The organism is Dehalogenimonas sp. NIT-SK1, from assembly GCF_055384165.1.
Genome location: NZ_AP042352.1, coordinates 1 through 55,941 on the forward strand (window position 1 = coordinate 1; position 55,941 = coordinate 55,941).

At 51.6% G+C, this 55,941-nt stretch carries 61 protein-coding genes (1 of these 61 only partly in view); 32 read left to right on the forward strand and 29 right to left on the reverse strand.

What is annotated here, in order from left to right; genetic code table 11:
• Window positions 1-70: 70 nt before the first annotated feature.
• Complete coding sequence (gene dnaA, locus ACZ48S_RS00005) at window positions 71-1,435, reverse strand: chromosomal replication initiator protein DnaA (RefSeq protein WP_464212818.1); 1,365 nt, start codon at window positions 1,433-1,435, stop codon at window positions 71-73.
• Between the two features lie 308 nt (window positions 1,436-1,743).
• Here dnaA and fmt point away from each other — a divergent pair, with 308 nt between their 5' ends.
• Both fmt and ACZ48S_RS00015 read left to right on the forward strand, forming a co-directional pair.
• Window positions 1,744-2,688 carry a methionyl-tRNA formyltransferase gene (gene fmt / locus ACZ48S_RS00010; RefSeq protein WP_464212820.1) on the forward strand — a complete coding sequence of 315 codons (945 nt, stop codon included), beginning with the start codon at window positions 1,744-1,746 and terminating at the stop codon, window positions 2,686-2,688.
• A 9-nt stretch (window positions 2,689-2,697) separates the two neighbouring features.
• Window positions 2,698-3,045 (forward strand): PAS domain-containing protein, encoded by a 348-nt coding sequence (locus ACZ48S_RS00015; RefSeq protein WP_464212822.1) that lies wholly within the window; start codon window positions 2,698-2,700, stop codon window positions 3,043-3,045.
• Here the strand turns inward: ACZ48S_RS00015 and ACZ48S_RS00020 are convergent, their stop codons facing one another.
• Together ACZ48S_RS00020 and tsaA are read right to left on the reverse strand one after the other, a co-directional pair.
• Complete coding sequence (locus ACZ48S_RS00020) at window positions 3,046-3,714, reverse strand: endonuclease (RefSeq protein WP_464212824.1); 669 nt, start codon at window positions 3,712-3,714, stop codon at window positions 3,046-3,048. It lies immediately after the preceding gene.
• Window positions 3,684-4,154 carry a tRNA (N6-threonylcarbamoyladenosine(37)-N6)-methyltransferase TrmO gene (gene tsaA / locus ACZ48S_RS00025; protein ID WP_464212826.1) on the reverse strand — a complete coding sequence of 157 codons (471 nt, stop codon included), beginning with the start codon at window positions 4,152-4,154 and terminating at the stop codon, window positions 3,684-3,686. Before tsaA ends, ACZ48S_RS00020 begins: the two co-directional genes overlap by 31 nt.
• A 115-nt stretch (window positions 4,155-4,269) precedes the next feature.
• Here tsaA and ACZ48S_RS00030 point away from each other — a divergent pair, with 115 nt between their 5' ends.
• Window positions 4,270-4,680 carry a Fur family transcriptional regulator gene (locus tag ACZ48S_RS00030; protein WP_464212828.1) on the forward strand — a complete coding sequence of 137 codons (411 nt, stop codon included), beginning with the start codon at window positions 4,270-4,272 and terminating at the stop codon, window positions 4,678-4,680.
• A gap of 69 nt (window positions 4,681-4,749) precedes the next feature.
• On the forward strand, window positions 4,750-5,343 hold the full coding sequence (locus ACZ48S_RS00035) for a nitroreductase family protein (protein WP_464212830.1): 594 nt from the start codon (window positions 4,750-4,752) through the stop codon (window positions 5,341-5,343).
• On the opposite strand, the gene nadD is transcribed toward ACZ48S_RS00035, so the two are convergent.
• From nadD to ACZ48S_RS00060, 5 genes are all read right to left on the reverse strand, one after another.
• Window positions 5,328-5,933 (reverse strand): nicotinate-nucleotide adenylyltransferase, encoded by a 606-nt coding sequence (gene nadD / locus ACZ48S_RS00040; RefSeq protein ID WP_464212832.1) that lies wholly within the window; start codon window positions 5,931-5,933, stop codon window positions 5,328-5,330. The genes ACZ48S_RS00035 and nadD overlap by 16 nt on opposite strands.
• The gene (obgE, locus tag ACZ48S_RS00045) at window positions 5,927-7,180 is read right to left on the reverse strand and encodes a GTPase ObgE (protein ID WP_464212834.1); all 1,254 of its coding nucleotides are present in this window, start codon (window positions 7,178-7,180) and stop codon (window positions 5,927-5,929) included. The genes nadD and obgE overlap by 7 nt, the downstream gene beginning before the upstream one ends.
• A 532-nt stretch (window positions 7,181-7,712) precedes the next feature.
• Entirely contained in the window at window positions 7,713-8,405 is a 693-nt protein-coding gene (locus tag ACZ48S_RS00050) for a zinc metallopeptidase (protein ID WP_464212836.1), read from the reverse strand.
• Between the two features lie 179 nt (window positions 8,406-8,584).
• A complete protein-coding gene (locus ACZ48S_RS00055) occupies window positions 8,585-10,435 on the reverse strand; it encodes a TIGR03960 family B12-binding radical SAM protein (RefSeq protein WP_464212838.1) in 1,851 nt (616 codons plus the stop codon).
• Between the two features lie 14 nt (window positions 10,436-10,449).
• Window positions 10,450-11,280, reverse strand: a complete 831-nt coding sequence (locus ACZ48S_RS00060) for an MBL fold metallo-hydrolase (RefSeq protein WP_464212840.1) — start codon at window positions 11,278-11,280, stop codon at window positions 10,450-10,452.
• Window positions 11,281-11,375: 95 nt separating this feature from the next.
• Between ACZ48S_RS00060 and ACZ48S_RS00065 the strand changes: the two genes are divergently transcribed.
• Complete coding sequence (locus ACZ48S_RS00065) at window positions 11,376-12,122, forward strand: hypothetical protein (RefSeq protein WP_464212842.1); 747 nt, start codon at window positions 11,376-11,378, stop codon at window positions 12,120-12,122.
• Window position 12,123: 1 nt separating this feature from the next.
• Here the strand turns inward: ACZ48S_RS00065 and ACZ48S_RS00070 are convergent, their stop codons facing one another.
• From ACZ48S_RS00070 to recA, 4 genes are all read right to left on the reverse strand, one after another.
• Entirely contained in the window at window positions 12,124-13,368 is a 1,245-nt protein-coding gene (locus ACZ48S_RS00070; RefSeq protein ID WP_464212844.1) for a homocitrate synthase/isopropylmalate synthase family protein, read from the reverse strand.
• Between the two features lie 175 nt (window positions 13,369-13,543).
• The gene (gene rny, locus ACZ48S_RS00075) at window positions 13,544-15,082 is read right to left on the reverse strand and encodes a ribonuclease Y (protein ID WP_464212846.1); all 1,539 of its coding nucleotides are present in this window, start codon (window positions 15,080-15,082) and stop codon (window positions 13,544-13,546) included.
• Between the two features lie 75 nt (window positions 15,083-15,157).
• Window positions 15,158-15,736 (reverse strand): regulatory protein RecX, encoded by a 579-nt coding sequence (locus ACZ48S_RS00080; RefSeq protein WP_464212848.1) that lies wholly within the window; start codon window positions 15,734-15,736, stop codon window positions 15,158-15,160.
• A 43-nt stretch (window positions 15,737-15,779) separates the two neighbouring features.
• A complete protein-coding gene (gene recA / locus ACZ48S_RS00085) occupies window positions 15,780-16,799 on the reverse strand; it encodes a recombinase RecA (RefSeq protein ID WP_464212850.1) in 1,020 nt (339 codons plus the stop codon).
• Window positions 16,800-17,059: 260 nt separating this feature from the next.
• Here recA and tatA point away from each other — a divergent pair, with 260 nt between their 5' ends.
• The 13 genes from tatA (at window position 17,060) to ACZ48S_RS00150 (ending at window position 30,090) form a co-directional block, all read left to right on the forward strand.
• The gene (gene tatA / locus ACZ48S_RS00090) at window positions 17,060-17,323 is read left to right on the forward strand and encodes a twin-arginine translocase TatA/TatE family subunit (protein WP_464212852.1); all 264 of its coding nucleotides are present in this window, start codon (window positions 17,060-17,062) and stop codon (window positions 17,321-17,323) included.
• Between the two features lie 56 nt (window positions 17,324-17,379).
• Complete coding sequence (locus ACZ48S_RS00095) at window positions 17,380-17,622, forward strand: twin-arginine translocase TatA/TatE family subunit (RefSeq protein WP_464212855.1); 243 nt, start codon at window positions 17,380-17,382, stop codon at window positions 17,620-17,622.
• 43 nt (window positions 17,623-17,665) lie between these two features.
• Window positions 17,666-17,941: a twin-arginine translocase TatA/TatE family subunit gene (locus ACZ48S_RS00100; RefSeq protein WP_464212857.1), complete on the forward strand. Its 276-nt coding sequence runs from the start codon at window positions 17,666-17,668 to the stop codon at window positions 17,939-17,941.
• A 29-nt stretch (window positions 17,942-17,970) separates the two neighbouring features.
• Window positions 17,971-18,711, forward strand: coding sequence for a twin-arginine translocase subunit TatC (gene tatC, locus ACZ48S_RS00105; protein WP_464212859.1), 741 nt, complete (start codon window positions 17,971-17,973; stop codon window positions 18,709-18,711).
• 121 nt (window positions 18,712-18,832) lie between these two features.
• Window positions 18,833-20,089 (forward strand): 4Fe-4S binding protein, encoded by a 1,257-nt coding sequence (locus tag ACZ48S_RS00110; RefSeq protein WP_464212861.1) that lies wholly within the window; start codon window positions 18,833-18,835, stop codon window positions 20,087-20,089.
• Window positions 20,090-20,577: 488 nt separating this feature from the next.
• On the forward strand, window positions 20,578-21,999 hold the full coding sequence (locus ACZ48S_RS00115; protein ID WP_464212863.1) for a reductive dehalogenase: 1,422 nt from the start codon (window positions 20,578-20,580) through the stop codon (window positions 21,997-21,999).
• Window positions 22,000-22,195: 196 nt separating this feature from the next.
• Window positions 22,196-23,425: an FMN-binding protein gene (locus tag ACZ48S_RS00120; RefSeq protein WP_464212865.1), complete on the forward strand. Its 1,230-nt coding sequence runs from the start codon at window positions 22,196-22,198 to the stop codon at window positions 23,423-23,425.
• Between the two features lie 26 nt (window positions 23,426-23,451).
• A complete protein-coding gene (locus ACZ48S_RS00125) occupies window positions 23,452-25,239 on the forward strand; it encodes an FAD-dependent oxidoreductase (protein WP_464212867.1) in 1,788 nt (595 codons plus the stop codon).
• Window positions 25,240-25,257: 18 nt separating this feature from the next.
• Window positions 25,258-26,277, forward strand: a complete 1,020-nt coding sequence (locus tag ACZ48S_RS00130) for an FAD:protein FMN transferase (RefSeq protein ID WP_464212869.1) — start codon at window positions 25,258-25,260, stop codon at window positions 26,275-26,277.
• A gap of 192 nt (window positions 26,278-26,469) precedes the next feature.
• Window positions 26,470-27,018, forward strand: a complete 549-nt coding sequence (locus tag ACZ48S_RS00135) for a Pycsar system effector family protein (protein WP_464212871.1) — start codon at window positions 26,470-26,472, stop codon at window positions 27,016-27,018.
• A 1-nt stretch (window position 27,019) separates the two neighbouring features.
• Window positions 27,020-27,298, forward strand: a complete 279-nt coding sequence (locus ACZ48S_RS00140; protein WP_464212873.1) for a hypothetical protein — start codon at window positions 27,020-27,022, stop codon at window positions 27,296-27,298.
• A 162-nt stretch (window positions 27,299-27,460) separates the two neighbouring features.
• A complete protein-coding gene (locus ACZ48S_RS00145) occupies window positions 27,461-29,659 on the forward strand; it encodes a RelA/SpoT family protein (protein ID WP_464214600.1) in 2,199 nt (732 codons plus the stop codon).
• Window positions 29,660-29,754: 95 nt separating this feature from the next.
• A complete protein-coding gene (locus ACZ48S_RS00150; RefSeq protein WP_464212875.1) occupies window positions 29,755-30,090 on the forward strand; it encodes a DUF4870 domain-containing protein in 336 nt (111 codons plus the stop codon).
• 111 nt (window positions 30,091-30,201) lie between these two features.
• On the opposite strand, the gene ACZ48S_RS00155 is transcribed toward ACZ48S_RS00150, so the two are convergent.
• Window positions 30,202-30,609, reverse strand: coding sequence for a hypothetical protein (locus tag ACZ48S_RS00155; RefSeq protein ID WP_464212877.1), 408 nt, complete (start codon window positions 30,607-30,609; stop codon window positions 30,202-30,204).
• 148 nt (window positions 30,610-30,757) lie between these two features.
• Here ACZ48S_RS00155 and ACZ48S_RS00160 point away from each other — a divergent pair, with 148 nt between their 5' ends.
• Both ACZ48S_RS00160 and ACZ48S_RS00165 read left to right on the forward strand, forming a co-directional pair.
• Window positions 30,758-31,672 carry a branched-chain amino acid transaminase gene (locus tag ACZ48S_RS00160; RefSeq protein ID WP_464212879.1) on the forward strand — a complete coding sequence of 305 codons (915 nt, stop codon included), beginning with the start codon at window positions 30,758-30,760 and terminating at the stop codon, window positions 31,670-31,672.
• Window positions 31,673-31,866: 194 nt separating this feature from the next.
• Complete coding sequence (locus ACZ48S_RS00165; RefSeq protein WP_464212881.1) at window positions 31,867-32,487, forward strand: glycerol-3-phosphate acyltransferase; 621 nt, start codon at window positions 31,867-31,869, stop codon at window positions 32,485-32,487.
• A 63-nt stretch (window positions 32,488-32,550) separates the two neighbouring features.
• On the opposite strand, the gene ACZ48S_RS00170 is transcribed toward ACZ48S_RS00165, so the two are convergent.
• The 5 genes from ACZ48S_RS00170 to hisS all read right to left on the reverse strand — a co-directional run bounded on the left by ACZ48S_RS00170 (window position 32,551) and on the right by hisS (window position 38,632).
• Window positions 32,551-33,111, reverse strand: coding sequence for an aldolase (locus ACZ48S_RS00170; RefSeq protein WP_464212883.1), 561 nt, complete (start codon window positions 33,109-33,111; stop codon window positions 32,551-32,553).
• A 68-nt stretch (window positions 33,112-33,179) separates the two neighbouring features.
• On the reverse strand, window positions 33,180-33,833 hold the full coding sequence (gene lexA / locus ACZ48S_RS00175; protein WP_464212885.1) for a transcriptional repressor LexA: 654 nt from the start codon (window positions 33,831-33,833) through the stop codon (window positions 33,180-33,182).
• 137 nt (window positions 33,834-33,970) lie between these two features.
• Window positions 33,971-36,415, reverse strand: a complete 2,445-nt coding sequence (gene gyrA, locus ACZ48S_RS00180; protein WP_464212887.1) for a DNA gyrase subunit A — start codon at window positions 36,413-36,415, stop codon at window positions 33,971-33,973.
• Window positions 36,416-36,417: 2 nt separating this feature from the next.
• The gene (locus ACZ48S_RS00185) at window positions 36,418-37,233 is read right to left on the reverse strand and encodes a tetratricopeptide repeat protein (RefSeq protein ID WP_464212889.1); all 816 of its coding nucleotides are present in this window, start codon (window positions 37,231-37,233) and stop codon (window positions 36,418-36,420) included.
• A gap of 139 nt (window positions 37,234-37,372) precedes the next feature.
• The gene (gene hisS / locus ACZ48S_RS00190) at window positions 37,373-38,632 is read right to left on the reverse strand and encodes a histidine--tRNA ligase (RefSeq protein WP_464212891.1); all 1,260 of its coding nucleotides are present in this window, start codon (window positions 38,630-38,632) and stop codon (window positions 37,373-37,375) included.
• Between the two features lie 156 nt (window positions 38,633-38,788).
• On the opposite strand from hisS, the gene gatB reads away from it, so the two are divergent.
• From gatB to radC, 8 genes are all read left to right on the forward strand, one after another.
• Complete coding sequence (gene gatB, locus ACZ48S_RS00195; RefSeq protein ID WP_464212893.1) at window positions 38,789-40,261, forward strand: Asp-tRNA(Asn)/Glu-tRNA(Gln) amidotransferase subunit GatB; 1,473 nt, start codon at window positions 38,789-38,791, stop codon at window positions 40,259-40,261.
• Between the two features lie 4 nt (window positions 40,262-40,265).
• A complete protein-coding gene (gene secG, locus ACZ48S_RS00200; protein WP_464212895.1) occupies window positions 40,266-40,484 on the forward strand; it encodes a preprotein translocase subunit SecG in 219 nt (72 codons plus the stop codon).
• A 30-nt stretch (window positions 40,485-40,514) separates the two neighbouring features.
• Window positions 40,515-41,348: an SAM hydrolase/SAM-dependent halogenase family protein gene (locus ACZ48S_RS00205; protein ID WP_464212897.1), complete on the forward strand. Its 834-nt coding sequence runs from the start codon at window positions 40,515-40,517 to the stop codon at window positions 41,346-41,348.
• Window positions 41,349-41,872: 524 nt separating this feature from the next.
• Complete coding sequence (trmD, locus tag ACZ48S_RS00210) at window positions 41,873-42,610, forward strand: tRNA (guanosine(37)-N1)-methyltransferase TrmD (protein WP_464214602.1); 738 nt, start codon at window positions 41,873-41,875, stop codon at window positions 42,608-42,610.
• 274 nt (window positions 42,611-42,884) lie between these two features.
• The gene (ectA, locus tag ACZ48S_RS00215; protein WP_464212899.1) at window positions 42,885-43,403 is read left to right on the forward strand and encodes a diaminobutyrate acetyltransferase; all 519 of its coding nucleotides are present in this window, start codon (window positions 42,885-42,887) and stop codon (window positions 43,401-43,403) included.
• Window positions 43,404-43,405: 2 nt separating this feature from the next.
• Entirely contained in the window at window positions 43,406-44,692 is a 1,287-nt protein-coding gene (ectB, locus tag ACZ48S_RS00220) for a diaminobutyrate--2-oxoglutarate transaminase (protein WP_464212901.1), read from the forward strand.
• On the forward strand, window positions 44,679-45,071 hold the full coding sequence (locus ACZ48S_RS00225; RefSeq protein ID WP_464212903.1) for an ectoine synthase: 393 nt from the start codon (window positions 44,679-44,681) through the stop codon (window positions 45,069-45,071). Before ectB ends, ACZ48S_RS00225 begins: the two co-directional genes overlap by 14 nt.
• Before the next feature lie 63 nt (window positions 45,072-45,134).
• Window positions 45,135-45,878 carry a RadC family protein gene (gene radC / locus ACZ48S_RS00230; RefSeq protein ID WP_464212905.1) on the forward strand — a complete coding sequence of 248 codons (744 nt, stop codon included), beginning with the start codon at window positions 45,135-45,137 and terminating at the stop codon, window positions 45,876-45,878.
• 37 nt (window positions 45,879-45,915) lie between these two features.
• Here radC and ACZ48S_RS00235 read toward each other — a convergent pair whose 3' ends face one another.
• From ACZ48S_RS00235 to ACZ48S_RS00285, 11 genes are all read right to left on the reverse strand, one after another.
• On the reverse strand, window positions 45,916-46,434 hold the full coding sequence (locus ACZ48S_RS00235) for a methylated-DNA--[protein]-cysteine S-methyltransferase (RefSeq protein ID WP_464212907.1): 519 nt from the start codon (window positions 46,432-46,434) through the stop codon (window positions 45,916-45,918).
• A gap of 2 nt (window positions 46,435-46,436) precedes the next feature.
• Window positions 46,437-46,697: a hypothetical protein gene (locus tag ACZ48S_RS00240; RefSeq protein WP_464212909.1), complete on the reverse strand. Its 261-nt coding sequence runs from the start codon at window positions 46,695-46,697 to the stop codon at window positions 46,437-46,439.
• Between the two features lies 1 nt (window position 46,698).
• Entirely contained in the window at window positions 46,699-46,875 is a 177-nt protein-coding gene (locus ACZ48S_RS00245) for a hypothetical protein (protein WP_464212911.1), read from the reverse strand.
• Between the two features lie 7 nt (window positions 46,876-46,882).
• Window positions 46,883-47,374, reverse strand: a complete 492-nt coding sequence (locus tag ACZ48S_RS00250; protein ID WP_464212913.1) for a hypothetical protein — start codon at window positions 47,372-47,374, stop codon at window positions 46,883-46,885.
• Window positions 47,375-47,391: 17 nt separating this feature from the next.
• Window positions 47,392-47,928 carry a ribosome hibernation promotion factor gene (locus ACZ48S_RS00255; protein ID WP_464212915.1) on the reverse strand — a complete coding sequence of 179 codons (537 nt, stop codon included), beginning with the start codon at window positions 47,926-47,928 and terminating at the stop codon, window positions 47,392-47,394.
• Between the two features lie 21 nt (window positions 47,929-47,949).
• The gene (locus ACZ48S_RS00260) at window positions 47,950-48,642 is read right to left on the reverse strand and encodes a ComF family protein (RefSeq protein WP_464212917.1); all 693 of its coding nucleotides are present in this window, start codon (window positions 48,640-48,642) and stop codon (window positions 47,950-47,952) included.
• Window positions 48,643-48,662: 20 nt separating this feature from the next.
• Window positions 48,663-48,884 carry a hypothetical protein gene (locus ACZ48S_RS00265; RefSeq protein WP_464212919.1) on the reverse strand — a complete coding sequence of 74 codons (222 nt, stop codon included), beginning with the start codon at window positions 48,882-48,884 and terminating at the stop codon, window positions 48,663-48,665.
• A 147-nt stretch (window positions 48,885-49,031) separates the two neighbouring features.
• Window positions 49,032-49,334, reverse strand: coding sequence for a DUF3303 domain-containing protein (locus ACZ48S_RS00270; RefSeq protein ID WP_464212921.1), 303 nt, complete (start codon window positions 49,332-49,334; stop codon window positions 49,032-49,034).
• A 105-nt stretch (window positions 49,335-49,439) separates the two neighbouring features.
• The gene (locus tag ACZ48S_RS00275) at window positions 49,440-49,862 is read right to left on the reverse strand and encodes a hypothetical protein (protein WP_464212923.1); all 423 of its coding nucleotides are present in this window, start codon (window positions 49,860-49,862) and stop codon (window positions 49,440-49,442) included.
• Between the two features lie 15 nt (window positions 49,863-49,877).
• Entirely contained in the window at window positions 49,878-51,932 is a 2,055-nt protein-coding gene (locus ACZ48S_RS00280; RefSeq protein WP_464212925.1) for a heavy metal translocating P-type ATPase, read from the reverse strand.
• A 367-nt stretch (window positions 51,933-52,299) separates the two neighbouring features.
• Window positions 52,300-52,518, reverse strand: coding sequence for an FmdB family zinc ribbon protein (locus tag ACZ48S_RS00285; protein ID WP_464212927.1), 219 nt, complete (start codon window positions 52,516-52,518; stop codon window positions 52,300-52,302).
• A gap of 161 nt (window positions 52,519-52,679) precedes the next feature.
• On the opposite strand from ACZ48S_RS00285, the gene ACZ48S_RS00290 reads away from it, so the two are divergent.
• The 4 genes in view from ACZ48S_RS00290 to ACZ48S_RS00305 are tightly spaced (each overlapping or abutting the next) and all read left to right on the forward strand, a layout consistent with a single transcriptional unit that may run on beyond the window.
• Entirely contained in the window at window positions 52,680-53,564 is an 885-nt protein-coding gene (locus ACZ48S_RS00290; protein ID WP_464212929.1) for a branched-chain amino acid ABC transporter permease, read from the forward strand.
• Window positions 53,565-54,497, forward strand: coding sequence for a branched-chain amino acid ABC transporter permease (locus ACZ48S_RS00295; RefSeq protein WP_464212931.1), 933 nt, complete (start codon window positions 53,565-53,567; stop codon window positions 54,495-54,497).
• The gene (locus ACZ48S_RS00300; protein ID WP_464212933.1) at window positions 54,473-55,261 is read left to right on the forward strand and encodes an ABC transporter ATP-binding protein; all 789 of its coding nucleotides are present in this window, start codon (window positions 54,473-54,475) and stop codon (window positions 55,259-55,261) included. Before ACZ48S_RS00295 ends, ACZ48S_RS00300 begins: the two co-directional genes overlap by 25 nt.
• Window positions 55,254-55,941, forward strand: partial view of an ABC transporter ATP-binding protein gene (locus ACZ48S_RS00305; RefSeq protein WP_464212935.1) — the 5' portion only. 32 nt of this gene lie beyond the right edge of the window; the window shows 688 of its 720 coding nt (coding positions 1-688); it begins with the start codon at window positions 55,254-55,256; its stop codon lies off the right edge, out of view. The genes ACZ48S_RS00300 and ACZ48S_RS00305 overlap by 8 nt, the downstream gene beginning before the upstream one ends.

Genomic DNA, 55,941 nt, shown 5'->3' on the forward strand with positions numbered 1-55,941 from the left:
ACCAGTACAGTGATAAATTAAGAGGGGCAAAAATGCCCCTCTTTTTGTTTTAACCCCGCATCGGGTGTTCTCAGCGGTCCAGGCTCTTCTGGTCCAGTCGTCGTTCAATCTCCAGGATTTTACGTTTAAGCAGGGGATTATATTCCAGTTCCCGGCTGATCTTGTCACAGGCATGGCTAACCGTAGCCGCGGTCCTGTCACCGGTAAACCGCCCGATCTCACCCAGTGACCATAGATTCTGGGTTTTAAGCACATACATGGCTACCTGCCTGGCGGTGGAGGTTTCTTTATCCCGTCGACGGCCTAACAGGTCCTCGGCACCAACCCCGAAGCACTCAGCCACTGTACCCAGCAGCAGCTGCGGAGACGAAGGCTCATTTTTCTCCGGCTCGGCGGCGATATTTTTCAGCGCGCGGCGGGCCAGGTCCGGGGTAACAGCAGAACGCAGCAGACGCGAATAGGCCAGCACACGATTCAAATTGCCTTCAAGCTCCCGGATATTGCGGATAACCTCAGACGCCAGGTAATCCAAAACATCAGGGGTGATCTCAGCCCCGGCCTCTTCAGCCCGATTCTTCAGAATGGCCAGGCGCATTTTTTCATCCGGTGGCGCGATTTCAGTAGTCAGCCCCCACTCGAAACGGGAGCGAAGCCGGTCTTCCAGTTTAGCAATCTCACGGGGCGGCGAATCAGCGGAAAGTACGATCTGCTTGCTGGAATTGTGCAGTTCGTTAAAAGTATGAAAAAAGGTTTCTTCGGTCTGGGATTTTCCGGCAATGAACTGGACATCATCGATTAGCAGCAGGTCAACGCTGCGGTACATATCCCGAAATTCATCAGCCCGCCGTTCCTTAATGGCCGCGACAAATTCCGAGGTAAACTGTTCACCGGAAACATAACGCACCTTTTTTCCGGCCTGCATCGCCGTCTGTCCGATAGCCTGAAGGAGATGCGTCTTGCCCAAACCGCTCGGGCCATGGACGAAAAGAGGATTATAGCCTTCTCCCGGTTTCTGGGCGGCGGAGAGCGCGGCAGCGTGAGCCAGGCGGTTGGCGTTGCCGACGACAAAAGCGTCAAAACCATACCGGGGATTAAAACGGCAGCTTTCACCGCGGGTTGTTGAATAAGTTTGCGTACCGCGGGCGGCACCGGATTTCTTACCATTGCCGGTCACCTGAAAAACCACCTGCACCGAAGACTTTCCGGTGAGCTTTATGAGCGTTTTCTCTATCAGTGAGCGCTGGTTGCGATCCAGGTACTCGGCGATAAAGGTATTGGGAACACCGATAACAAAACTGCCGCCCTGGTATTCCAACCCGGTGGTGCCGGCATACCAGGTATTAAAATTAGGACGGCTGACAGAACATTCCAGTTCTCCCAGCGCCGTTTCCCAGATGGCTGCGGCATCGTAATTTAAAGCTGCTTCTTGTGACAAACGTAATCTCTTTCAAATAAAGGCAATTTGCGCGGGTGCCGGGAAACAAGCAACACTTCACCCCGGCCAATGCTTTACAGGATATGTTTCCAGCTCGTTTGATACGCCGTGAAAACCTTATTCATAGTACCAGTCCGCCTATATCCGTAGCAAGCGCCGATATCCTTTATTCCACCGTGTAAGCACGCTGAAATACTCTTTCAAACTCCCTCTAGCTTACTGATTTGCCCTGTGACATATTGCGTAAAGCTGTTGAGTAAAAAAATACCAGGTGATACAATCGCCAATAGGAAAATGGTACTGTATAAATGAAAATAGTATTCATGGGAACCCCGGATTTCGCCGCCAGGGTGCTTCAGGAACTGGTCGAAAGCGATTGTGAAATTGCCGCCGTCTATACCCGCCCCGACGCCCCGTCCGGAAGGGGTCGCTTGACCGGCTTTTCACCGGTCAAACAATTGGCGCAGCAGCACCAGCTGAGAACAGTACAGCCAAAATCACTCCGTACCAGCCAAATCCAGGATGAACTGAAGTCGCTGGCGCCGGATATTATTATTGTGGCCGCTTATGGATTAATACTGCCCCAGGCTGTGCTGAATATGCCCCGGCTGGGCTGTGTGAATATTCACGCTTCACTGTTGCCGCGTCACCGGGGTGCCGCCCCGGTGGCCGCGGCCATCGCCGCCGGAGACCGTTTCAGCGGCATCAGCCTGATGCTCATAGACTCCGGCATTGACACCGGGGCTGTGTATTCCCGTCACGCCGTTCCCGTGTTTGACTACGACACCACCGGCAGCCTGACCGGAAAATTGGCTTTAATAGGCAGCATGGCGCTGCTGGACCTGCTGCCGGAACTTGAGCGCGGCAATATCAGGCCCTTCCCCCAACCGGAGTCAGGGTATGAAGTTACCTACGCCCCAATGATGAACAAGTCTGCCGGATGCATTGACTGGGCGCAGCCGGCACCGGTCATCTGGCGCCGGGTCAGGGCGTTTCAGCCCTGGCCCGGGGCTTTCTCCACCTGGAAAGGCAAAAACCTCAAACTGCTCCTTACTATCCCCCTGGAAATGGCCACCGCGGCTGAACCAGGAACCGTGGTGGAGCTGCCGCCAGGCTCGGCGGCTGAAGTCGGTGTGGTCACTGGCAGCGGAGTCCTGGGCCTGATTGCATTGCAGCTTGAGGGCAAGAGGCCAGCCACGGCGGCGGATTTTCGCCGCGGCCAGCGTGATTTCATCGGAGATATACTGGGTTAAGGAGGCAAGATGCTGGAAGAACTGGAAACCGGCACCATTGAGTCAATGCTGGATGCCCTGCCGATTGACCTGACCTTCATGGACGCGGAAAACAAAATCCGTTACTTCAACAGCTACCGGCTTTTCCGACGTCCCCCGGAGATCATCGGTCAGGACATACACCAGTGCCATAGTGAAGCCAGCTTCCCGGCTATTGACCGGATGGTTGCCGACTTCCGGTCCGGTGTCAGTGATTCAGCGGAGCACGTCATAGAAAAAGGAGACGGCAGAAAATGGAAAGTCCGCTATATTGCCGTCCGCAGCCCATCACAAGATTACCTGGGGCTGGTGGAGATGGTCACTGAGCTGGAAAGCTGATCAAGTTTCCGCTGCGTAACGGCATTCGGCCTCAAAGAGGCATTCATTGCACAGCGGCACTTTGCGGCAAAACTCCTTGGCATGACGCACTATGAGCGCGTGGTATTCATTGAACAAAGGAACCTCAGCCGGCAAACAGGCAGAAAACATTTCCTGCCAATCCGAGTAGGTATCCCGGACCGGGGCAATGCCCAGGCGGCTGAAAACACGCCGGGTATAGGCGTCGATGACAAACACCGGACGTTCCAGGGCGTAGGGCAGTATGGAATCAGCAGTTTCCGGCCCAATACCATGCACCTGCAGTAATTCCCGGCGCAGGCATGCCGTATCTCGGGTATCAAAGGCGGTCAGCTCATCATTGTACCGACCCAACCAATCCGCCAGGGCACATAGCTTGTAGGCCTTGGCATTGAAATAACCGGAAGGATAAACTAGCCGGGCCAGTTCCGCAATCTCCATGCGCCGCAGCGGTTCCGGACTCAATGCCCCGGCGCTTTTCAGATTAGAAATGGCTTTTTCTACATTAACCCAGGCAGCGGACTGGGTTAAAACGGCCCCGACCATCATTTCAAACTTCGTTTCCGCCGGCCACCATCGCTGTGGACTATACCGGGTCAGCAGCCGTTGATAAATGGAGTTCAAACTGAACGCTGATGTCTGGTTGCCCATTCAGGCGCGGCCGCTCCTTCCACAGGTGAATCATAACCGGGAATAAACGGCTTGATGTCCAGCACCGGCGTTCCGTCAATAGCGTCTAGGCCTTGCACCGTTAAGATGTTATCCTGCCGTTCCAGCAGTTTTACCGTAGCCCTTCCAATAGAATTGGGACGATATGGACTGCGGGAACTAAAAACACCCACCGGGGGAAGCTCCCGGCGACCACGGGGATATACTTTAAGCGCCATCTTTGCCTCATCAACAGCCTGATGCATCCACCAGCAAACCATGATATGGGAAAATTCGTTCAATCCGTCCAGCCCCTCAGAGAAACGCTGGTCAACCTCTATCCGGGAAATAACCGGACGCCAGTCAAACCCGTCAGCCGGTTTTTCGATAACGGGGCTCAGCACCCGGCCGATTGGTTTCAATTCCATTTTCAATAGTTTCATGTGAAACTCCGCGGTATTTTGTTTTGATTAAGCATACCAGTTAACGCCTAACCAATAAAGACTTTTGACACCGGTAAACTCTAGTGCCATAATCATTGCGAAAAGTCGCAATTAAATGAGCTGCAGCAAGATATTAAAGGAAAAAGGATACCGCCTGACGCCACAGCGCCGGATTATTCTTGACATCCTGCACCAGGGTGGAAGCCATCTCTCTGCCGATGCCATATACGAACAGGTCAGAGGCAAGATAAGCGGCGTCAACCGCTCAACCGTGTACCGCACGCTGGAGCTGATGGAGAGCCTCGGGCTGGTGGTCAAGGCCGAAACGCACGGGGCGCATGTATATCACCACTCGGAGGAAGGCCACCATCACCACCTCAAATGCCGCCGCTGCGGACAGGTGATTAATCTGCCGGAGGAAGCTCTGTCTTCGCTGCGCCGAACGCTGCTGGAACAGCAGGAATTTGATGCCGATCTCAACCACCTGGTCATCCGCGGCCTTTGCCGCTCCTGCCGCGCCAAGTAATTAGATACTCCCCCGCAATTCTGAATCAATTTAGCGCCGGATCTACAGTTCAGATATACTGGTAAATATATGGTATTAATTGACCTCATCAAACAACGGAAAAGCTGCCGTAAATTTGACCCGAACCGGCCGGTTGACGCCGAACTCATCCGCCGATGCCTTGACGCCGCCAGGGATGCCCCGTCAGCCTGTAACTCCCAGCCATGGCATTTTATCGTCATTGATGACGATGCCATTCGCCGAAAAATTTGCGACCAGGCGCTGTGCACCGGATTATACCGGATGAACGCCTTCTGCCGCGATGCCCCGGTTCTCATTGCCATAGTCTCGGAGAAAATGCGCTTCTGGGCTACGGTCGGTTCACAGACGCGGGATACCCGTTATTATCTGATTGACATCGGCATAGCCGGCGAGCACTTTGTCCTGCAGGCAGAAGAATCAGGCCTGGCCAGCTGCTGGCTGGGCTGGTTTGATGAAAAAGCGTTAAAAAAGATACTGGGAGTACCCCGCGGCAAGCGGATTGACGTGATGCTGGCGGTGGGTTATGCCGCTGCCGGCTGGGAAGGCAAACCACATCCCCGCAAGTCTATAAAGCAGATGTCATCAGTGAACGGATACAATCCGGGCGAAGATGATGAAAATATCGGTCAACCATCAAGATAAAGACCGTTGCGCCGGATATAGGCCGCTACCGGCTGCGGCACCAAGTCTTCAATCGGCAGTCCTCTTTTTACCCTCAGGCGTATATCAGATGCTGAAATATCGACTCGCGGACCGGGCATGATTACCGTCTTTGAACTGATGCCGGGCAGGACCGCTTCTATTTGCGGCATTTCCGGCCGGACAAAACCAGCCCTGGGGGCTGCGGCCAGACCGGCAGCGGCGATAATGCGTTCCGGCTTGTGCCAGGAAGGCAAGGCCTTCAGGTTATCCCAACCCAGAATAAAATAAAGCTCATCATCGGGATATATTTTTTTCAGTTCTTCAAGGGTTTCCCAGGTATATGATGGACCCGGGCGCTTAATTTCAATATCACTGAGGCTGAAATAAGGACACCCTTGGATAGCCAGTCTCGCCATTTCCCGGCGGTGCTTCGCCGGACTCACCGGCAGCGACGCTTTAGCCCAGGGCTGCCCGGCGGGAATAAAAATTACTTTCGCAAGGTTAAGATAGAGGCGGGTTTGCTCAGCCAGCATTAAATGCCCGTTATGCGGCGGGTCGAAAGTGCCGCCCAATATTCCCAGTTTCACCAATAGAACTCCGTTTCACCAATGTAAAAACGATCCCCTGGTTTAAGTTTAGCCGCCTTGAGCGCCTTGCTTACACCCCAGCGCCACAATTGACCGAATAACTGTCGCTTAACTTCCGGGTCATTAGTTTCCGAACCGGCCACCAGCCTTTCAAACTCATCCGACCGGACGTGCCAGCCGTCATCTTCAAATTCCACAACCACGCCGGGCTTTTCAGGTTCCGGTCGGAAAACCTTGATCCCCGCTTCGGAATCACGCTCGGCCAAATCCTGGGCCTGAAGCAGGCGGTCAACCTCAGTCATGAGTTTTTCAACACCTTGCCCGGTTGCCGCTGAAACAAAGCATACCGACAAACCTGATTCCTTAAAAGCCTGCTTGAATTCTGATATTCTGCCACTGACGGCTTCAATATCAATTTTGTTAATCACCACAACCTGGGGCTTCTGACCCAGCAACGGGTCATACAGCGATAATTCGGTGTTAATCTTGACCATGTCATTGAGCGGCTTTTCCGTCGAACCGTCTATCAAATGCAGCAGCACCCTGGTCCGGGCAACATGGCGTAAAAACTGATGTCCCAAGCCTTTACCCAGATGGGCGTCTTCAATTAAGCCGGGCACATCCGCCACGATCCATCTGCGCCCACCAGACTCAATTACCCCGAGCGAAGGCTCCAGGGTAGTAAAAGGGTAATCACCGATTTTGGGTTTGGCGGCGGTAGCAGCTTTGAGCAGGGATGATTTTCCCGCGTTAGGCAGGCCTATAATACCGACATCGGCAATAAGTTTAAGTTCCAGGGTCAATATGCGTTTTTCGCCCGAAACCCCCGTCTGGGCCAGTTTCGGCACCTGGTTGGTGGAAGAGGCAAAGTGCTGATTACCCAGACCTCCTTTGCCACCGTGGGCGGCCACAACCCTATCCTTGTGTTCATTCAAGTCGGCGATAATTTCCCCGGTTTCCTTATCCTTTACCACCGTACCGACCGGAACTTTTACCACGACATCCGCCCCGCTTTTACCGGTTGAACGATGACCGGAGCCATTGGCTCCGTTGCCGGCTTTAAAATGCCTCTGGTGCCGATATTTGACCAGGCTGCCGGTATTTTTATCGGCTTCCAGGATTACATTGCCGCCCCGGCCGCCGTCACCACCATCAGGCCCTCCCCGCGGTACAAATTTTTCTCTCCGGAAACTTACGGCGCCTCTGCCGCCACGCCCACTTTGAATTTCTATTTCCGCTTGATCTATCAAGTTGAAGACTCCTCAGTGTGTTTGTATAACTAGTGGTATTAAAAAGATTTAACTCAGTATATCAAATTAGTAATTCTTTAACAGTTATATTAATAGGTTAAGGAGCGATTTACCTTTGAGATAATAATTATTGCTGATTGACGGCTATGGCACTGCCGGTCTTTATCGAAAACCAGTGTTACTTATCAAAAATATGTCTAATACATGTTTGAATTTACTACCTGTTTATTAAAAGATAAGCTTCTTTATGAAATTTTTGCTGATGAGCAACCATCCGCTTTCGGTTAGATACCGGGTCAAATAAGGGAAAACACCAGGAAAGATGTTTGTTCATAAACAGTTTAGGCAAGGCGCGGATTGGCCTGATGTGATGCCGTGACTGCCTTTTATATTACCGTCCGGGTTATCAAAAGACTTTTAGACGGTTTTTGATGGAAGATAGATTGATTTTCAATAGTTGGAAATATTCAACGACCTGGACAAAACAGCATCAGGCGAATGTCCAGGTCGTTCACTTAATTGGTTTGATTGTTTAACGCCTTCCGCCGGTCAGCAGCAGTATAAAGTACAGCAGCTGCATTACCGCCTGCAGCATGGCGGCAACATAGGTCAAAGCCGCTGCTGAAAGAACAGCGGAAGCTCCCTGCATTTCCGAAACGGAAGCCAGTCCGGTTGAACGCAGCATAGTTCTAGCCCGGGTTGAGGCATTAAACTCCACCGGCAGCGTGATTACGGTAAAGACCACCGCGGCACCGAATAAAGCCACTCCGGCCCAGGCAACCTCCAGACCGAAGGCTGCCCCAAAGCTGTAAAGCAGAAAACCGCCGATGACCAGGATAAAACCAAAATTGGAACCCAGGTTGGCCACCGGATACATGGCGTTCCTTATTTTCAACGGACCGTAGGCGGTGGCATGCTGCACTGCATGTCCGACTTCATGAGCTACGATGCCCAGTGAGGCAACAGAAGCCTTATTGGCAACGTCCGGTGAGAGCCGGAGGACTCGACCGCGGGGGTCATAATGATCGGATAGCTTGCCTTTGGACATTTCCACCTGGACATCTTGCAGATTGTGCTGGTCCAGCAGCCAGCGAGCCGCGGCCAGACCGTTCATACCACGGTCATTGGTTATTTTGCTGTATTTGCCAAAGGTAGATGAAACCCGCCACTGGGCGTAGAGCATCAGAAGCAGCGGGGGAATTATAAAGGCTAAATATAGGCCCATTAAAACCTCCTGTTAGACATAACGACACAAATATTATAACAAATTTATAGCGGGCGCTCAATCAGAGAAAAGCCATTCCTGTTAAGGTTCAGCTTCTGTCTAGGCGTTGTCCAGGGGTTGCTAAACCTGGTTTTGGTGGCTGGCGGCGGTCAATGTCCGGAGCAAGGAGCAAAGCGGTTTCATTTTACAGATGCCCGGCTGTTAAAAGATTGTTCACACTCGCTGACTATTTTGTGCAGTCCGCAGCCGAGACAATCTCCGTCATGGCAGTCACCGCCAGCCTCCCCTTCCATGGCAAGCCGGTATTGGTGTTTAAGATAATTAACGCTGACTCCGCTCTCGATATGCGACCAGGGCAGTATTTCATTCAGCGGGCGTTGACGGCGGGCGTAGAATGATGGGTCAATACCGATTTCTTCAAACGCCGCTTTCCAGCGCTGCCAGTTGAACAGTTCTGTCCAGCCATCAAGAACACTGCCGCGTCGCCAGGATTCGTAGATTACTCTGGACAATCGGCGGTCGCCGCGGGACAATACGGCTTCCAGCAGACTCATCCTGGCGTCACTCCAGGACAGCCTGATGCCCTTGCTTTTTATCCGGTCCATCAGATGGCTCTGCTTGGCGTTAATGGTTTCTTCATCATCCTGAGCCATCCATTGGAAAGGCGTATGAGCCTTGGGTATGAAAGTTGCCAGGCTTACCCGCAGCTGCGGACGGCGGCCAGGTGCTCCCCGACCGAGATTATAAACCTTGTGCAGGGTATCAGCCATGGCCGAGAGGTCTTCAGTTGTTTCGGTTGGCAGACCAAGCATGTAATACAGTTTCAAGGTCGTCCAGCCGCGCGAAAAAGCGGCAGAGGCTGTCTCCAACAGCCTGTCTTCCGGTATAACTTTATTGATTACTTTGCCTAGTCTTTCACTGGCAGCTTCCGGAGCCAGGGTTAAGCCGCTGCGGCGCCTGTCAGGTAGTTTGCCGACCAGTTTTACCGACCCGGGGGTAATCCGCAGACTGGGTAGTGAGATAGCAATGTGTTTACCCCTGTACCGGTCGGTTAGGTTTTCGATCAAATCTTCGATGCCCTCATAATCAGAAGTTGAAAGTGAAAGCAGTGAAATTTCATCATATCCGCAATTGGCTATGATGGCGTCAGCTGCTTCCAGTATCTCCCGCGGGCTGCGCTGGCGCTTAGGCCTATACACTACCCCGGCGTGACAGAAGCGGCAGCCCCGGACGCAGCCCCTTGATATTTCAATTACTCCCCGGTCCTGCACCGCTTCCAGGAAGGGTACCACCGGTTTGGTTATTGGAGGCGGCAGCTTTTCGATGATCCGCCTTTTGACTTTATCCGGTGCTGCCGGATTGACGGGCGCAATGGCGCTGAGTGTGCCGTCTTCACAGTAGTCAATTTCATAAAATGAAGGTATGTAGATTCCGGTCACGGCTGCCAGTTTCTCCAGCAGCCCTTTTTTGCCGCCGCGCCTATTTGATAATTGCCATTTACGGTAGATGTCCAGGAAATCGCTGATGGATTCTTCGGTATCGCCGATGAAAAGGACGTCAAAGAAATCAGCCATCGGTTCAGCGTTGAAGGTGGAGGTGCCGCCTCCGATGACCAGCGGACTGTTTTCATCACGGAGTCGTGCCCATACCGGTATACCAGCCAGGTCCAGCATTTCCAGTACGGTAGGATAGGACAGTTCGCCCTCAAGAGAAAAACCTAAAATATCAAAATCAATGATCGGCCGCTGGTTTTCCAGCGACAGCAGTCTCAGTTTATGGCGCCTGATTGCCTCAGCCATGTCCGTCCAGGGCATATAGGTGCGTTCCGCCAGGGCGTCGGAGCGGCGGTTAATGATGTCATAAAGCACGGGGATGGCCAGATTGGCCATGGCCACTTCATAGATATCGGGGAAGGCCAGGGCCACCCTTATCGGTGTCTGTTCAAAATCCTTGCTTATTGAGTTCCATTCGCCGCCGGTGTAGCGGGCGGGTTTTTGTACGCTGCTAAGGATACTGTCAGGATAGGCCAATATTAAGTCCTCTTTTACGCTGAGTTTTGCTGCCCGGGATTATTGGCGGCATCCGTCGCCGTCCGGTTATCCAGTTCGGCCATCCGAAAAACCATGCCATCCCTGGCGGCGGTTACCGGGACGCCGGTGCGGGCGGCTATATCAGCGGCGGCAACCTGCGGGCTGGCTCGCCAGACGTTCATGCCAAAGTGAGTCAGAATAGCCGCCTTTGGTTTTACTTCCCCGATTATGCTCCCGGCGTCGGCCATGGTCAGGTGATCTACGTAAGGCCTGGGCTCGGTCAATACTACATTTATGATAAGCAGATCGGCCCGATAAACTTGGGATAGTTTATCAAAATAACGGGTATCGGTGATATAGGCCACAGATCTTCCGTTGGCTCTAAAAATAATGCCGTAAGTTTCTACCGGGTGAAGGTGGCGCAATGGGGTCTCGAATTTCAGGCCATCCAAATCATACTGTCCGCCCTCTTCCAGGGTTACTTTTTCCGTCAGGAATTTATCCAGGTAGGAGTATATAACCGGTTCCGGCCCGAAAGCGTCGGCGGGTGCGAAAAAGCGTCCCTTGCCGCGAAAACCGCCGCCGGTCATGGCTTCAATCATAATGTTGGTATCACCGGAATGGTCCAGGTGCCGGTGCGACAGGATGACCGCATCGAGGGTTTCCGCTGGCAGCTTTCGTTTGTTGACCTGTACAATGCAGCCCGGTCCCGGGTCAACCAGCAGGTTTTTGCCGGCCAGCGAAAGCCACATTCCGCCTGAGGCCAGTACCTGGCGGGCTACCATGATACGGGCACCCCCGGTACCCAGGAAAATTATTGAATCATTATTAGCTTCTGCTGACATAACCGTTTCAGTATAACTATATTTTCTGTGTAACGCTATTCAACATTTTTCGTCCATGGTAGTATATTAAGACAATTCAACCGGAAGGACCGTTAATGAAGGAACGCCGATTCATCCTGATAGCCGGTGCCGCAGCCCTGGCTTTGTCCGGCCTGCTTTACGGTGTGCATTATGCCGTATTCGCCGACGCGCATCACATATTCATCTTTGCCCTTCATGATCTGGCCTTCCTGCCGCTGGAAGTTTTCCTTGTAGTGGTAGTAATCGAACGTCTGCTGGCCCAGCGGGACAAGAAAGCGCTGAATTCCAAACTCAACATGGTGGTCGGCTCCTTTTTCATGGCCGTCGGTAACCGTCTGATGAGTGAGCTTTTGACAGATTTCCGCGAGCGGGAGACCTTCTACGAGCATTTCAAGATAAATGAGAATTGGCGAAAGGATGATTTTAACCGTGCCCGGGCCCAGGCGCTGCAGATAAGGCTGAACGTGAATTTTGACCACATAGACCTGGAGGGGATTAAGGCTTTTCTAGTTAAGCAGCGACCTTTTCTGATGACACTGATGGAAAACCCGAATTTACTGGAGCGGGAATCCTTCACTGATTTGTTATGGGCTATTACTCACCTGGCTGAAGAACTGGATGCCAGAAACGATTTATCAACGCTGCCGGAGGCAGACTTAAAGCATCTCAACGGCGACATAAACCGTTTCTATGACCGGCTGGTAGTGGAGTGGTTGAACTACGCTGAGCACTTGCAGAACAACTATCCCTATTTCTATTCCCTGCTTCTGCGAACCCATCCGTTCCAGCCGGCGCCTTCCGCCGTGGTCAGCAGAAATTGATTCAGGACTCCAGCGGGATCAGCGCCAGCAGCTTGCGGGCTATCTCCGGGTGCTGAGCGATAAACAGCAATTCTTCTTCAACCAGCGGCTTGTGCGAAAGCACATTGGCGTATCGCACCAGTTCCAGTACCTGCTGAGCTTCATCCCGGTCTTTGAAATGCCAGGCCATGCGGTCGCTCATAATGTGGGAGAAGCCTGAAATACCGGAATATTCGCCGGCACAAATTTCCCGGCCGGTTTCCAGCAGAATAGGTTCACCACGGCCCAGCTCTTCACAGCTGTAAAGCTCATAATTGTGAGGGTCTTTCAGGATGCCGTCGGCATGTATGCCGGACTCATGAGCAAAGGCATTGGCGCCGACCCCAGGCTGATTTATGGGGATGGGCACACCAAAGGCGTATTCAGCAAATTTGGCCACTTTCCAGCTCTTTGACAGGTCAATATCATTGCCCAGTTCGTATTTGCCGGCAAAGCTCTTGCTCTTTTTAATAGCCAGTACTGTGGCTATCAAGTCAGCGTTTCCCGCCCGTTCCCCGATACCGTTTAAAGTGGTATTAATATATGCGTCCTGTCCGCCGTCAATGACGCCACGAGCCCCGGCTACGGAATTGGCTACCGCCATTCCGAGGTCGCCGTGACAATGCAGCTCAATTGGGATGCCGATTCTTTCTGCCAGGGCTCGACCGGTTTCGTATATAGAGAATGGGTCATCATAACCCAGGGTATCACAGTAGCGTAATCTTACTGCGCTGTGGTTTTTAGCCGCCAAGCCGTATTCCACCAGGAAGTCAATGTCCGTTCTGGAGGCGTCTTCGGCGTTTACCCCGACACTTTCGGCCCCCAATTGGTAGGCGGCATCCACTGCCGCCGCCATCTCGGCCACCACATCCTGACGCGTTTTCTTGCCTTTAAATTTGCCATTTATCATCTGGTCTGAGGTTGAGATGGAAAGGTTGACGTGCTTGAGTTCCGGCACCATTTTAAAAGCCAGTTCCACGTCTGCGGTAATCGCCCGGAGCCAGCCTTCCAGTCGCAGCTGCCCCATGGCCCCTGTTTGGCTTAACTCCAGATTAGCTCTCAGGTAATTGGTTTCGTGCTTCGTGGTCGGGAAACCGAATTCTGACTGGTAAACACCCATCCCCGAAAGGTAATGGTTGACCATCGTTTTTTCCAGCTTGGACAAACCAAGCCGTGCTGTTTGCACGCCGTCCCGATTGGTAACGTCTATGATATAAATTTTAGGCACTTTTCACCTCTTTAATACTAAAATTACCTGCTATTGTTTGAAAGCACAACATTTCATAGTAGCACAAAAAAGCCCTGTTTCAAAAATGGGGATAATCGGTGAAGGTCGGTCAGGTGTTTAATGATGACCGGGATACTGGAAAGCTCCCGGTCATCATTATTGTTGGAAAGTTATTTTATCGCGCGTAGTCTGTTGCCCTTGTTTCCCGCAGTACGGTAACTTTTATCTGGCCCGGGTAATCCATGCCCTCTTCAATCTTTTTGACAATATCACGGGCCAGACGCATGGCGCCGAGGTCGTCTATTTCCTCCGGTTTGACCATAATGCGTATCTCCCGGCCGGCCTGAATGGCATAGGAACGCTCGACTCCGCCGAAGCTGTTGGCAATATCCTCGAGAGCCTTGAGCCGTTTGATATAACTTTCCAGTGATTCGCGGCGGGCACCCGGACGGGCGCTGGAGATAGCGTCGGCGGCGGAAACGATAAAGCCCCATATGGAAGTTTCAGGCAGGTCCAGGTGGTGTTCCGCTACTCCGCGGACTACGTCACTGGATTTATCCCACTGCTTGACCAGGTCAGCTCCGAGAGCGGCATGAGTTCCTTCAACTTCACGATCAACGGCTTTGCCGATATCATGCAGGAATCCAGCCCGCTTGGCGATATTCACATTGACTCCCAACTCAGTAGCCATCATGCCGGCCAGCTGAGCGACCTCCACGCAGTGCTGCAGCACGTTTTGTCCGTAACTGGTTCTGTATTTGAGCCGCCCCATCATTTTTATTAATTCCGGACGGAGTCCGTGTACTCCGGCGGCATAAGCTGCCTGCTCTCCCGCGGTCTGCATGGCGGCGTCAACTTCTTCCCTGGCTTTGGTGACTACTTCTTCAATACGCGCCGGGTGAATGCGGCCGTCAATGACCAGTTTGGATAAAGCCTGGCGGGCAATTTCTCTCCTGACCGGATCAAAACTGCTGACTGTAACCGCTTCCGGAGTGTCGTCAATGATGAGGTCAACTCCAGTGGCCTGTTCCAGGGCGCGGATGTTGCGGCCTTCACGGCCGATGAGCCTCCCCTTCATTTCGTCGCTGGGGATAGCCACCACGCTGACAGTGGTTTCGGCAACGATATCAGAAGCGCAGCGCTGAATGGCCTGGATGATAACATCGCGGGCCTTTTCGTCAGCTTCCTCCTTGATTTTCTGTTCCCACTGGCGGATCCGGCGGGAGGTTTCCTGCTGCATCTCAGACTCCACCATTTCCAGGAGATGCTCTTTGGCTTCCTGGGTGGTCAGACCGGCGACGGCCTCCAGTTTCTGCTGTTCCTGGCTGCGCAGGGTTTCGACTTTTTCAAACTCTTCTTCGATGGATTTTTCCCGGTTGAGCAGGGCTCGTTCACGCTGGTCCAGATTTTCCAGTTTGCGTTCCAGGGTTTCCACTTTCTGGGTAACCCGATTTTCCTGCTGGGCCAGTTCAGAGCGTCGTTCGCGCAGTTCCGACTCAGCGGTATGCCGCAGCTTTTCAGCTTCTTCACGGGCTTGCTGGGTAATATTCCTGGCTTCAATCCGTGATTCAGCGATAGTGTGGGAGGCTTTGCGCTGGGCTACTTTGAGCTGACGGGAAACCATGGTGCCCCGGGAGATGAATATTGCCATACCGCCGAAGATGGCGCCGATGACAAAACTAAAAAAGATAGCTAATACATTATCAAGACCCATTATATATAAAACCCCCGTTATTATTTTGATTGGCTGCCGGTACTTGGGGGTAGCCGGCTAATACTAAGATGTTATTTAATTAGTGTCAACTTCATCCAGCAGTTTTTCCGATTCCAGCCGCTTTAAAGTCTGGTCTATTATTTCCCAGTTGAAACCGCGGTGGCGTAAGAAGTCAGCCAGTTTACGCCGGGCTTCAGCCGGCGGCAGCTTGGTCAGTCGGCCGACCCGAGAAATCCCTGCCTTGTAGGCTGATTCAGCGTCATCCAGGCCAACGATCGCCTCCTCAGCTGTCTGCGCGGCAATACCCTTGGACCTGAGTTCAAGCCTGATGACACGGGAAGCGCGGGGGCTGCCGAAAGCCCGGCTGTCGCTCCAAGCTCTGGCAAAGGCCTCGTCATCCAGCAACCCCGATTCTTTCAACCGCCCGAGTATGCGTTCAATGGTGGCTGGCTCAAACTGTTTGTGCTTCAGCCGCTGTCGCATTTCAGCTTCGGAACGCGCCCTATGGGACAACAGCCTGACCGCGGCTTGATAACAGGCGGCATCCTGTTCCTTAACCGGCCGTTCATCCGTTGCCGGCGTTGATGTTTCCTTATATATATCTGCTGCGGCGCCTTCGGCAAGCGGCCTGGCGCCTGTTTGCCGTTTGGGCATGATTATATTTCCCCGACAAGTCCAAAAATTTGAGGGAGACTGCTTATTCAGCCTCGACTTCAATCCGACCGGGCCCGGCTGCTTCCCGAATGGCCTGTTCTATGGTTTCGGTTATCTCCGGGTTTTGGCGCAGGAAATTCCGGGCCGCTTCACGTCCCTGCCCCAGCCGGGTTTCCCCGTAGGAGAAGAAAGAGCCGGATTTTTTGATGACCTCGTTTTCCACTCCCAGGTCAATCAGGTTGCCTTCACGGGAAATACCGGAGTCAAACATGATGTCGAATTCCGCAACCCGGAACGGCGGTGCTACTTTGTTCTTGACTACCCGGGCTTTGACGTGGCTGCCGATGGCGGTATTGTTGGCTTTCAACGTTTCCATGCGGCGAAGGTCTATTCTGACTGAAGAATAAAACTTGAGCGCCCTCCCACCGGGGGTAACCTCCGGATTACCGAACATTATGCCCACCTTTTCGCGCAGCTGATTAATGAATATCACAGCGGTGCCGGTATTACCGATAGTTGCTGTCAGCTTGCGTAAAGCCTGGCTCATCAGGCGGGCCTGCAATCCAACGTGGGAATCCCCCATATCCCCGTCGAGTTCGGCTTTAGGCACCAGCGCCGCAACGCTGTCAATCACTACCAGGTCGGCGCCGCCGCTCCTGACCAGCTTTTCACAGATGTCCAGTGCTTCCTCGCCGGCATCCGGTTGGGCGATATAAAGCTCATCAAGATTAATACCGCAGATCTTGGCGTACTTGGGGTCGAAGGCGTGCTCTACATCTATATAGAAAGCCTTGCCACCCCTCTTCTGGCATTCAGCGATAATATGCTGGGCCAGAGTCGTTTTACCGGAGCCTTCCGGTCCGTAGATCTCGGTAACCCGACCGCGGGGTAAGCCGCCAACTCCCAGCGCCAGGTCCAGAGCCAGAGAACCGGAAGGAATTACCTCAACCGGTACTGTGGAAGCGGCATCTGATAACTTCATTATGGAGCCTTTGCCGAACTGTTTCTCAATCAAACCGACAGCTATCTCCAGGGCTTTCTGTCTTTCCGTATTCTTTTCCATTCGTTTTTCACCATCCCTGTTAAATGTTAAAGCTCTTTTTTATCATAACATACGGGGTGTTAATACACAAGTGTTCTAAATATAGATGTCCAAATCCCCGGTCCCGGTTTCCGCGAATTAGCAAACAAAATAATAGTTTGCTAATTTATGCCTGTTTTTACTGGTTTTATGTTTAGTACCAATTGACAAAGACGGCGTTGGCAGAGTATTATTATCCAATAGTTAGCAGAAATTACCTGCCCTAATTCAGGAGGTTGGAAATGCGTTTGGGACCAATGGAACTAGTTATCATCCTGGTTATTGTCCTGCTTATCTTCGGCGTCGGTAAATTGCCGCAGGTGGGTGAAGCCCTGGGCAAGGGTTTGAAATCTTTCCAAAAGGCTTCATCCGGTGAGGATGAAGAAAAGGAAGAAAAGAAAGAAGAGCCCAAGACGGAGCAGCCGGCTGAAGAGCCCAAAGCCGAGGTAGTTGAGGAAAAACCGGACACCCAGGCCCCGAAAGCCGATACTTCTGAAAAAACCTAGAAAAAACTTTCCCGCAGGTCGGACTGAAACTGCGGGGTGTTTCCCGAGGCGTTGTTATGAGGCTTGGACCAGTTGAAATAATACTGATAATAGTAATTATACTGTTGATTACCGGCGCTGCTTTTGTTCCGGCGCTGGGTAAAAATCTCGGCAAGGGCGTGCGGCAGCTGCGTCAGGCGGTCGGCGGGGATGACACTGATAAACCTGAGGTGGTATCCAAGCTGGAAGACGGGGAGATAGCTGAAGAGATAAACCGGCGCTCTCAAGAAGACAGCGGGACCGGAAAGAACCAAAGTTGAATTTTTGTAGTGTTGAATCATTGATTAAGATACAGGTGGCAAGATGAATTTATTCGGGATGGGAACATTTGAAATCGTCACGATTCTAGTTGTCGCCACGCTTATATTCGGTCCCAACCGGATTCCTGAATTTGCCAAAAAAGCTGGTGAGTTTCTGCGCGGTTTCCGCAAGGTTACTTCCGACATGACCAAGGAATTCACCAAGGCTGTTGACAGCAGTTCACCCAAGTCATCAAGCGCTGCCAAAACGGGCAAGTCCTCCGGCTCTACAAGCAGCAAGAACTTAGACAACTTCCTGAGCGGAAGCGGTAAAAAATAACAGGCAACTGGAAGGATCTATCGGATAAAATGACCGACGAAGAAGGACGTTTGCCCATCACCCAGCATTTCACCGAGATGCGGCAGCGCTTTCTCCGCTCTATTCTCGGTATTGTTGCCGGTACTGTCATCGCCATGTTTTTCGGTGACCAATTGGTTCTTCTTCTGCTTACCCCGGCGGGGGAACTGGCGGATAAAGTCCAGGCCATTGACGTTCTTGAGTATATCAGTGTCTATTTCCGGGTAGCCCTGACCGCCGGTTTTATTGTGGCCATGCCCTGGATTTTATACCAGTTTTTCGCCTTTTTGATGCCGGCTTTTACACCCAAAGAAAAGAAAGTTATTTTTACCGGCTTTCCTTTTATTGTCGGCCTGTTCCTGGCCGGAGTGGCCTTTGCCTATTTCCTGGCGCTGCCGGTTACCATGTACTTCCTGTTTGAGTTCGGCAGCGATGTGGTCAATGTAGCGCCTCGCATCAGCACTTATATTGACCTGGTGCTTCGGCTGCTGGTGGCCATTGGCCTGGCTTTTGAGATGCCCATTATACTCGGTGCTCTGTCCGTTGCCGGCATTGTTACTTCCAAGTGGCTGGCATCCAAGCGCAAGATATGGATTGTTCTGGCTTTTGTGCTTTCCGCCTTTATTACGCCTACGCTTGACCCGGTAACCCAATCACTGGTAGCTGCGCCGCTGATAGTTCTGTATGAAATCTCTATTTGGCTGACCCGCATCATCGGACGCCGCAAGACACCGGCGGTGGTCTCCCGGTGATTTGTAAGCCGCTGAATACCGGCATATAATAACGAAATCCAGCTCAAGCGCTCGGCCTTGTGTCGGGCGCTGGTCATAATGAGCGCCTCAATGATGAATTTTTTAAATTGCATAGCTTCTGTTGCTGACAGAATTATCTCCGACCAAGGCTATTATGCCGTCCGGTAGCTTTATAAAAAGGCACGCCTCCAGGCTGACTTTTGCCCTGGCGGTAATACTCTTAATCGGAGCCGGTTTTTACGGACAGTTGAGCCAGGGTCTGTCCGGTAATGAACAGTTTCTGCCGGATGTTATGCCTGAAGCGGCGGAGTTTGCGGCGGTGCGGACTGCCGGCGGCGCTACGCTTTATCTTGCCAGAGACGAAACCGGGAAAGAACTGGGCTATATAACAGCTTCCGAAGGGCCGGGCTACGGAGGCCCGATGACGGTTATGGTTAACTGGACCCTTGAAGGAACCATCACCGCGGTCAATATTCCCCAGCACCATGAAGACCTGCCGTGGTGGCGAGCTCTTGAGCGACAGGATTTTTTTGGGCAGTATACCGGACGCAGTTTCAGCCAGCCTTTGCGCCTGGAAGATGATATTGACGCTGTAAGCGGCTCAACGGTTTCTTGCAACGGAGTGGCGGTGGGTTTACGCATTGGGCGTGATGTTTTGGCCGACTACCTGGGACAACCCTACACCGGTCCCGGGGACCCCATCAAATTCGGGGCTCCTGAAATAGCCGTTATTGTTGGAATTCTATCTGTGGTGCTGCTACGGTCACTGCCGCTAATCCGCCGGTATACCTGGCTGCGAAACTATACCATGGCCTACGGTCTAATAGTCTTAGGCATCTGGCTGTCCATACCGCTCAGTCTGACCAATATTGCCTCCTGGCTGGTCGGTTATTCGCCACACCTGGAAACCTTTGTCATCATCTATATCATCGTTTTCAGCGTCCTGGGGCTGGGGGTGTTGCTGGGGAAGAATTACTATTGCTTCTGGCTTTGTCCTTATGTGGCTGTGCAGGAATTTATTCATGCCGTTTTCCGAATCAGGGTTCAACCTGATGTAAAATGGTTCAAGTTATTCCGGAATACCCGTTATGTGCTTTTATTCTTAGCCCTTTTCCTGGTGTTGGCCCTGAAAAATCCGTCGGTGTCTGTTTTTGAACCATGGAATGTGCTTTTCAGCTTTAAAGGCACTACCGACCAGTGGGTTTTGATGTTTTTCGCCCTGGCCGGTGCCGCTTTTGTCTATAATTTCTGGTGTCACTACCTATGCCCGGTAGGCGCCGTAATGGATATTATCCTTAAGGTTCGTCGGGGGTTTATTGATCTATGGTCCAAAAAAAGGAAACCGGTAAGCCGCGTCACGCCGCCAACATCTTTGTAGGTTTATTGGTTGTTACCGCAGCGGTAATGGCTATTGTTGTTATTATCGTTAAACTGATTGAAGTTTCCAGTTGAGCAGCGTTTGACTGTTCGAATGTCCCAATAAACCTATCCGAAATTTTTTTCTATATACTAACTATTTATATGTTTCCACTTTTTTGCAGTAAGAGTATTATTCCCCCCGTTTAATCCGTTTGTTGTTTCTAAACTTTAAGTAATACTAACGGCTCCAAATAAACAACTAAAGTTATTATGGACTTAGCTCCCTGTATATATACCTGAGTATATCTAAAATTATACCAAATGCTTAGAGCCTCTAGTCCTTTTGTACGATGCGCAATTTTATTTACGGTGCTTACAATAAATACTGTAAATATATTGCTAAAGTACAAATGAATTAAACGGAGGCTGAATGGCAATTGACTTCCGGGAGAGACCGGATGGCGGCGGGGAAGACCGCTGATTCAAAGATAAAAAGGAGATAATTACATGAGCAAATTTCACAGCACGGTATCACGCCGTGATTTTATGAAAGGACTCGGTATCGGCACGGCCGGTGCCGGAGTGGCTGCGGTTACCGCGCCGACTTTCCATGACCTGGATGAACTGTCTTCAACTATCAGGGAGGGTTCAAAGCACCCCTGGTATGTTAAGGAACTGGAACATGAGCAGATGTCCAACGAAGTTGACTGGTCTCAGATTCAGCGCATCAACTATGATGACCGCCTGATATCGGCTACCCGTTCCAGTAACGCCGAGGACTACCCTGTTGTTGCCCAGATACGGGCATTGAAGGATGAAGGCCGGGATACGCACTTCATGCAGGAGCTTTACCCTTCCTATAAAGAGGATATCCGGGACGCGGCTTTGTCGGCCGCCGGCTCCTTTACCCGGGTTTTCCGCAACAACTTTGACGGTTCGGTTACGGTGAACCGGGAAGTCCAGGAAATGGACACTCCGGCGGATTTCACCAAGCCCACCGGTGGTGCCTATCCCGCCTGGCAGGGTACTCCGGAAGAGAATCTGCGCACCCTGACGGCGGCGCTCCGCTTCTTCGGGGGCGCTGAACTCGGTGTTGTTGAACTTACCGAGAAAACCAAAAAACTGATTTATTCGCAGCAGGGCGGCAAGCGGTATGTTTTCCGCGATGTTGATTTTCCGGAGGAAACTGAAACCGAGTACATCATCCCCAACAAGGCAAAAAATATCATTGTCTGGACCTCGCTGCAGCCTACTCAGCTGACTTTTACCCAGCCGGCCGGGGCCAATGCCAGCGGTCTTTCCTATGACCGTATGTACAAGATTTCGGCCAATATGCATGCCTTCATTCATGGACTGGGTTACCTGCACATGGATGGAACTTCCAGCAGCCTGTCGCCTTCAAATCCCTTTGGGGCTCTGGCTGGTGTCGGTGAACATTCCCGCGCCTGCATGAATCTGACGTCCTACAAATACGGCAACACGATCCGCGGCATGAACCGCATCATTACTGATATGCCCCTGGCGCCGACCCGGCCTATTGATGCCGGAGTCTTCACTTTCTGCCAGAGCTGCGGCATCTGCGCCGAGGCCTGTCCCTATAATGCCATGCCGCTGGGCAAATCCCGCTGGGATTCGGAATTCGAGGACGAGAATGAGATGCAGAACTATATCGGCGGTTTTGACGGTTTCCGGCTGTCGCTGCTGAGGTGCCCTCGCTGCCGCGCCTGCCAGGCGGCTTGCGTCTTTAATTCATCGGATGACGCAATCATCCATGATACGGTCCGGGCTATCTCCGGTACTACTTCGCTCTTCAACGGTTTCTTTACCGATATGAGCAAGGCATTCGGTTACGGCCTGAAAAACCCCAACGAATGGTGGGAAAAAGACCTGCCTATCTATGACCAAGATATGGCTTTTGTTCACAAGTAAAATTCTTTACTTTAAAGGGGGGGCAGCGCCAATATGCCCCCCTTTTTTTTGTTTTTAAAGCGCAAATGAATCAATAATCACTCTGAAGTTTTTGAAACCCTGATAAGGTTGACGCTTTACCATCTTAGTGCTATTCTTTTTAACCAACATTAACCGCTATAATTAATAAAAGTTATTACAATTTACAGGGTGGCTGGTGGTTACGAGCGGGGCAAGGAAGCGAGGGCTTGAATTGGCGCGAAATGAATTCTGGACACTTCACGGAAAAAAAATCCTGGTCATCGGCGCCATTGTCAGTTTACTGGGTGCCTGGACTTACGGTGAACTCAACCTCAGTACTGACGTAGAGCAATATTTCTCAGAGGTCATGCCGGAGGCCACAGAGTATGAACTGATCAGCAGTGTGCCTTCGGAAAATCAATACCTCTATTCTGCCAGTGCCAATGGTTCACAAATTGGTTATATAACTACCGGACAGGGGCAGGGATACGGCGGCCCGGTCCTGGTGGAGGTGGCCTGGAGCGATGACGGGACTATCCTCAATGTAATCGCTGCCGAGCACAAGGAAACCGAAGCCTGGTATGGAAGGCTTCATGAGTATGAATATTTCACCCAGTACATCGGCAAGGATTTTTCCGCTCCCTTCACTCTTAAGGAGGATATTGACGGTGTCAGCGGGGCCACCCGTTCCTCCTCAGGCGTAGCCCAGGGTGTGTATAATTCCCGCCTGCTTTTAGCGGAACACCTTGGTCAGCCGTATGTCGGGCCTAAAGAACAGATCAAATTCGGTACCCCGGAAATTCTGCTGCTGGTTGGTTTAGGTCTGGTGCTGGCTTTCCGTTTGCTTCCGGCCTTGCGCAAATTGCGCTGGCCGCGTTTTGTCATGCTGGCATTCGGGTTTATTGTTTTCGGCATTATGCTTTCCGGTATGCTGTCATTGATTAACTTTGTGGTCTTCCCCATCGGATACGCGCCCTCACCGGTAACCAACCTTTATCTTTACCTGCTGGTTTTCGGCCTTATCGGGCTGGCGCTGATTTTCGCGAAAAATTTCTGGTGTTTCTGGATATGTCCTTTCTGTGCTGTTCAGGAAGGAGCCCATTTCCTCGGCGGCAGTAAAGTCCGGCCGGTCACCCGGCGTCAGCTGATGCTACGCAATACCCGATATTTCCTGCTCTGGCTGATCGTGATTATGGTGCTGATTTTCCGCCAGCCACAGTTGGCGGTGTTTGAACCGTGGAATACCCTGTTTAGCCTGGAGGGTGATGTCCTTTCATGGCTCCTGGTAGCTTTTATGCTGGGTATTGCCATGTTTGTCCATGACTTCTGGTGTCATTATCTGTGCCCGGTCGGGGCAACAATGGATATAGTGTTAAAGATCAGAGCCTGGTTTGCCGGCCTTTTCGGGCGGTTGCAGGGACGTTAGCTGACGGGTGATGGAGGATAACTGATTTGAGCAAGAAGGATACTAATAAAGTTACCGTAGTTCCGGAAGATAAGATAGGACGCCGTGTTAAAGATTTCGGCCGCCACCAGGAATTCAATTGGTCGGAAACTAAATGCACTGCCTGCGGCCGCTGCAGCCGTATCTGCCCGGTCGATGCCATAACTGTTGATCGGTCCAAACTGGTGGATAAACGAATGCGTTCAGCTCCTTGTTCCCAAGCCTGTCCTTCTGGTGTTGATGGTTCACGTTATGCGCGTTTCATTGCTGAGGGTAAGTTTGGTGAAGCAGCGGCGGTTATGCGGGAAAAAGTTCCCTTCCCGCTGGTACTGGGTCATGTTTGCAAACGTCCCTGCGAGTCTGAATGCCAGCGCGGCAAATATGAGGGGTCGCTGCAGCTGCGGGCACTGAAGCGCTTCGCCGCGGCGAATGATACCGGCTTGTGGCAGCAGCAGCTCAATCCAGCCCCGGCAACCGGCAAGAAGATAGCCGTAGTAGGCTCCGGCCCTGCCGGTCTTTCCACAGCCTATTTTTTAAACTTGCTTGGTCATAAAGTGACAGTTTTTGAAGCATTGCCGGATAAAGGCGGTAAAATGCTGTCCAGTATTCCTGATTATCAACTGCCCAAAGATGTGGTAGCTGATGAAATCGGCATTATTGAAAATCTCGGTGTAGAGATCAAAACCGATTCGTCGGTGGAATCGACCGAAAAACTCCTGGGAGAAGGCTATGATGCCGTGGCTCTGGCTGTTGGTGTTAAGGGATGGGGCAAGTCTATCAAGCTGCCGATACCCGGCTCCGACCATGAAGGAGTTATTAAAGGTACCCCATTACTTGAGGAGATTGAAGCCGGACAGACTCCTGCGTTCGGTCAGAAAGTAGCAGTACTCGGCGGCGGCGCCGCCGCCTTTAAAATTGCCCTGGCCGCCGCCCGCGGCGGAGCGACCGAGGTTCATATTTTCGGTCAGGAGCACACCGGCGGAGATGAAGCTGAATCCTGGGATGTTGACGAAGCGCTGGTTGAAGGCGTTACCGTGCATTCTTCCTCCATGTTTTACCGGGTTATCACTGAAAACGGTGATGCCAAAGGCATCGGAGCCTTAAAAATTCGGGCGCTGGGCTATGACAGTGATAATGAAGTCTGTTATGACACGCTGCCTGAGGATGAAGAAGTATTTGCCGTCGACAGTATCATTTCTACTATAAATAATGATGACCTTAAAAAGGAACCTATGGGTGTCAGCCCCGGAGTATTCGCTGCCGGGGACGCGGTTAATGAGCAGCGTTCGGTAATCCAGTCCATCGCGGCGGCGCGTTGGGTGGCAGCCGCGGTGGACCGCTATCTGGGTGGTGCCGGTGATATTGACCAGCCTTTAGCGCCGCCGGAATCAGCCAAAGCTGTGACGCCTCTGCGTGATTTCAAAAGCAAATTCCCTTCTCCTGTTCCGGTCAAATACCTGAAAGCCGCTGACGGCAGCCAGGTGGCTTCGGAACAACTGCTGCCGCAAACGGGAGCGGTAGCTGACGCCAAAAGATGTCTTAAATGTGATTTGACCTATGAACTGAGTGATTATCAATTGGACGTAAATACATGTGTTTTTTGTGGCCGCTGCATTGAAAGCTGCTACTGGAATGCCATTACACCTGGCGCCGGATATGAAAAGGCCCGTCGCGCAGCTGAGGCGGTATCAGCCGGAGAGAAACGTTCCGCGGCGGTGCTGACGGTGCTGGTTGCGGTAGGCGTTCTTTTGATAGCTGCCGTTATCACATCAAAAATGACTGAAATATTTGCTTGATGAATTAGGGGAGCCCATATGAACAGAGAAATGAATCGCCGTGATTTTGTGCGTATCACCGCCGTTGGAGCCGGGGTGTTAGCTCTTGGCGGCTGGGGTGTTAAAGAAATAGTCGAATCCGGTAGTGCCCGAGAATTTGAAGAAACCCGGTCGCTTCTCGGCACTTTTATTACTATCAAACTGATTGATACTGAAAACAGTCGCGCTGAAGCGGCTATCGAGGATGCCTTTGCCGAGATTGAGCGCTTATCGCTGATTCTTTCCCGCCATGATCAGGCAAGCGAACTCTCCATTCTGAACAATACAGGTTCTGTGGCCAACGCATCCCCGGAACTGGTCGGGGTGCTGCAGAAGGCTACGGCATTTTCGAGCATGACCGGTGGAGCTTTTGACGTAACCATGACCCCCCTGTTGAATCTTTATTCCCGCAGCTTCGCTGAGGGAGGTGGTCCGCCAGCCGAGCGTGACATTGCGGCTGCCAGGGAATTGGTTGATTATCGCGGTGTTGAAATCAAGGACCGAGATGTTCGATTGGCTTTGCCCGGCATGAAAGTAACCCTTGATGGTATTGCTAAGGGCTATGTGGTGGACCAGGCAGCGGCACTGCTTAAAGCCCGCAATCTGACAAGGGTTATGGTTGAAGCCGGGGGTGATATGTCGCTGAGGGGTATGCGGCAGGATGGTCAGCCCTGGAAGGTTGCCGTAAATCACCCGCGCGCTCTATCCGGGTATTATGAGGTTCTGCAGACTTCAAATGACTGTCTGGCGACTTCCGGTGACTACGAAAACGCTTTCACCGCTGATTACAGCTGGCACCATATCATTGATCCCCGGCAGGGACACTCGCCTCGGGAGATTGCCTCAGCCACTATTATAGCCGCTGATACAGCTTACGCCGATGCTATGTCTACGGCGGCTATGGTAATGGGAGTGACGGATTCATTGTCTCTGTTTGAGGAGCGAGGGATTCAAGCTCTGTTAATTGATAAAGGCATGAATCGTTATACCACCAGTGGTTTTGGAAAAGAGGCCATTTAGTTCGCGAGACTATTGAGGTTAATACCAAGACCAGGTCATTATAAGAAGTTGGATTATAAAACGGGCAAACGCGCCCGTTTTATTTTGGAGTTAACCCCCTGCCACCCATTGAAAATTACCCTGCCATAGAGTATGCTGAATCCCTGTCATTTTGTGTTATTATCCTCAGGAAAGGGGTGCTCAGGGTCTGCCATGGATGCTGCCGAAACTGATGAAAAACACCAGGATACCGAGAGGGCAGAACAGGAACTGCCCAGCCTGGAGTTAGTTTATAATGAAGTTAAAGACCGCTTGGAAGTCCAGATGCGTCAGATTGAGTCCCTGGACGGCAAATCCGGCACCCTGCTGTTTGTTTCAAGTGTTGTCATTGGTATGGGAGCGGCCGCTCAAGCAGCCATTTTGGGCACTTTCCATGAAACGCTGCCGATGGTGATGTTCTCTGTTCCTATTGTTTTTTATGTGATGACGGTGATTCTGGCCATGCGCAGCTGGGTCAGACGCCCCTATTTCCGTGACCCCGAGCCTCGCCCTTTGCGGGATTATTACAGTTCACAGCCATCACAGTTTACCAAAAGGCGCTTGACCACCCATTTTATCTCTTCCTATGAGTGGAATGCGGTAGTGATGAAAAATAAAGTCAATTCGCTGCGCTATGCGGTCTGGTTCTTCTTGCTGCAGGTCATATCCCTGACCCTGGTATTGGCCAGCCGGCCATGGTTGAATATACTTTTTGGAGACTGATATGAATGATGAAAAAGAAACCTCCAGAGATGAAATAGAACCAAAGCCTGGGTCTGAAGAAAACGAAAACGGAACCGAGAACCAGGTGCAATCTGAGGAGATACATCCGGAAACTGATAACCCGGATGAACTTGACCCTCGCCTCTTCAGTCCGTTGCAGGAAGAAGGTTCAGCTTCACCCCAGGAACGGCTGCCGGACACTCATCCGCCTGAGGAATTAGAAGAAGAACCGCCTGATAAGACCGGAGAGGGCGAAGAGTTACCGCCAGGAACGGATTAGTCATGAACAGAATAGCTGCCTGAAAATCGGTGGCGCCGCGCCTATTGGTCAATCCTGCGCCTAATTCACGTCAATACGCTGGTAAATCGTGATTTCTATCAGATAACTGACAGCTGGCGGCTATTTTGTTATACTGGAAGTAATCATTTTATGGTAAATCAAATGGAAGCCACCGTCCTTTTTGACGCCTGCGCCCGCTATTTGCCGCCGGAAAAAATAGACCTGATCAAGGCGGCTTATGACTTTGCGGCCTCAGCTCATGAAGGACAGTTCCGCAAATCAGGCGAAGCTTTCATAAATCATCCCCTTTCTGTAGCCCTGGAACTAGCGGAATTGCAGCTCGATGCTGCCGCGGTTGCCGCGGCGCTGCTGCACGACGTGCCGGAAGACTCAGCAATAACCCTGGAAAAGGTAGAGTCCCGCTTCGGTGCTGAAGTTGCCAAGCTGGTTGACGGGGTTACCAAGCTGGCTAAGCTTTCATTGGCCGCTCCCGGTGAAACCCGTTTTTCCGGCAATACAACTTATGAACGCCAGGCGGAAAATTTGCGCAAGATGCTGGTAGCCATGGCGGAAGACCTGCGGGTCGTTTTTATCAAGCTGGCGGACCGGCTGCACAATATGCGCACCCTGGATGCCATGCCACCGGATAAACAGAAAGATATTGCCCGGGAAACCCTGGAAATCTACGCTCCTTTAGCCCATCGGCTGGGCATCTGGGAAATTAAGTGGCAGCTGGAAGATATGTCATTCCGTTATTTGCATCCCCAGCGCTATAAATCGTTGGCCCGGCTGCTGGCTGGCAAGCGCGCTCAGCGTGAAGAATTTATCAGTAAAATAATAGATATTCTTAAAGCAGAGTTTGAAAATGCCGGTTTGAATCCGGAAATAACCGGCCGCGCCAAGCATATTTTCTCGCTGAACCAGAAGGCTGAAAAATACGCCGCCCAAGGCCGCCACTTTGATGAAATCTATGACCTTTTGGCTATCAGGGTGCTGGTCAATACAGTCAATGAGTGTTACACGGCGCTGGGTACGGTTCATAATCTGTGGCATCCTATCCCGGGTTCTTTTGATGATTATATCGCAAACCCTAAGCCTAACGGTTACCAGTCCCTTCATACGGCTGTTTTGTCGCTGAAGGGCACACCTCTGGAGATCCAGATACGCACCTATGAAATGCACCGGCTGGCCGAGTACGGCGTGGCCGCTCACTGGCGCTATAAGGGCGGTGAACGTTCGGCGGAACATAATGAAGACCGTATCTCCTGGCTGCGACAACTGGTGGACTGGCACCGGGACCTGTCCGGTGCTGAAGAATTTCTGGAATCGGTTAAAACTGACATTTTCAATGACCAGGTGTTTGTCTTTACCCCGGGCGGTGAAATCAAGGACCTGCCGAAGGGTGCCACTCCGCTGGATTTCGCCTATCGTGTACATACGGAATTAGGGCACCGCTGCGTTGGCGCCAAGGTCAATGGAAAATTGGCGAGCCTGGATTATCAGCTCCGTAACGGTGAAGTGGTGGAAATAGTAACTACCCGAAAGGACAAGGGGCCTTCTCGGGACTGGCTTAATCCAAATCTGGGGTACGTCAAGACTTCACATGCAATAACCAAGATACGTCAGTGGTTCAAAAAACAGGAACGGACGGTCAATATTGAGAAAGGCCGGGAAATACTTGAAAAAGAATTCCGTCACATGGGTCTTAAGATCCCGGATTTCAAGACGCTGGCCGCGAGCTTTAATCATGATAATGCTGATGATTTTCTGGCCGCTATCGGTTATGGTGGATTGTCGGCTCATTCCGTGGCTCTATCGCAATTAGCGCCAACTGAACCCACAACCAGCGTTTCTCAAGACAATTCTGATAAAACCGCTCCTCATGAGAAAGTGGTTGATACCGGTATTTCGGTTATGGGGATGGGAGACATCCTGACCAAGATGGCTGGTTGCTGCCAGCCGCTGCCGGGTGATGAGATAGTGGGTTTTGTCACTCGTGCCCAGGGTGTAACCATTCATCGGGCTGACTGCCACAATGTAGTCAGGGAGGATGAACCGGAGCGCTTGATTCGGGTGGCCTGGGGTTCCAACGAAAAACTCTATCCGGTACGGCTGCAGGTAGTGTCCTGGGACCGTGTCGGCCTGGTAAGGGATGTTTCCACCCTCATCGCGGATGAAAAGATCAATATCAACAGTATGAATGTAACTGAAAGTCCGGACCGGGTTACCACTATTGTATTGGCTATTGAAACCCGCAGCCTGTCGCAGTTAGCCCGTCTTATTTCCAAGCTGGAAGGTATAAAGGGGGTTACCGGTGTAACCCGCCTGGGTGAGAACGTTAAAGCCAAACCGACCGTCTGATGCCGGGAACCTTCCAAAAAAACGAATTTGTTTTTATGCTTGACCACGGCTTGGGGCAAGTATATTCTATATTTAATTGAAGTTGGAGGTTGGAGATGGAAGACAGTTCTACCGGATTGAAGAGCAATGTGGCTGGCCTTTTATGCTACCTGGCTGTCTGGGTCAGCGGTCTCATCCTGTATTTGATTGAGAGTAAAAGCCAGTTCGTTCGTTTTCACGCCGCTCAATCCATTATAGTTTTCGGCGGCCTCAGCATTGTCACCTGGATACTGGGTTTTATTCCCTTCATCGGCTGGGTTATCAATGCTTTCATCGGTATTGTAGCCTTTATTCTGTGGCTGATACTGATGATTAAAGCTTACCAGGGGGAACATTACAAGCTGCCGGTAGCCGGTGACCTGGCTGAGCAGTGGGCGTCAAAAAAGGTATAGACCTTTTCTCTATCCAGAAACAAAATGGGTAAAGCAATTCGGACCGGGTTATAGTTATCCGGTCCGAATACTATTCGACTACCTGTAGGTATTCCTAGAATGGGAAAAGCTTTATTCTCCCTGCATCTCCTGGTTAGTCATGTCCCACGCACCGTCCATTAGGGCTGAGATGATTTCTCCGTCCTGGACGGTTATGATAACTTCATGCGGGGTTATTACCTGAAGGAGTATCTGTCCATCACGATCTCCATACCCGGCATGGCGGCTTTCAAACTGGAATACAAATTGCCAGGTGTTTTCGATATCAGGGTAAAGGGTCTCTGTTAATTCCAGGGTCTGGTTGATACCATCATAGGTAAAGGTTTGACTATTTTTCACAAACAGCTCTGCCTTTTGCCGCGCATCACTCTCACTGAAGTCATCCTGAGCGCCGCTGGCGGGCGTGGAGCAGGCAACTGCGGTCAAGGAAATTAACAGTAAAACCGGGACTAAAAGATTTGCCAGAAATTTGTTTGTCACTGCCACTACCTCTTTACTTAATTTTTTGTTTCGCTTATTGAAACGATATCTGCCTTAAGAAGTTAGCACCTGGGTGGGGTAGAATTTGGCAATTTTCTCTATACGGGCTATAATCCTTAGCCACAGCATCAAATAAAGGAGCGTTGCCATGCCGTCATATTGCTATTTCCAGGGAGAGATAATACCCCTTGAGGATGCCAAAATCAGCGTCATGACTCATGCCCTGCATTACGGCACAGCGCTCTTTGAGGGAATCCGGGGCAATTGGAATGAAGAGCATGGTCAGCTCTATATATTCCGCCTGCAGGAGCACATGGAAAGGCTGAAGAACGGCGCTAAGGTGCTGCGACTGGGAATCCCCCAGACCGCTGAAGAATTGAGCCGTATAACCGTTGAGGTAACAAAAAAATGCGGTTTCAAGGAAGACACTTATATCCGTCCGCTGGCCTATAAGTCCAGCCAGGCGCTGGGTGTCCGGCTGCATGACCTGGACGCTGATTTCCTGGTTTTTGCTATGCCCTGGGGGCGCTACCTGGATACCGATGCCTGCCGCTGTTCAGTATCTACCTGGCGGCGTCCGGATGATAATGTGTTCCCGCCTTCAGTGAAAGCAACAGGACTTTATATCAATAATGCGCTGACCAAGACTGAAGCCATAGAAAACGGCTTCGACGAAGGCATAATGCTGACTCCAGACGGCCACGTGGCTGAGGGTAGCGGCGAGAATATTTTTCTTATTCAGAAGGGCAAACTGGTAACCCCGGCCACCTACAACAATATCCTCAACGGCATCACCCGTGATACGGTTATTACCCTGGCCAGACAGGAACTGGGGCTGGAAGTGATTGAGCGTCCGGTCGACCGTTACGAACTTTACGTTTCCGACGAATGTTTCCTCACCGGAACGGCAGCGCACCTGACACCGGTTTGTGAGATTGACCGTCACCCGCTGGGCAACGGCGGTGTCGGGCCTGTTACCGCTAAACTTAAGGATCTCTACTTCAATGCTATCAAAGGGAATCTGACCAAGTATTCTGAATGGTGTACACCGGTTTTTAAGTAAACCCTTAAATTCTATCAGGAACTTGAGTGGCTTGGCCTGCCCGTATGCGATTAGCTTTGACTTACCACGATGAAAGACAGCACTGGTACTTGAGTAACCTGTGAACTTAGATTCTGCCAACCCGGAACTGGACAGTCCGGCGGTATGGAACTAGAATTCGGTTATCTGAAATAGCTCCTGCCGGAGGCGCTGATATGGAAATACTGGCTTTGGCGCTGGGTTATCTCTGGGGTAGCATCCCTACCGCCTATCTCGTTGCTCGAAAAGTCACCGGCAGCCGCGGTGCCCTGGGCGATGGAAATATCGGCGGTCTTAATACCCTGCGGCGTCTCGGTTGGAAAGCCGGTTTGACAGTGGCCGCCATTGACATTGTCAAAGGGGCGGCTGCGGTGCTTACCGCGCACTATATCCTTAACGTGGAGACGGGGTTCGTTCTTGGTGCCGGTATTGCTGCGGTGGCTGGGCATAACTGGATGGTCTGGCTTAAGTTCCGGGGCGGCAAGGGTATGGCCGCGGCGGTCGGAACAGTAACGGCGGCTTCCCTGGTATATGGATATCCTGTGGTTATCATGGCGATGATGGCTGTAATCCTGGGCGTGTGGCTGCTTACCCGTAATCTGGTCCTGGGCAACGCTCTCAGTCTGCTCCTGCTGCCTTTCATTACCTGGATGGTGACAGATTTATCCGAGGCAGCCTGGCTGGCGGCGGCGCTGACGGGAGTTATCCTGGTGAAGTATTTCCCTGACGCATTGGCTGACTATCGGCGGCGTGGGCTGGGGGGTCTGGGGCCTGATGAGATAAGGCCGAGAAGATAAATGCCGACTTTGGCGGATTTTTTCGACCTGATATTTAGTACAGTAAGCCGAAGGATGACGTCATTATTTTCCCTTGCGCAAGGTTTTTACCAGCCACAATACCTGGCATGCCTCTTCAAGCCCGGCGGTGTATTTATAAGCCTCTTCCAAGTCCTTGCCGATAGCGAAGGTTCCGTGGCCGTAAATAAGGGCAATTTTCTGTGCCTTGAGTGTATCGGCTATATCATCGGACATACAACCCGGTTTAACGTTCTGGTTCCAGCCCAGCACCGATATCTTACCTAGTTCATATAGTTCAGCTTGTTCCGAGACTATTTCCGGTTCGGTCATCGACAGGGCGATGGCGTGCGGAGGGTGAGCGTGCACGATTGCGGCAGCACCAGTCTGCTGCAGAATGGCACGGTGCACCGGCAATTCCACTGAGGCCTGCGTAGTCTGGTCGTCATCATTGTTGATACCGGTAATGATGATATCCCCGTCCTTTAAAGCACCCAATTGGGATCCGCGGCGGGTAATGGCCATCCGATTGTTATCCAGGCGCAATGACAGGTTGCCGCTGTGGGAAGATACCAGGCCGCGGGTGAAAAGAGCTTTGCCTATTTCCTTGAACTGATCAGTGGGCATGTAGCGGTTACCTCTATTACAATTAGGGTTAGTTTCACTTTTCGTTACGGGTTATGTCTGACAGTTAATCAGGCAAGTTTGCGAATTACACCGATGACTCGTCCCTGGATGACTACGTTTTTAGCATTTTCATACATTGGAGTCATCAGTACATTGGCCGGCTGCAGCCGGATCTTGCCGTCGTCCTGTTTGAAGACACGTTTCAGAGTCGCCTCTTTTTCTGATTTCAACCATACTGCTGCCATCTGACCGTTTTCCACTTCACTGGCTGCCTGCATAATGACAATATCACCGTCGTTAACCAGGGCGTCAATCATGGAATTGCCCCTCACTTTCAGGGCAAACAGATTCTTGCGGTGGCCGATCATGCTCTCCGGTACATCCACGTTTTCAGATGCCAGTTCCGGTTTCCAGGTGTCAATGTCCGGTACCGGAATCGGCCGGCCGGCGGCTATTTTACCCAGCATCGGCACTAGCTGGCGAGTGCGGCCTTCGGACCCAAGCAGTTCAATACCCCGGGATACATCGTGATGCCGCCGGATATAGCCGGCCCTTTCCAAATGTTTTAAGTTATAGTCAGCAACCGAGGTGGAACTGATACCGCACCCGGTAACAATGTCACGAATACTGGGCGGAATACCGAAGTCATTAAAATAATCCCGGATAAAATCCAGCATTTTGAGCTGTCGGTCGGAAAGAGTCTTGCGGGCTGTTCTAGGCATGATGTCCCCCTATCTGAACAATTGTTCTTTAACACTTTACCCCACCACCTTTGCCGTTGTCAAGATATAGAACTTATGTCAGCCATTAACCTCGGTAAATATCCAGGTCCGACGTTAATAAAAGGCCAGGAGAAGCCCTATTCCACCAAACTTGCAAAAGTGACTACACGATCGTTCTCATCCGGGCGGATTACGATGACTCCCTGGGTGCTTCGGCCCATGACTATGATGCCCTTTTCCGCGTCTTCCGCTCCGACCGGTGTTCTCATTACCACGCCGTCAGCGGTGGCAACCATCACCTGGTGTTCGCGGTCGACAACCTTTCCGGCCACCAGTTTGCCGGTCTTTTCTACGACACGGAAGGTTAGAACACCTGAGCCAGCTCTATGCTGCAGGGGGTATTCCTCGACCGGTGTCAGCTTACCGTAGCCGCCTGAGGTAATTACCAATACGCAATATCCCGGCCTGGCTACGTCCAGGCCGACTACCCGGTCACCAGGTTCCAGTGTTATGCCGCGGACACCCCCGGAAGCACGCTGTGAAATTCTCAGGTTTTCCACCGGGAAATGGATAGATTGCCCGTTTTGGGTAATCATCAGGATATTTTCATCAGCGTTGGCCTGTACGGCTCCGATAAGTTCATCGTTTTTGGGCAGGTCCATGGCGATCAGTCCGCTTGAACGAACCGCGGCGAAAGCCGATACCTGGGTGCGTTTGATCTCCCCGCCGGCGGTTCCCATGATCAAGGACTTGTTTTCGCTAAACTCGGAAACAGCGATCATGGAGGTAATCCGCTCGTTTTCCGCTACCGGCACCAGGTTGATGATGGCCATGCCCTTGGCGGTGCGCAGCATATCGCAGGGTATTTCGTGACAGCGGATAGAGAATATTTTGCCGCGGTTGGTAAACAGAAGTACACTGTCATGAGTATCAGCTACCATAATGAAGCGTACCGAATCTTCTTCGCGGGTCTTGATGATGCTCTTGCCGCGGCCGGCCCGGTGCTGCAGCCGGTAGACTTCGGTGGGTACGCGCTTGATGAAGCCGCGTTCTGTCAGCGTTACCACCATACTTTGATGCGGAATCAGGTCTTCCATCCGGAAATCAATGACTCCCTGAGCCTGGATTTCGGTACGCCGGGCATCTCCGTACCGGTTTTTAATATCGGTGATATCGGATTTTATCACCGACAGTATTTTATGCTTATTGGCCAGCAGGTCTTCCAGGTAGGAAATCTGTTTGAGTACCTCGGTGTATTCATCCAGTATCTTCTGGCGCTCCAGGTTGGCCAAACGACGCAGCTGCAAGTCGAGAATAGCCTGGGCCTGGAGTTGCGACAGCTGGAAGCGGCTCATCAACTCACGCCGTGCGGCATCAGCGCTTTCGGCGCGGCGTATGAGATTAATTATGGCGTCAATGTTATCCAGGGCTATCTTGAGACCTTCAAGGATATGCGCCCGTGCCCGGGCGGCTTTTAGTTCAAATTTGGAGCGGCGGGTAATGACTTCCTGCCGGAATTCAATATAGTGCCTTAGGGCTTCCTTGAGATTGAGTACTACCGGGCGGTTGTTGACCAGGGCGAGCATATTGATAAAGAAGCTGGTCTGTAAATTGGTATGCTTGTAAAGGTTGTTCAGTATCTGCTGCGGTTCTCCGTCGCGTTTCAGGTCGATTACTACCCGCAGTCCCTGTCGGTCGGTTTCATCCCTTACTTCGGCGATGCCGTTAACCTTGCGTTCGCGCGATAGCAGGGCGATGCGCTTGACCAATTCTGCCTTATTTACCTGGTAGGGAAGTTCAGTGATGATTATCTGGCGGCGGCTGCCGCTGTCCTGGGCATCCGCGACATGGGCTCGGGCACGGATAACTACTTTGCCGTGCCCGGTGGCGTAGGCGCTGCGGATACCGTCCTGACCCAGGATGAGTCCGGCAGTCGGGAAGTCCGGGCCTTTAACGTATTCCATCAGGTCATCAAGGGTGCACTCGGGATTGTCAATAAGATGAATAATTCCGTCGCATAATTCCGTGAGATTGTGCGGTGGAATATTGGTGGCCATGCCCACAGCGATTCCGGCTGAGCCGTTCATCAGCAGATTAGGCAGGCGTGAAGGCAGTACCGAAGGTTCTTTCAGGGAATCATCAAAGTTGGAGACGAAATCAACGGTGTCCTTATCAATGTCCGCCAGCAGTTCACCGGTAATACGCATCAATCGCGCTTCGGTGTAACGCATGGCAGCCGGAGGGTCAGCATCCATTGAACCAAAGTTACCCTGTCCGTCCACCATCATATAACGCATGGAAAAATCCTGGGCCATGCGCACCATGGCGTCATAAACCGAACTGTCGCCGTGAGGGTGGTACTTACCCAGAACTTCACCGACGATGCGGGCGCTTTTCTTGTACGGAGTGTTGTAGTGCATCCCCAGGTCGCTCATGGCATACAGGATGCGTCTGTGTACCGGTTTGAGTCCATCCCTGACATCAGGCAGGGCTCGGGAGACGATGACGCTCATGGCATAATCCAGATAGGAGCTTTTCATCTCGTCTTCAATATTGATGGGACGGGTTTTACCGATAACCATAATTAAACCTCCAGTTCCTCTTCATCCTCTTCATCTTCTTCCTCGTCTTCGTCAGGATAGGATTCATCATCCGATTCTTCCACAACCAGCTCCGGTTCTTCCTCCGGAGTAGCTTCGATATCGTCCAGCGATGGGTCTTCCAGTTCCGGTTTCGGAGCCGAAGCTTTGTGACGGGCCGGGAAGGACAGTTGTCCTGATTGAGACGGATGTTGATATATTTCTCGGATCATTACCGCAACCTTGTTTTCATCAGCGCTGACAATAGTAGCTGAATATTTATTGCCGCCGTTGATCAGCTTGGCCAGCCGTAGAGCGTGCCGAACCTCCACGATGCCGAGATATTCCCCATCGCCGGTTTCAACCGTAAGTTTGCCGTTGCCCGGTTTCAGCTGGGCTTTATCTCCGGCGTCCACCCTGGCCAGTACCTGTGGTGGGGCCGGATTAACCAGAGTAACTACTCCGGCTTTGCCGATTTCTTCAATGAATACCTTTGGCTCGATCCTGTCACCCTCAACACTGGCTTTGCCAGGGCCGGAAGTTGAAAGTACATTAAGACGTTTCAGGTTGCGGTCGGCTATGCTGTTGTATGGATCCAGTTCTTTGGATCGGCGGTAGGCCTGTTGCGCTTCGGTGTACTCGCCCAGTTCCATGTGAGCCCGCCCCAGGCGGTTCAACGCTTCTATATCGTCCGGAAAAAGGTCGAGAATAGCTTTATTAGCTGTTACGGCATCACGCCAGCGGCCGGCCAGGGCATATTCAATAGCCGCCTGAGTATTATTTTTTTTGAGTTTAGCCTGCTCTTCTCCGCTATGAGCCATCGCCCGCTCCTTTACCAGATTTTAGATGTGAGATTTTACTTGATTAAAGTACTGCGGGCAAATTATTCTCACCGGTATCTGCATTGAACGACGCATTATACCATTTTACGTGGAATTCTGCTCTCTGCCGCGGTGATGCCTAAACGAGTGAATTAAGCTCAGGTATCAATTGTTGCAGTTGAATAGTTCTTTGTCCGGACCCCGCCATATCCCGCAATATGACGCTGCCGTTTGCCATCTCGGTCTCTCCAATAATAAGACAATAGCTGACCCCGAGGGAGGAGGCCTGGCGCAATTGGGCCTTAAGACTGCGGCTGCTCAGTGACTGCAACAATCGGAAACCTTTGCCTCTTAATTCGGCTGCCAGGCCGAAAGCCATGTGGCCGGATGCCTCACCCAGCCAGGCTAGAAAAAACTGCGGTGCCGTTGTCGTCGGAACCGGAACGTTTTGTCGTTTTAGATTGAGAATAATGCGTTCGATCCCAGTGGCAAAACCCACTGCTGGCGTGCTTTCACCACCCAATTGTTCAATCAGCCCGTCATAGCGTCCGCCGCCGCCGATGGTTGACTGAGCCCCTTCTTCAACTGGCTGAATTTCAAAAACAGTACGGCGGTAGTAATCCAGACCGCGGACCAGGCATTTGTTAGTTTCATAGGGAATATCAACTGATTTCAATAGTCCGGTCAGCCGTTCAAAATGAGCTTGGCAATCGGTGCATAAATATTCAATTGCCGAAGGCGCTCCGGGCGCCCGGTTGAGACAACCAGGCCTTTTGCAGTCCAGCAGCCGGAGTGGATTGTTCTGGAACCGGCTACGGCAGTCCTGGCACTGATGTTCAATTTCGGGGGCGTAGTAGTTTTTTAACGCGGTAATATAGCCGCCGCGGCATTCAGGGCAGCCGATGGAATTGAGCTGTACCGGCAGAGTGGTCAGACCCAATTCCCTGTAGAAGTGCCAGGCTAGTTCAATAACTTCGGCGTCAGCCGCGGCATCAGCATCACCTATAATTTCGAAACCGAACTGATGATGCTGCCGGTAGCGTCCAGCCTGAGGCCGGTCGTAGCGGAAAATATCGGCCAGATAAAAGAGTTTAACGGGCCGTGGCCGTGAACTCATGCCGTGCTGGATGTAGGCGCGGCAAACCGGGGCCGTACCTTCCGGTCGCAGCGTCAGTTCATTGCCGCCGCGGTCGACAAAAGTGTACATTTCCTTGCTGACTATATCGGTATCCTGGCCGACGGTGCGGGAAAATAAGCGCGCGTCCTCAAATACCGGCGTATCTATCCGTCCGTAACCGTAGCGCTTCGCTGTATCTGTCGCCCGGTCTCGGACGTATTCCCAGTAAGACTGCTCTTCCGGCAGGATGTCTTGAGTTCCCCGTGGTGATTGATAGTCCATAAAGCTCCTCAAAGCTAGATAATACTATTCTGCTGAATTTGATGCAATAAGACAGGGTTTTCAGCTTGGTATTTAAAGCCGGTCCTTATTATTCTCTGACAGCATTACCGTGTTGCCCGCGCCTGTCCGTATTGTTATACTTACAAAGTTAAGCTGATGAATACTGCAACCGAAAAGAAATACGAAACAGTTATTGGCCTGGAAGTGCATGCCCAACTGGCTACCGCCAGCAAGATGTACTGCCGTTGTGCGTCCGACTATGCCTCTGCCGCGCCCAACAGCCGTGTCTGTCCGGTTTGTTTGGGGTTGCCTGGAGTATTGCCGGTTATCAATAAACAGGCGGTTGAGTTTACCATGATGACAGCGTTGGCGCTGAATTGTACCATCGCGCCGAATTCCAAGTTCGACCGCAAGAATTATGCCTATCCCGACCTGATGAAGGGCTACCAGATATCCCAGTACGATGAACCTATTGGACGTGAGGGCTGGCTGGATGTCAATGTTGATGGCCGTACGCGCCGTATCGGTATTACCCGGGTGCATCTGGAAGAAGACGTGGCCAAGCTGCTTCATCGTGATGAAGCGGGCGCCGGGCACTCGCTGGTTGATGTAAATCGTTCCGGCGTTCCGCTTATGGAGATTGTTTCCGAACCGGATATGAGAGACCCTGAAGAAGCCCGGCAATATTTGATAAAATTACGTTCAATCCTGCGCTGTCTGGGTGTTTCGGTGGCTAACATGGACGAGGGATCTTTCCGTTGCGATGCCAATATTTCCCTGCGACCGGCAGGTGAAGCCGGCTTAAATCCCAAGGTGGAAGTGAAGAATATGAATTCCTTTCGGGCGGTTTATCGGGCCTTGGATTATGAAGTAAAACGCCAGGCGGAAAATTATGACCGGAGTATACGGGTCAGCCAGGAAACCAGGGGATGGGTAGAAGAACGCGGGGTAACTGTTTCACAGCGATCCAAGGAATTCGCTCACGATTATCGCTACTTTCCGGAACCGGACCTGCCGCCGCTGGCTTTTGACCAAGCCTGGATTGAAGAAATACAAGCTGCCCTGCCCGAGTTGCCGGACGCGCGCCAAGCCCGGTTTGTCAGTGACTATGGTCTTTCTGATTATGATGCCGCATTGCTGACGGTGTCACGGGAAACGAGCGACTATTTTGAAACGGTTGCCGGGGTTTCTGCTAAAATGACCCCTAAAGACGCTGCCAACTGGATTAACGGTGAAGTATCACGAATACTGAACACTGAGGGTGTTGATATTACCTCCTTCGCCGCCAGAGTCCCAGCCGAGGCTTTGTCTGATCTTATAGGGGTTACTTTGGGAGGCAAGATTAATACCGCGACCGCCAAAACAGTGCTTGATGAGATGTACCGCAGCGGCAGGTCGTCGGAACTGATAATTGAAGAGAAGGGGTTATCCCAGATTTCCGATGATGCGGCTATTGAAGGTATGGCGGCTGAAGTTATTGCCGCCAATCCGGGAGCTGTGGCAGATTACCATGTCGGTAAGGAGCAATCCCTCAAATTTTTAGTCGGACAAATGATGCGGCTGTCCAAAGGCCGGGCTAATCCGGAAGCCGCGGCTGAGATTATTAAACGGAAACTCAAGGAAGGTTAAAAATATGCTCACCTTTTTGTTAATTGCGCAGATTATTGTGGCTATCGCGCTTGGTTTATCCGCCCTGCTCCAGGCCAAGGGTGGTGGTTTGGGCGGTATTTTCGGTCAGGCCGATACTGTTTTTCGTACCAAGCGTGGCATTGAGAAATCACTTTTCCAGCTGACTATCGTGCTGGTAATACTCTTTGTCTTGATCTCTATCTGGGTACTGCTGATAATCTAATACCTGCCGACGGCTGGCGCGGAGGCTGAAATGAATGCCGTAATCACTCTTACCTCGGATTTCGGGTCCGAAGACGGCTATGTGGCGGCCATGAAAGGGGTGATTCTAAGCACCAATCCGGCAGCCCAGCTGGTAGATATAACTCATCGTATTAACCCGCAGAATATCTTTCAAGCCGCCTTCGTGGTGGGTACCGTCTACCCCTTTTTTCCGGCCTCTACCGTTCATCTAGCAGTTGTTGACCCTGGAGTCGGTACCAACCGCCGTATAGTCATCCTGCGGACTCCCGAAGGCACTTTTGTTGGGCCTGACAACGGTGTCTTTTCCTATGTTTTGCGTGGTTGCACCACCGGAGCAATTGAAAAAACGGATGAACGACTGCATCAGGTTAAGCTGGCCAGGGAAATCAAGGCCGTGGTGGTAAACAATCCCCGTTTTTTCCGCCGGCCGTTATCGGATACTTTTCATGGACGGGATATCATGGCTCCAGTGGCGGCGCTTTTGTCCCAAGGATTTCTGATGAATGCTTTTGGTGAAGAGGTTGACCGGCTTTATACCCTACCGCTGTCGGAGCCTGAGAATAACCCGGACGGTTCCATCACCGGGCACGTTATTCACATTGATGCTTTTGGCAATATTATTACCGATGTCAGAACCGCCCAACTGCCGGAAGGAGGGAGTTTCCGTGTTGACCTCAGAGGACATCTGGTTTCCGGCCTGCAGCGTTCCTATGCCGAAGGCAGCGGACTGCTGGCTATAATCGGTTCAGCCGGATATCTGGAGATAGCGGTAAAAGGAGGCAGCGCCGCGGTGCTTACTCAAGCCCGCGTCGGCGACAGCCTAATTATAAGAGCGGGTGCTTAGCTAGTCCGCTATAACACCCGCTCTCGGAAATCCTATTAAATTTTATTTACCTGAATTAGGTCCGCTTCGCTCTCTACTTTCCCTTTCTGATCATTGGACCAGACGGATTTCAACCCAATTTATGGAAAGCTCAAGAGCCTTCCTCCAGGCTCCCCGCTGACATCAACCTCTAGGACGCCTGACCTTCCAGCGAGGAGCATTTAAAAGGAAAGAGCCAGATTCCTAGAACGGCTTGTCTCTTTACCATCCATTCCTCCTTTCGCCAGTTATATTATTTGTGGGTTTTCTCCCACATACTCAATATACTACCAATTATCGGCTTGGTCAAGATAATACAGGTTATTTCAGGGGCGCTTAGCTAAAGAATTTTTACCCGGGGAGTAGTGGCTGTTCACCGTGTTTTTCTAATATCTTTCAGAAACGCCTAATATCGCCTTTTTCCAGTGGTTTCGTGCCTGACTACCGCCGGCTTGGAATCATTATGGTAAAATCTAATGTCACCAATAAGTGAAATGGAAACTATTATGCGCATTGATATTTTAACGCTGTTCCCGGAAATGTTCGCCGGTCCGTTTAATGCCAGTATATTGAAACGAGCCGTGGACCGGGGCATAATCGACATCCGTCTGCATAATATCCGAGATTATACCCATGACCGCCATCACATAGTTGATGACGCCCCTTACGGGGGCGGCGCCGGCATGGTGCTTAAGCCGGAGCCGATTTGTGAAGCGGTGGAGGCCGTAAAAGCTGAAGCAGATGTCCAGACGAAGGTAATTCTGCTGTCTCCTGGAGGGCGCCTGTTCAACCAGGAGATAGCAGCCGAACTGGCAGATAAGTCGCGGCTTATTTTAATAGCCGGTCATTACGAGGGTATTGACGAGCGGGTGAGAATGGTGATCGACGACCAAATCAGTATCGGTGATTATGTCCTTTCCGGCGGCGAAATACCGGCAATGGCAGTTACTGACGCGGTGCTGCGGCTGGTACCCGGTGTCCTGGGTTCCAGTCAGTCCGCTGTTGATGAATCCCACAGCTGCGGACTATTGGAATATCCACATTACACCAGGCCGCCTGAATTCCGGGGCTTGAAGGTACCTCCGGTACTGCTTTCCGGCAATCACGCGGAAATTGAACGCTGGCGGCGACAGGAATCGCTGAAGCTTACCGTGAGGCAGCGCCCGGAGTTACTGGATAAGGTCGAATTATCAGATGCTGAGCGGGAGATGCTCCTCGAATATCAGTTGCAGTCCGACCATTGATAACGTTTTTCAACGGGAAGGGAACCATAATAATGGACATTTTTTCCAGGTAAGCTTGAAATGAAATGCCTGATAGGTTAAGATGAATAAAGCTTCATTGATTTCCCGGCGATTTTGCCGATTCAATTGATTTCGAAAATGAAATATCTGATTGTGGTCCGCTTTTTCCCCTGACTCTGTAAAACGATGATGGCTTTCAGCCGCCGGTATTCCGGCAGGTTGTATAATATCTCTGGAGAGTCGGTACCCGAATTACTCTTAGTGTAGATTTTTTATGAACAATATCAATTATCGTCATCCTGAAACAGGAGACGGTCCCCTTATTCACCAGCTGGTCAAAGATTGCGCGCCGCTGGATTTGAATTCAGTTTATTTGTATCTTCTGCTGGCCAGCCATTTCCGTGGCACCTGCCTGGTGGCGGAAACTGACGGAAAGCGGCGGATGGCTGGTTTTGTATCCGCTTATTATCGCCCCGATGAGCCGGACACGCTTTTTGTCTGGCAAATAGCCGTACATCCTGATTTTCGCGGCAGGGGAATTGCCCGCGGACTGCTGCGGGAGCTACTGGCCGCTCTTTATCAAAAAGATCCTCCGGTCTACCTGGAGCTTTCGGTCAATCCTTCCAATAAGGCATCCCGGACACTGTTTGAATCACTAGCCAAAAACCTGGAGACAGGGATCTCTGAGCGGGAGCTGTTTCCGGAAAGGTTGCTGGGAGAAGGTCATGAAGCGGAGATATTGCTTCGCATCGGCCCTTTGCCGGCCAGTCCCAATAATTCAAGTAAGGAGTAAATATGAGAATTTTTGAACAACTCGAATCACAGGTCAGGAGTTATATCCGTTCCTTCCCGGCTATATTTGCCACGGCGGAAGGAGCCAAGCTCTTTGATGACCACGGTAATGAGTACATTGATTTTTTTGCCGGGGCCGGCACTTTGAATTACGGTCACAACAACCCCAAGGTAAGTGAAGCGCTGATCGAATATATCAAGGGCAACGGTGTTATTCACGGTCTTGACCTGGCCACCACCGCCAAGCGTGATTTTCTGGAAACCTTTTATTCCACCATATTGCAGCCTCGTCACATGGAATACAAGATCCAGTTCACCGGTCCTACCGGTACCAATGCTGTGGAAACCAGCCTGAAACTGGCCCGCATGGTCAAGCGCCGCAGCAACATCATTTCCTTCACCAACGGCTTTCACGGGCTGACCATGGGGTCGGTGGCGGTTACCGGAAACGCCTTCTACCGTGATGAATCATTCATTAACCGTACCAACGTATCTTTTATGCCCTTTGACGGTTACCTGGGGCCGGATGTTAATACCGCTGAATACCTGCGTAAATTCCTGGATGACTACAGTTCCGGTGTTGATCTGCCGGCGGCTATCATTCTGGAAACCGTCCAGGCTGAAGGCGGCGTCAATGTGGCTTCCGACGAGTGGCTGAGAGAGGTCGAGCAGATCTGTCGTTCTTATGATATTCTGCTCATTGTAGATGATATTCAGGTAGGCAACGGGCGAACAGGCACTTTTTTCAGCTTTGAGAGTTCCGGCATCAGCCCGGACATAATTACTCTTTCCAAGTCTATCGGCGGTGGTCTGCCGCTGGCCATGATGCTGGTACGCCCTGAACTGGACCAGTGGCGGCCTGGCGAACATACCGGCACTTTCAGGGGCAACAATCTGGCTTTTGTAGCGGCAACCCAGCTTTTCAGTTACTGGCAGGGCAATGACATGACCGATGCCGTCGCTTATCGGGAGAATATAGTCCGGGAAAGGTTGACCGAGATTGCCGCCAAGTATCCGCAGCTTGAGGCTACCGTCAGGGGTAAAGGTTTGATCAATGGCTTGCGCATCCCGATTCAAAATTTCTGCTCCGAAGTTTCTAAAGAAGCTTTCGAAAAAGGTTTGATAATTGAGCTGGCCGGGGCTAATGATGACGTGCTTAAACTGCTGCCGCCGCTGATTATTGAAGAAGAGGTGCTGCGGGCTGGCCTGGACATTATTGATGAGGCTATCGGCGCAGTACTGGAAAAGAAAGAAAGTCTGGTTACGGGGAACGGCCATGATTATTCGTAGGATAGAAGACTGTATCGGCAATGAACGGGAGGTAAAGGCGCCCAATGGCAACTGGGTCAGCCGCCGCCTGCTGTTGAAGGACGATGGTATGGGTTTCTCTTTCCATGAAACAATCATAAGAGCCGGTACTGAGACTCCTATATGGTATAAAAACCACCTGGAGTCGGTATACTGTATTGCCGGTAACGGCAGTATTGAAGATTTGGCGACCGGAGAAATTCATCAGTTGGAAGCCGGGGTGCTGTATGCCCTGGATAAGCATGACCGGCACATCCTGCGCGGCGGCACTAAAGACATGAAGATGATGTGCGTCTTCAATCCACCGCTCCGAGGAGACGAAGTGCATAATGAAGAAGGCGCCTACGAGCTTCATGAGTAAATAGCGGACCGGTGTCCGGGTGGTTAAAGCCGGGCAAAACTGCTAAAGTAACCCCGATTTACTATGCCTGATAAGCCTGAAATAATAAATAACGCCGCCGAAGGACATCGGCGGCGTTTGCGTGAGCGCTTTCTCAAAAGCGGCCTTGAAGGTTTCCATGATTATGAAGTGGTGGAGCTCCTGCTGACACTGGGCACGCCGCGGCGTGACTGCAAACCGGCAGCTAAGGCGGCTCTCAGACATTTCAAAACGCTGCGGGGAGTGCTGGAAGCTTCCGCCGAGGACCTGCAGCAGGTTGAAGGCATCGGTCCGGTTAACTCTCTTGCCATACGGCTGGTAGCCGAAACCGCTCGGGAACTGCTGAAAGAGCGTGCCCGTCAGCAGCCGTTCCCGGAAAACTGCGTTACCCCGCAACAAGTTTATGACTATCTCTATTCTTCTATGTCCGGTCTGAAAAAAGAAGTGTTCAAAGTGCTGTATTTGAACAGTCAAAACAGTATCATGGAAATTGCCGAGATGTCCCGAGGTACGGTAAACGCTTCGGTGGTTTGGGTCCGGGAAGTGGTGGAAAAAGCCCTTCAGCTTGGGGCGGCGGCTATGATATTTGTACATAATCACCCTTCGGGTGTTCCGTCACCCAGTCAACAGGATCGAAACATTACCCGTGATTTGGTATTTGCCGCTTCGACCATGAATATTCGGGCATTGGATCATATTATTATTGGTGATAACCGCTACCATAGTTTGGCTTCGGAAGGATTGATGGAAAAATACGCCGCGGAATATCGGACCCTTCGCGGCAGATAGCTAATCCCGGTGGTGGTTGTGTCGGGGGTTTTTGACGTTAGGGAGCCGCGGAATTCTGTTCCATCTGCAGTAGCCGTTTCTTGGAATTCAGCCCGCCGGAGAATCCGGTTAGTGACCCGTCACTTCCGACGATCCGGTGGCAGGGTATTATTACTGGCAGCGGGTTGGCTCCGAGAGCCCGGCCGACGGCACGCGCTCCGCCCGGTTTATTGATGGTACGGGCCAGTTCACCATAGCTGACTGTTTGACCGTAGGGAATACGGCAGGCGGCTTCATATACCTGCCGTTGAAAGTCAGTAGTTCCTGACAGGTCGAAAGGCTCCTGGAAAACTACCGGTTCACCGGAAAAGAAGCGTTTCAAGCGGCCACCCAGGCCTCCCCCGGCTCCCGGGGTAAGGTCATTTTCAGTAATGCCCATTTGCGCGAGCATGGCGCCGCGGTTATCTGCCGGAAGCGTCAGCTTCCTTACGCCCTGTTCTGATACTTCAATACCGACCCAGCCGGCCGCTGTTTCAATGATGTCATATTTCGCTGACCGCTTTTCATCTTTGGTCATGATTATGAGTTCTCCCTGTCTTCCCGTCGACGCTGCATGGCCGAAGCGATAAATATAAGCGCTACACCGATGATGATACTGAATACAATTTTAAATAATTCGGGGATATCCATACTGAGGAAAAAAGCCACGGTATATACCGCTGTTATTACCGCCAGCCCGTAAGTAATATGATGGGCCTTGACCGATTGTCCGCGGAAGCCTCTGACTGCCAGCCAAATAATAAGCCCGAAGGATAGTATTACCGCAGAAACCGTAAGCATTTTAGTATCCTATCTCCTCAAAATATCGGGTCAGGGAGGTAAACATGGCTACCGCAAGGATCAAGGCCAGCAGTTTGCCCGGATCTGACAGGAACCGGATGTATTCAGCAGCCAGGAAGGCCACCCCGGCCAGTGACAGCAATATCCCGAAACCGTAAAGAACATAAATAAATCTCATAGTATTTTCACGCTACCGCAGCAGCCGGTACCGGCAGGCGGCTGACATTGAATATGATACGGCGTTCGGTATCTCCATGTTGAATAACCAGTGTGTATTCCAGCAGGTTATCGTCCTGAACCGGAGCCAGGGAGGAAGTATCGACAGTGAAGTCGAATTCCTGCTTTCCGAATGAGGTGACGGAAAAATCCTCATTGGTGATGGCCGATAACGGCTGCTGATTTCTTTCAAGTGTAATGGTCAGATTTCCCTGGTAAGCCGAAAACCGGCGGTTGTCTATTATGTAGGTGCCGTTAATAGTCTCGCCACCGCCGACGCTGTAATAAACCTGGCTGGCGCCTCGCTGCCAGTAATCGGCTTCAAAAACCTGTTCATACTCGCCGCTTCGGAGCTTCAGGGTGTCATACAATCCCATATAGCCGTCAGCCACCAGAACAGTTATTATGCCCAGGAAAAACAGCAGGGCAAGATATAAGAATCTGTTTTTGGACTTCAGCATATATGTCAGGCGCCTCCTCAGGCTGCTTCATTCACCACCAGGGTAAAGCTGTTATCATTCCTGCGGCGCAGGAGATTAACCTCTCCACGTTCGTTTCGGAACAGCAGAATATCATCTTTGGAGTCACTCAATGCGGCGACCGCTTCATCAACCGACATTGGTTTGGTAGCGTAGTGTTCAACTTCTATCCGGGGGCGGTTGCCCTCACCGGTACCACTCAGCGCCGGTTCGGCAAAACGTTGGCTTTCCCGGTTGAATTCGGCTCCCTTGGTCTTAAAATCGTGTGCTCGTCGGTCAAGCACCTCTACCAGCTGGTCTATAACATTGGGCAGGCTGGAAGCCCGGCTTTCCGCATTGATGGTAGGGCCGAGAACATCAATAACCGCCCTGGCGACAAAGCGGTCCTTTGCCGCTTTGGTTGCCTGTTCGGTTAATTCCAAACGGAGTTCCCGCGCCTGCGGCAGGTGACGTCCTATTTTGGTAAACTTGCGTTCAATTTGTTTCCTGGTATTTTCGGATAGAGTTAGGTTCCTGGCGGTGATGATGAGTTCCATAGTTTCCTCCTTGAACCTGTTTTATATTTCCCGGGCCAGGGTCAGTGCCCTGACCTGAGCTGCTCCGGCTTCAGCAAGCGCTACGGCGCAGGCACTCAGAGTGGAGCCGGACGTGGCCACATCATCAATAAGCAGAATGTTCCGGCCTTCCAGCTTCTTATTATAACACTTGAAGGAGCCAATAACAGCCGCTCGGCGTTCTTCGACTGACTGACTTTCAGCCTGAGGTTGCGTTGACTTGATTTTCCTGAGGCTGTCAAAAAATACCGGCATACCGGTCAGTCGGTGGAGGGTAAGGGCCAGCAGTTCTGACTGATTATAACCCCGGTCGCGCTGGCGGGATTTATGCAGCGGCACCGGTACCAGGGCATCAGCCGGCAGATCATTAATCTTCAGATAGTCGGCCATAAAGCCCCCCATGGGAGCGCCAATATCCCGCAGGTTATTGTATTTTAATTGATGGACAGCCTTTTTGATGATTCCTTCGAAACGGAATACGGAGTGTAAAGACACAAGTTCAGGAGCCAGGATATCACAGCTATGATGGTGGTCCATGCTTTTGCCGCATTTTCGGCAAAAGGGCGGATGCTGGAACGGCAGGTCCGGACGACAGCGCTGGCAGAAGTAAGCGCCTTCCCTGCCGCAGCCAAGGCAGTAGCGTGGAAATAAGAAATTCAGGAACCTGTCATGGCCCCTTAAAAGATGCCCGAACATGAAAAAGACTTGAATCCGGTTCAGTAGCTGGAATTGCGCTGGCGCATGTTATTGGCACCGGCCCCGATGGGTTCATTGATATAGACGTCCCCGTTGCGGATCTTCAGGTTGTAACCGCATTCGGGATTGGTGCACACCCAAGCTTTGTAATGAATTGCCGCGCCCTGATTGCCGAAGTCTGACAGTGGAACCAGGTCTCCGCTTTTACACACCTGACATTTGGGGAATCTGGATTCGTCCACAGAAACAACCTCCCAACCGAATTTAACTATACGTTATCTTAAGCTGAGAGTATAGCTTATGTCCTGCTTCTAAGCAAGGATTGGCTGCGTGTTGCGGAATAAAAAACCCTTCAAAGAGAAGGGTTTTTTATCTGTATCTGAGCGGTTTTAAAGGATTTTGTTGATAGAATTGATGGTAAGGTCAGCGTTGCGGCTGAAGTCCAGCAAGGGGCGTATATCCAGGTTGCTGAAAGGACCCAGAGGGAAAGTCAGCAGGAATTCCATGAGGTCGTCATGGTCTTTGGCTTCAACAACAAACATTCCGCCGCCGTCCGCAAAACTATAGGCTCCCTCGATTTTTCCCTCGGCTTTGCTTTTAGCGACCCAGTCCTTAGCGGCTTCTAGGAATTTAACCTGGTCTTCATGGGATTCTGCCGGAGTTACCTGTTCGCCGGAAACCAGATACTTCATAAATATTCCTCCTTCTATTGGTATCTTTTTTGCCCTGAGATAGCATGGCGGAAAAAACTCCACCTTCTATAATTTACCATCAATTTAATCAAAGTCCAAAGAATGTCAGCCAAGTCGAGTGATTTTCAAGTTCAGCCGGTAGTCGGATAGCAGGAGGGGCTCTTCAGATTCGGGATAGGGAGTTATACTGAATTCAAAATAAAACTGGTGATATGTTTGAAAAGCAGCCGGTTCAGACCCGGACTGTGTCAGTGTCAGCTGTTCTCCCTCTCCGTCAACACTTATGGTTAACAGGCTTTGGACTTGTCCCTGCCAGATGCAGATCGTATCTCCGGGACATCGGCTGTCGTTCAGGATTTTTTCAAATTTGACTCTTAGACCTTCGGGTTCAATTACAGCCGTTTGGCCAGGGTTCAGGGTGAATCTTTCTCCCAACCGGTATTCATTGATATTCCCATTCTGGCAACCGGTGAACATCATAAGACTGAGTAAAAACAATGAAAGTCCTGATAATATTTTAGTTTTCATGGGTCCCCCTCCGTTTTATAACCGCAGCAGCCGGGCATTCACAGCCACAATAATGGTAGATAATGACATTAGCGCCGCTCCCACAGCAGGGCTGAGCATGACGCCCCAGGCGCTGAATAAACCGGCCGCTGCGGGTATAGCCAGTGCGTTGTAGCCGGTAGCCCATCCGAGGTTCTGGCGTATTTTGCGGGAAGTCAGCCGGGACAAGTCAAAAATGGACATTACATCAGATGGATTACTGCGTACCAGGATGACATCTGCTGTTGCCCGGGCAATGTCGGCACCGGTGCCCACGGCGATACCCAGGTCTGCCTGTGCCAGTGCCGGGGCATCGTTCACCCCGTCACCGGTCATGGCGACTGACAGCCCCCGCGCCTGAAGGTTTTTAATTCTGGAAGATTTATCCTCAGGCAACACTCCGGCAAAATACTCATCAAGCTTTAGTTCAGAGGCTACCCAGGCGGCGACTTCTTCACGGTCGCCGGTCATCATTATGACCTTTTTGCCGAGCTTTTTTAACCCGGCGACCGTTTCTGAAGATTCCGGCCGGATAATGTCCGCAAGAGCAACGGCGCCGGAAACCCGACGGTCGATTATGGTAAAGACTAGGGTCTTGCCCTGCTTTAGAAGTTTGGTTATCTCTTGGCTGTCGTAATCCAGTCCGAGTTCGGCAACGTAGTCCGGGCTGGCCACAATCACTTCATGCTCCCGGACGCGACCCCGCGCGCCGCGGCCGGAAAGTGATTTGAAATCGGTGACTTCGTATGGTTCTTTTGCTTGGGCTGTTGCAACAATACCCTGGGCTATGGGGTGGGCTGAATGGGATTCCACCGCGGCTGTGTAATTCAGCAATTCCTCGCGGCTCAATTTTTCATCCAGGACAACGCTATCGGTGACGCCGAATTTCCCCTGGGTCAGGGTACCTGTCTTGTCGAAAACCACCGCGTCAATGCGGTGGGCGCTTTCAAAGGAAATGCGGTTGCGTATCAAAAGGCCGTTACGCGCCGCCAGACCGGTTGATGCGGCAATAACCAGCGGGACCGCCAGGCCAAGCGCATGGGGACAGGCGATAACCATGACCGTAACCATGCGTTCTATGGCAAAGACAGCCGGCTGGCTGCTTAATAACAGCCAGCCGGCCAGCGTTGTTAGTCCGGCAAACAGCGCTATTAAGGTCAGCCAGCGGGCAGCCCGGTCCGCGGTGTCCTGGGCACGGCTTTTTGAGGCCTGAGCCTCTCCCACCAGTCGAGCCATCTGGGCCAGGTATGACTCTTCACCGGTACGGCTCACGGTGACGGTCAGTGAACCATCCCCATTAGTTGAGCCTCCAAAGACTTGATCGCCCTGTCCTTTGCTGACCGGCATTGATTCACCGGTCAGCATGGATTCATCGGCGGTGCTTTCTCCGGAGTCTACTTTCCCGTCCGCCGGGATTTTTTCACCGGGTTTGATCAGAACCCGGTCATTATTTACCAGGCTTTTGATTGGGATTTCTTCGGTTTTACCTTCCGGCCTTAGTCGGTGCGCAACCGCCGGCAGCAGTTTTGCCAGTTCTTCCAGTGCCCGGGACGCGCTCATGATGGAGCGCATTTCCAGCCAGTGCCCCAGCAGCATGATATCTACCAGTGTAGCCAGTTCCCAGTAAAACACTTCTCCTTCAAGCCCGAAGGTAACGGCGCTGGAATAGAAAAAAGCCACTGAAATGGCCATGGCTATCAGTGTCATCATTCCGGGATTGTGCTGTGACAACTCCCGTTTCAGACCAGTCAGGAATGGCCGGCCGCCGTAAACATATATGAATACCGATAATACCCAGAGAACATAAGCATCACCGGTGAAGGTTAACTCCAAACCCAGAAAGTCCTGGATAAGCGGAGAAAGGGCCAGTACCGGGATGGTAACAATGAGTGATATCCAGAACCTGCGGGCAAAATCAGCGGTATGATGGCCGGCGTGGCGGTTTCCCTCGGAGCCGTTATCTTGCCCGTGTTCGGTATGCCGGTTGTTGCCGGGCTTTATTCCGTTCTCTCTGTGGTTGCTGTGGTGGCTCTCCCGGTGTTCATCGGCCATTATTGCCTCCTGAGACAGGGACAGGCTGAGAGTATTTTAACCCGAAAAGGAAAGAATTGGTAATTTATACTCTGGGTCAGATTACTGGCGCTTACGGTGCGGGCTGTTGAAGACTAACTCACTAAGTTTTCGGTGAAGGTTTTTGGCTCCGACACCGGACAGGATAAGTCACCACTGACCAGGGGCCATAATGCATTGGATAGGTAAGAACCTCTGGGATCAATTTTTACCCTGTTTCATTGGAAGTTAAACAGGCGCAACTTACCCTTTACGTTGGCACAACAGCGCATACCACACTACGAATGAACAGCAGCAAGTTAAATAAACCGTTGCCGCACAGCCGGCGGGTAACCGTCATCCGGCAATTCTAACCGCAGCTAGAGCATGATGAGGAAGAGCAGCTGGAGCATCCGCCCCCGCCGCCGAGATTTTGGCCGCCGGAGCCCTTAGCCATAAAGGTCGAGGCAATGCGCCTTGCCTGACCTTTGCATACGGGGCACTCGGTCGGTTCCGTCGATTGACTCATCGGCCGCAGCAGGTCAAATTTCTTGCGGCAATCCATACAGCGATACTCATAAATAGGCATATCAGTTTATCTCCTGTATAATATTTTATAATCAAAAGTCCGGGGCGTCAACAGGCCAGGGCAGCGGATTGACCGCTTGTTAAGTTGATTATCATTTACTGATTTGCTACTGCCGGACTCTTTTGGTATATTAACGCGACTTTTTTACGAAGTGACTGAGATTGAACTGGGAACAAATTTTATTAAATTCAGCGGTTACCGGTAGCCTTTACCTTATTGCGGCGGTAGGGCTGACACTTTTATATGGGCTTGTTCGTTTCCCCAATTTCGCTCACGCGGAATTCATGGCCGTGGGCGGCTTTCTGGGTTATTTTATCGCCGAACAGTTGGGGTGGCCACTGCCGGTAGCCTATCCGGTGGCTTTCCTGGGAGCCGGCATCGTTGGTTTTTTAAGCTACCGAGGTGTTTTTAAACCTCTGGCCGACAAGGCCGGGACCACAATCATTCACTTGATGGTGGCTTCCATGGCTCTTGGTTTCATCCTGCGGCACACTTCCGGTGAAATCTGGGGTTTTTCTTCCCGCACTTTTGGTATTGCATGGCCTATCTATGAAATCGGATCCCTTCGCATCAGCCTTCACTGGATAATCATTATCGTTACCGCTGTTGTTGTCGGTCTTGGGATGCATTATATGCTGACTCGTACCAAGATCGGCAAAGCCATCCGCGCGACCGCGTCTAATCCCAAGCTGGCAATGGCTGCCGGTATCAATACCGTTCGCGTGCTGATGATCACCTGGTTCGTGTCCGCCGGTCTGGCCGGTATTGCTGGGTTATTCAGGGCTGTGGAAACGCGCATTACGCCATACGTTGGCTGGGACATAATCCTGCCCACTTTTGCCGTGGTGGTACTCGGCGGCATAGGCAGTTTCTATGGCGCCATGATCGCTGCCTTCGCCATTGGACTAATAGAGAATATCGGCGTTGTGGTGCTGTCTGAAATCGGTTTGTCCACCCAATACCGCATGGCTATACCGTTTATAATATTAATTATAGTATTGATTTTCCGGCCGCAGGGGCTGGCCAAAGCGTTCAAGGGTAATTAAATGGATGCTATTCTTGTATATACGTTGAATGCCTTAACCTACATCGGCATTTTTGCCATTGTAGCCAAGTCGCTTAACGTGGAATACGGTTATACCGGGCTGGCCAACTTCGGCAAGGTGGCCTTCTTCATGATCGGCGCCTATGGTTATGCCATCATGATAGAGGCAGGGGTTTTCTGGCCGCTTGCTCTGGTATTGGCGGCTGTTATTGCTTCCCTGTTTGGTCTGCTGATTTCCCTGCCTGCCATCCGGCTTCGTGAAGATTATCTGGCTATTACAACGCTTACCTTCGGCGAAATCCTGCGTATTTTCTTTAAGTCCGAGGACTGGCTGGCCAACGGTGTTTGGGGTATTAATATTCCCTCGGTGTTCGCCGCTGATGACTTTGCCCTTCGGATGTGGCTCAATCTGGCGTTGGTAGCCGGAGTTCTCCTGCTGTGCTACATCTTCATGCGCTACCTGTCCAACTCTCCCTTCGGCCGCATCATGCGCGCGCTGCGCGATGATGAGATAGCAGCCGACTCCATCGGCAAGAATCGTATTAAATACAAGTCTATTGTTTTCATGATAGGGTCGGCTATGGCCGGGCTGGGCGGTGCGCTCTTTGCCAATTTTCTCGGCTACATCACTCCGGATTCTTTCCTGCCCATTATCACCTTCACTATCTGGATGATGGTTATCCTGGGCGGTCCGGCGAGCAATATCGGCGTTATCATCGGTGCCGCGGCGGTTCAGATCTTCGAGCGCGGTACCATTATCCTGAAGGACTATGTTACCCTGCCGATAGACCCGACCAATCTCCAGAACATCCTCTTCGGTCTGGCTATCATCCTGATACTGATGTACCGCCCCGGTGGCCTGTTCAAGGAGAGCAAGATTAATACTCTGGGAACCAGGAGGGCTATACGATGGCTGAATCCCTCCTCAAAGTAGAAAACCTGGTTAAGAATTACGGCGGCCTGTGCGCTGTCGGCGGGGTTGACCTGGAAGTAGGCCGGGGCAAGTTCATCGGCCTGGTCGGCCCTAACGGCTGCGGCAAGACGACCCTGCTGTCCTCTATATACGGCCTTCGGCCATCCAGCAGCGGGCGGATAACTTTTGCCGGCCGTGACATTGAGAGAATGATGCCTCACCAGATCTATGACCTGGGAATGGCTAACGCTTTTCAATTCCCCCGGTTGTTTCCCAGTATGAGCGTACTGGACAACATGATTATTGCCGCCCGCAATCAACCCGGTGATCGGGTTTTTAACAGCCTGTTCCGCCGGGGCAGCTGGCACCGGGATGAAGAAAGACTTTCTATCCGCGCCATGGAACTCCTGGAACTGCTCAATATCAGTCACCTGACTTTTGCAAAGGCCGGGGAAATGTCCGGTGGACAGCAGAAGCTGTTGGAAATCGGGCGGGCGCTCATGTCGGAACCGGAGCTTTTGTTATTGGATGAACCGGCTGCCGGAGTCAATCCGGTATTGGGTAAGCAGATTTTTGAGGAACTGGACAAGCTCAAGCGAGAAAAAGAGATGAGTTTTCTGGTTATTGAGCACCGGCTGGAGTTGCTGATGGCCTATGCTGACTGGGTATATGTCATGGACCGCGGCAAAATAGTGCTGCAGGGTGAACCGCAGCAGGTGGTTAATGACCCGGTGTTTTTTGAAGTATATATTGGCAGCGGACTCACGGAGGCGGCAAATGAGTGATATCCTGGTAGCCAAGAATATTGTCGCCGGCTATGGAGATGTGCATATCGTTCACGATGTTTCCGTGCGTCTGGAAAATGGCGGCAATGTAGCCATCATAGGGCCAAACGGCAGCGGTAAATCCACTCTGCTCAAGGCAATTCTGGGATTCGCCCGTTTGTTTGAAGGGCAAGTCATTTTCAACGACCAGGATATTACCGGTAAGCCCGCGGATAAAACGGTATCCATGGGACTTGGTTATGTAAGTCAGACTGACAACGTATTTGCCAATCTGAATATCCAGGAAAACCTGGAAATGGGCGCCTTTACCCGAAAAGACAAAGCCGGTGTCAAGAAAGATATTGAACGTATGTACCAGATGTTTCCGGAGCTGGAGCGGCGGCGGAAATTTTACGCCGGCAGTCTTTCCGGCGGGGAACGGCAGATGCTGGCTATAGCTCGGGCCATGATGGCCAACCCGCGGGCGCTGCTGCTGGATGAACCCCTGGCCTCGTTATCGCATAAGGCGGTTGAAACCATTATTGATAAGCTGAGGATGATTAATGAATCCGGCATGGCGCTGATGATAATCGAGCAGAATACCCGGCGTATACTGGATTTTTCCAAACGCGCCTATGTATTAGTTACCGGACGCCTGGCGCTGGAAGGTGAAGCGTCCACCATTCTGGAGAATGAAGAGG

Excerpts from the sequence above, each read along its gene's own strand:
- ACZ48S_RS00250 (WP_464212913.1), bottom strand. The coding sequence starts at position 47,374 with ATGCTGAAGTCCAAAAACAGATTCTTATATCTTGCCCTGCTGTTTTTC.
- ACZ48S_RS00035 (WP_464212830.1), top strand. The coding sequence starts at position 4,750 with ATGGTATTAATTGACCTCATCAAACAACGGAAAAGCTGCCGTAAATTT.
- ACZ48S_RS00165 (WP_464212881.1), top strand. The coding sequence starts at position 31,867 with ATGGAAATACTGGCTTTGGCGCTGGGTTATCTCTGGGGTAGCATCCCT.
- ACZ48S_RS00065 (WP_464212842.1), top strand. The coding sequence starts at position 11,376 with ATGAAGGAACGCCGATTCATCCTGATAGCCGGTGCCGCAGCCCTGGCT.
- tsaA (WP_464212826.1), bottom strand. The coding sequence starts at position 4,154 with ATGAAACTATTGAAAATGGAATTGAAACCAATCGGCCGGGTGCTGAGC.
- ACZ48S_RS00160 (WP_464212879.1), top strand. The coding sequence starts at position 30,758 with ATGCCGTCATATTGCTATTTCCAGGGAGAGATAATACCCCTTGAGGAT.
- ACZ48S_RS00240 (WP_464212909.1), bottom strand. The coding sequence starts at position 46,697 with ATGCTTACGGTTTCTGCGGTAATACTATCCTTCGGGCTTATTATTTGG.
- ACZ48S_RS00280 (WP_464212925.1), bottom strand. The coding sequence starts at position 51,932 with ATGGCCGATGAACACCGGGAGAGCCACCACAGCAACCACAGAGAGAAC.
- ACZ48S_RS00300 (WP_464212933.1), top strand. The coding sequence starts at position 54,473 with ATGGCTGAATCCCTCCTCAAAGTAGAAAACCTGGTTAAGAATTACGGC.
- gyrA (WP_464212887.1), bottom strand. The coding sequence starts at position 36,415 with ATGGTTATCGGTAAAACCCGTCCCATCAATATTGAAGACGAGATGAAA.
- ACZ48S_RS00020 (WP_464212824.1), bottom strand. The coding sequence starts at position 3,714 with ATGGGCAACCAGACATCAGCGTTCAGTTTGAACTCCATTTATCAACGG.
- ACZ48S_RS00140 (WP_464212873.1), top strand. The coding sequence starts at position 27,020 with ATGAATGATGAAAAAGAAACCTCCAGAGATGAAATAGAACCAAAGCCT.
- radC (WP_464212905.1), top strand. The coding sequence starts at position 45,135 with ATGCCTGATAAGCCTGAAATAATAAATAACGCCGCCGAAGGACATCGG.
- ACZ48S_RS00295 (WP_464212931.1), top strand. The coding sequence starts at position 53,565 with ATGGATGCTATTCTTGTATATACGTTGAATGCCTTAACCTACATCGGC.
- ACZ48S_RS00095 (WP_464212855.1), top strand. The coding sequence starts at position 17,380 with ATGAGGCTTGGACCAGTTGAAATAATACTGATAATAGTAATTATACTG.
- recA (WP_464212850.1), bottom strand. The coding sequence starts at position 16,799 with ATGGAAAAGAATACGGAAAGACAGAAAGCCCTGGAGATAGCTGTCGGT.
- ACZ48S_RS00275 (WP_464212923.1), bottom strand. The coding sequence starts at position 49,862 with ATGAAAACTAAAATATTATCAGGACTTTCATTGTTTTTACTCAGTCTT.
- ACZ48S_RS00150 (WP_464212875.1), top strand. The coding sequence starts at position 29,755 with ATGGAAGACAGTTCTACCGGATTGAAGAGCAATGTGGCTGGCCTTTTA.
- gatB (WP_464212893.1), top strand. The coding sequence starts at position 38,789 with ATGAATACTGCAACCGAAAAGAAATACGAAACAGTTATTGGCCTGGAA.
- fmt (WP_464212820.1), top strand. The coding sequence starts at position 1,744 with ATGAAAATAGTATTCATGGGAACCCCGGATTTCGCCGCCAGGGTGCTT.
- ACZ48S_RS00170 (WP_464212883.1), bottom strand. The coding sequence starts at position 33,111 with ATGCCCACTGATCAGTTCAAGGAAATAGGCAAAGCTCTTTTCACCCGC.
- ACZ48S_RS00235 (WP_464212907.1), bottom strand. The coding sequence starts at position 46,434 with ATGACCAAAGATGAAAAGCGGTCAGCGAAATATGACATCATTGAAACA.
- ACZ48S_RS00050 (WP_464212836.1), bottom strand. The coding sequence starts at position 8,405 with ATGGGCCTATATTTAGCCTTTATAATTCCCCCGCTGCTTCTGATGCTC.
- ACZ48S_RS00205 (WP_464212897.1), top strand. The coding sequence starts at position 40,515 with ATGAATGCCGTAATCACTCTTACCTCGGATTTCGGGTCCGAAGACGGC.
- ACZ48S_RS00225 (WP_464212903.1), top strand. The coding sequence starts at position 44,679 with ATGATTATTCGTAGGATAGAAGACTGTATCGGCAATGAACGGGAGGTA.
- rny (WP_464212846.1), bottom strand. The coding sequence starts at position 15,082 with ATGGGTCTTGATAATGTATTAGCTATCTTTTTTAGTTTTGTCATCGGC.
- ACZ48S_RS00100 (WP_464212857.1), top strand. The coding sequence starts at position 17,666 with ATGAATTTATTCGGGATGGGAACATTTGAAATCGTCACGATTCTAGTT.
- ACZ48S_RS00145 (WP_464214600.1), top strand. The coding sequence starts at position 27,461 with ATGGAAGCCACCGTCCTTTTTGACGCCTGCGCCCGCTATTTGCCGCCG.
- ACZ48S_RS00285 (WP_464212927.1), bottom strand. The coding sequence starts at position 52,518 with ATGCCTATTTATGAGTATCGCTGTATGGATTGCCGCAAGAAATTTGAC.
- lexA (WP_464212885.1), bottom strand. The coding sequence starts at position 33,833 with ATGCCTAGAACAGCCCGCAAGACTCTTTCCGACCGACAGCTCAAAATG.
- ACZ48S_RS00080 (WP_464212848.1), bottom strand. The coding sequence starts at position 15,736 with ATGCCCAAACGGCAAACAGGCGCCAGGCCGCTTGCCGAAGGCGCCGCA.
- ACZ48S_RS00255 (WP_464212915.1), bottom strand. The coding sequence starts at position 47,928 with ATGGAACTCATCATCACCGCCAGGAACCTAACTCTATCCGAAAATACC.
- ACZ48S_RS00060 (WP_464212840.1), bottom strand. The coding sequence starts at position 11,280 with ATGTCAGCAGAAGCTAATAATGATTCAATAATTTTCCTGGGTACCGGG.
- tatC (WP_464212859.1), top strand. The coding sequence starts at position 17,971 with ATGACCGACGAAGAAGGACGTTTGCCCATCACCCAGCATTTCACCGAG.
- hisS (WP_464212891.1), bottom strand. The coding sequence starts at position 38,632 with ATGGACTATCAATCACCACGGGGAACTCAAGACATCCTGCCGGAAGAG.
- ectB (WP_464212901.1), top strand. The coding sequence starts at position 43,406 with ATGAGAATTTTTGAACAACTCGAATCACAGGTCAGGAGTTATATCCGT.
- ACZ48S_RS00130 (WP_464212869.1), top strand. The coding sequence starts at position 25,258 with ATGAACAGAGAAATGAATCGCCGTGATTTTGTGCGTATCACCGCCGTT.
- ACZ48S_RS00015 (WP_464212822.1), top strand. The coding sequence starts at position 2,698 with ATGCTGGAAGAACTGGAAACCGGCACCATTGAGTCAATGCTGGATGCC.
- ACZ48S_RS00185 (WP_464212889.1), bottom strand. The coding sequence starts at position 37,233 with ATGGCTCATAGCGGAGAAGAGCAGGCTAAACTCAAAAAAAATAATACT.
- ACZ48S_RS00260 (WP_464212917.1), bottom strand. The coding sequence starts at position 48,642 with ATGTTCGGGCATCTTTTAAGGGGCCATGACAGGTTCCTGAATTTCTTA.
- ACZ48S_RS00270 (WP_464212921.1), bottom strand. The coding sequence starts at position 49,334 with ATGAAGTATCTGGTTTCCGGCGAACAGGTAACTCCGGCAGAATCCCAT.
- tatA (WP_464212852.1), top strand. The coding sequence starts at position 17,060 with ATGCGTTTGGGACCAATGGAACTAGTTATCATCCTGGTTATTGTCCTG.
- ACZ48S_RS00115 (WP_464212863.1), top strand. The coding sequence starts at position 20,578 with ATGAGCAAATTTCACAGCACGGTATCACGCCGTGATTTTATGAAAGGA.
- secG (WP_464212895.1), top strand. The coding sequence starts at position 40,266 with ATGCTCACCTTTTTGTTAATTGCGCAGATTATTGTGGCTATCGCGCTT.
- ectA (WP_464212899.1), top strand. The coding sequence starts at position 42,885 with ATGAACAATATCAATTATCGTCATCCTGAAACAGGAGACGGTCCCCTT.
- trmD (WP_464214602.1), top strand. The coding sequence starts at position 41,873 with ATGCGCATTGATATTTTAACGCTGTTCCCGGAAATGTTCGCCGGTCCG.
- ACZ48S_RS00030 (WP_464212828.1), top strand. The coding sequence starts at position 4,270 with ATGAGCTGCAGCAAGATATTAAAGGAAAAAGGATACCGCCTGACGCCA.
- ACZ48S_RS00135 (WP_464212871.1), top strand. The coding sequence starts at position 26,470 with ATGGATGCTGCCGAAACTGATGAAAAACACCAGGATACCGAGAGGGCA.
- ACZ48S_RS00245 (WP_464212911.1), bottom strand. The coding sequence starts at position 46,875 with ATGAGATTTATTTATGTTCTTTACGGTTTCGGGATATTGCTGTCACTG.